Source organism: Azotobacter salinestris (assembly GCF_009363155.1).
GTDB lineage: Bacteria > Pseudomonadota > Gammaproteobacteria > Pseudomonadales > Pseudomonadaceae > Azotobacter > Azotobacter salinestris.
Window position 1 is genome coordinate 2,193,573 of the sequence record NZ_CP045302.1, and the last position, 57,151, is coordinate 2,250,723.

The following is a 57,151-nucleotide window of genomic DNA, read 5'->3' on the forward strand; positions in this document are numbered from 1 at the left end:
GCAGCTATGCGCTGGCCAGCGGCCTGACCGAGTCCGTTTTCGGTGTTTACGACGGGCTGGTGAAGACCTACTCCAGCTCGACTCTGCAAGTGAGGGAACAGCAGGTCAGAGAGGAGGAAAAGCGCGCGCTGACCCTGGCGGAGCGAGCTGCGATCGTCGCGGACGCCAGGATCCAGGCAGCACAGACGATAAGCGACGCGGCCGTGGCCGCCGGGCTGAGCGCGGAGCAGGGTGAACGGCTCGCCAGCACCCTGCTCAACTCCACCGCTCAGCGCGTGCTCGCCCCCTACCGGCCGGAATCCCAGGACGACACGGGCGTGGGCCTGAACCTGGCCTACAGTTCCGACTCGCTCAAGGCCGACATAGGCACGACGCCGCTGGGCTTCGAGAAGACCAGCCTGGTCGGCGGCGCGAAATGGACACCGAAGGTCGGCCAGAACGGCAACCTCGCTCTGGGCGTCGAGCGGCGCGCGGTGACCGACAGCCTGCTCTCCTACGCGGGCGCCAAGGACCCGGTCAGCGGCAAGACCTGGGGCGGCGTCACCAAGACCGGGGTCAACGCCCAGTACGCCTACGACAACGGCGCCGCCGGCTTCTACGTCGGCGGCGACTATTACCTATATCGCGGCGACAACGTCGAGAACAACCACTCCATCGGCCTGCACACGGGCGTCTATGCGCGCCCCGTCAACACCCCCACCCGGGAACTGCAGACCGGCGTGCACCTGAACTGGATGGGCTTCGACAAGAACCTCAGCGGCTATACGCTGGGCCACGGCGGCTACTTCAGCCCCGAGAACTTCGTCGGGCTATCCTTTCCCGTGCAGTACAGCCTCAAGAGCGACCGCTGGGACATGAAGCTGCGTGCGGCCGCCGGCTATCAGTCCTTCACCCAGGAGCGCGCGCCCTATTTCCCCAAGGACAAGGCGCTGCAGAACCAGCTCGAACAATTGGGCACGGCGGTGCAGAACCTCTCCGACGGACTGACCGCCGCCGGCCAGAGCACGACGTTGCCGGCCATCGAGACCCATTACCGCGCCGACAGCCAGAGCGGCATGGCCTTCAACGGCGGCGCCACGCTCGAATACCGCCTGAGCGAGCAGACCCGGGTGGGCGGCACCATCGGACACGACAGCTTCGGCGAATATTCGGAGACGACCGGCTCGATCTATTTCAAACACGCCCTGGAGAATCTTCCTTGACAGCGGAAAACGACATCCCGGCCAGGAACCTGGCCTATTACGGCGAGCGCCACGACGACCGCCCCTGGTGGCCGTTCGTGCGGACCCTGGTGGGCGAGATCTGCCAGTCGGCCGGCACCACCGATGCCTGCCATTTCCTGCACCACGTGGGCTCGCGTCTCGCCGCCGCCCATCCGCTGGCGGAACAGCCGACCCTCGCGGCCCTGGAAAAGGCCCTGAACGGCGTGCTGGGCGAGTTCGAGTGGGGCTGGGTGCAACTGAGCACCGATAACCGCTCGATCCGCATCCTGCATGGCGCCTATCCGAGCGCCTGGGAAACCACGGACCACTGGAGCCAGGCGATCGCCGCCGTGCTCGAAGGCATGTACCAGCATTGGTTCCAGGCGCAGAACCAGGAGGTACGGCTGCAGGTGCAATGCACCGACAGGAGTCAGACCGGCGCCCTGGTATTCCGCTGTGGCCGCTAGAGGAGCCGGCCCGCTGGGGGCCCTGATCGCCCTGCTGTTCCTCTGCCTGCAGGCCAGCGCCGGCGAAGACGAGTACTGGCGGCTCTACCGGACCCGCTACATCGACGGCGGCCGTGTGCTGGACAGCGGCAACAAGGGCGTCAGCCATTCGGAGGGGCAAGGCTGGGGCATGCTCCTGGCGGAGGCCAACGGCGACCGCCAGACCTTCGACCGGCTCTGGGGCTGGACCCGTCGGCACCTGAAGCGCCGCGACGTGGCCCTGTTTTCATGGCGCTACGACCCGGCCGCCTCGCCGCCGGTGCAGGACCCCAACAACGCCACCGACGGCGACCTGCTGATCGCCTGGGCCCTGCTGCGCGCCGCGCAGCGCTGGGACGCCGCCGACTACCGGAACGCATCGGCGAAGATCCGCCAGGCGATCGCCAGCCGGCTGATCAAAGAGTATACGGGCCTGACCGTTCTCCTGCCCGGCCTGCAAGGTTTCGATCAGAACGGCCAGCTCGTCCTGAACCCGTCCTATCTGGTGATGCCGGCCATCCAGGCCTTCGCCCGGATCGACCCCAGCGGCGGCTGGCAAAGATTGCTGGACGACAGCCAGACCCTGCTGGAGCGCGCGCGCTTCGGGAAGTACCGGTTGCCTCCCGACTGGCTGGCCTTCGGCGCGGACGGCACGCTCAAGCCCGCCGCCGCCTGGCCTGCCCGCTTCGGCTTCGACGCCGTGCGGGTGCCGCTCTACTTGGCATGGGGCGGTGAGCCCATCTCCTCGATCCGGCTCGCGCCCTTCGTGGACTTCTGGTCCTGCTGCGAGCCGTTGCACGCCTGGGTGGATTTGGACACCGGCAAACTCTCGCCCTATCCGGGCTCCGTCGGCGTCAAGGCGATCGCCGCCCTGCTCAGGGGAGAGGAACCCGTCGCCACGCCCGAACAACTCGCGAAGGAGGACTACTACTCGATGTCGCTGCTGATGCTCGCGCGTCTGGCGCGCAAGGAGGGAGCGCCATAGGGAAGCGGCCTACCGGGCAGCGCCGCCCCGCGTCGTCGTCCGGCCGTTATAATCGCGCTCCCTTGTGGCCAGCCCGGCCACCTTCCCCCGCCCAAGCAGGAAGTCGTATGGACAGCATCAATGCCCGCATCGCCGAAGAGCTCGGCGTCCGCCCGCAACAGGTCGCCGCCGCCGTGGCGCTGCTCGACGAAGGCGCCACCGTGCCCTTCATCGCCCGTTACCGCAAGGAGGTCACCGGCAGCCTCGACGACACCCAGTTGCGCACCCTGGAGGAACGCCTGCGCTACCTGCGCGAGCTGGAGGAACGGCGCGGTGCGATCCTTTCCAGCATCCAGGAACAGGGCAAGCTGACCCCGGAACTGGCGCGCGAGATCAACCTGGCCGATACCAAGACACGCCTGGAGGACCTCTATCTGCCGTACAAGCAGAAGCGCCGCACCAAGGGCCAGATCGCCCTGGAAGCCGGCCTCGGCGAGCTGGCCGACGCGCTGTTCGGCAATCCCGAGCTGGCCCCCGAGGCCGAGGCGGCGCGCTTCGTCGATGCCGAGAAGGGCTTCGCCGATGTGAAGGCGGTGCTGGAAGGCGCCAAGTACATCCTCATGGAACGCTTCGCCGAGGACGCCACCCTGCTCGAGCGGCTGCGCGGCTTCCTCAAGACCGAGGCCACCCTGACTGCCCGCCTGGTCGCCGGCAAGGAAACCGAAGGCGCCAAGTTCAGCGACTACTTCGAGCACGACGAGCCGCTCAAGGGCGTGCCCTCGCACCGCGCCCTGGCGATCTTCCGCGGCCGCAACGAGGGCGTGCTGAGCGTCAGCCTCAAGGTCGGCGAGGAATTGCCGGGCAGCATGCATCCCTGCGAGGGCATGATCGGCGAACGCTTCGGCATCGACAACCGCGGCCGCGCCGCCGACAAGTGGCTGGCCGAGGTGGTGCGCTGGACCTGGAAGGTCAAGCTCTACACTCATCTGGAAACCGACCTCTTCGGCGAGCTGCGCGAGGCGGCCGAAACCGAGGCGATCTCCGTGTTCGCCCGCAACCTGCACGACCTGCTGCTCGCCGCCCCGGCCGGTCCGCGGGTGACCCTGGCCCTGGACCCCGGTCTGCGCACCGGCTGCAAGGTCGCCGTGGTGGATGCCACCGGCAAGCTGCTGGACACCGCCACCGTCTACCCGCACGCGCCGAAGAACGACTGGGACGGCACCCTGGCGATCCTCGCCAGGCTGTGCGCCAAGCATGGGGTGGAGCTGATCGCCATCGGCAACGGCACGGCGAGCCGCGAGACCGACAAGCTGGCCGGCGAGCTGATCAAAAAGTACCCGGCGCTGAAGCTCACCAAGATCATGGTCAGCGAGGCCGGCGCCTCGGTGTACTCGGCCTCCGAACTGGCCGCCCGCGAATTCCCCGAGCTCGACGTGTCGCTGCGCGGCGCGGTGTCGATCGCCCGCCGCCTGCAGGACCCGCTGGCCGAGCTGGTGAAGATCGAACCCAAGGCCATCGGCGTCGGCCAGTACCAGCACGACGTCTCCCAGTTGCAGCTGGCGCGCTCGCTGGACGCGGTGGTCGAGGACTGCGTGAACGCCGTCGGTGTCGACGTCAACACCGCCTCGGCCGCGCTGCTGGCGCGCATCTCCGGCCTCAACGCAACCCTCGCGCAGAACATCGTCGCCTACCGCGACGCCAACGGCGCTTTCAAGACCCGCGCCGAGCTGAAGAAGGTGCCGCGTCTGGGCGAGAAGACCTTCGAGCTGGCCGCGGGCTTCCTGCGCGTGATGAGCGGCGACAACCCGCTGGACGCCTCGGGCGTGCACCCGGAGGCCTATCCGGTGGTCAAGCGCATCGCCGCCGATACCGGGCGCGATATCCGTTCGCTGATCGGCGATTCGGGCTTCCTCAAGCGCCTCGATCCTGCCAGATTCACCGACGAGACCTTCGGCCTGCCGACCGTCACCGACATCCTCAAGGAGCTGGACAAGCCCGGCCGCGATCCGCGCCCGGAATTCAAGACCGCCGAGTTCCAGGAGGGCGTCGAGAGCCTCAAGGACCTGAAGCCCGGGATGATCCTCGAAGGCGTGGTGACCAACGTGACCAACTTCGGCGCCTTCGTCGACATCGGCGTGCATCAGGACGGTCTGGTGCACATCAGCGCGCTGTCGGAGAAGTTCGTCAAGGACCCGTACGAGGTGGTCAAGGCCGGCGACATCGTCAAGGTCAAGGTGATGGAGGTGGACATCGCGCGGGGCCGCGTCGGCCTGTCGATGCGCATGGGCGACACCCCCGGCGAGAAGGTCGAGGGCCCGCGTGGCGGCGGCAAGCCGCGCGGCAATGCCCCGCGCAGCGAGCGCCATTCCGGCCAGGACAAGCCGGCGCCGGCGAACAACGCCATGGCCGCGCTGTTCGCCAACGCCAAGCAGTTGAGGAAGTGATTCCGTGAGCATGCAAGAGGAAGAGGTCGGCCGGAACAGCGCCTTCGGGCGCCTGCTCGGCCTGGAGATTCTCGCCGCCGGCGGCGGCGAGGCGACGGTGCGCCTGGCCATGCACGACGGCCTGCGCAACCTGCACGGCAAGCTGCATGGCGGCGCGCTGTTCTCGCTGATCGACAGCGCCATGGGTCAGGCCAGCCACAGCCTCAACGACGGCACGCCGGACAGCGTCACTCTGGAGTGCAAGGTCAACTACATCCGCCCGGTCAGCGAGGGCGAGCTGACCTGCCGCGCCTGGGTCGAGCACAACGGCACGCGCACCCAGGTGATCGAGGCGGAGGTGCGCCAGGACGGCAAGCTGGTGGCCAAGGCGCTGGCCACCTTCGCCCGCCTGTAGGCATTCCGTTGCCCAGCCCTGGGTAGGGTGGGAAACGGCCGCAGGCCTTTCCCACCGCCAGCGGGCCCGCGATCCTGCCTACCACCGCCATTTCCCCTCCGGCCCGGGGCCGACGATACTTGTATAGCCGTCCGTCCGTCCCCATATTGGGCCGACCGTGCCTGAAGGAATCCGAACTTGAGCGAGCTTCTCTCCCGTCGCCTGGCCTTGCTGGGCGAGCCCGCCAACCAGTCCCTGCTCAGGCACTGCCTGCACGGCATCGAGCGGGAATGCCTGCGCGTCGATACCAATGGCCAGCTGGCGCAGACCCCGCATCCGGCAACCCTGGGCTCGGCGCTGACCCATGCGCAGATCACCACCGACTATTCCGAGGCGCTGCTGGAGTTCATCACCCCCGCCGAAGCCGACCCGGCGGCGACCCTCGTCGATCTGGAGCGCATCCACCGCTTCGCCTATGCCAAGCTCGACGGCGAATACCTGTGGAGCCCGTCGATGCCCTGCCGGCTGCCGGCGGAAGAGGACATCCCCATCGCCCGCTACGGCAGCTCCCACATCGGTCGGCTCAAGCACGTCTACCGCAAGGGACTGGCGCTGCGCTACGGCAAGACCATGCAGTGCATCGCCGGCATCCACTACAACTTCTCCCTGCCGGAAGCGCTCTGGCCGCTGCTGCAGCAGGCCGAGGGCGACACCCGCAGCGCCCGCGACTTCCAGTCCGAGCGCTACATCGCGCTGATCCGCAACTTCCGCCGCTACAGCTGGCTGCTGATGTACCTGTTCGGTGCCTCGCCGGCGCTGGACAAGAGCTTCCTGCGCGACCGCCCGCACCACCTGCAGGAACTCGACGCCGAGACCCTCTACCTGCCCTGGGCGACCAGCCTGCGGATGAGCGACCTGGGCTACCAGAACAATGCCCAGGCCAGCCTGACCCCCTGCTACAACGACCTGGTCAGCTACACCGACAGCCTGCGCCAGGCGGTTTCCACCCCCTATGCGCCCTACGCCGAGATCGGCACCCAGCGCGACGGCGAATGGCTGCAGCTCAACACCAACGTGCTGCAGATCGAGAACGAGTACTACTCGACCATCCGCCCCAAGCGCGTCACCGGCAGCGGCGAGCGGCCGATCCAGGCGCTGGTCGCCCGCGGCGTGCAGTACGTGGAGGTGCGCTGCCTGGACATCGACCCCTTCCTGCCGCTGGGCATCGACCTCGACGAGGCGCGCTTCCTCGACGCCTTCCTGCTGTTCTGCGCCCTCGAGGAAAGCCCCTGCCTGGCTGCGGACGAGTGCGCCAGCTGCACCGGCAACTTCCTCAAGGTGGTCAAGGAAGGCCGCCGTCCCGGTCTGCATCTGCAGCGCCAGGGACACACCGTACCGCTCGCGGCTTGGGCCGGCGAGCTGCTCGAACGGCTGCAGCCGCTCGCCGAACTGCTCGACCGGGCCTACGGCGATGAGGGCTACGGGAGCGCCCTGCACGCCCAGCAGGCCAAGGTCGCCAACCCCGACCTCACCCCTTCGGCGCGCGTCCTCGCGACCCTGCGCGAGCGCGGCGAGAGCTTCCGCGCCTTCGCCCTGCGCCAGAGCCTGGCCCATGCCGAAAGCTTCCGCGCCCGCCCTCTGGGCGAGGAAGAACGCCAGGCCTTCGAAGCCGAAGCCCGCGCCTCCCTGGCCGAGCAGGCCGAGCTGGAGCGCCGGGACGTCGGCAACTTCGACGACTTCGTCGCGGCCTATCAGGCGAGCATCCAGACCGCTGGAGCCTGAGCGCTACCACCGAGGCCGGCAGACGCCCCCTGGCGAATCCACCGGCGAATCCACCTGCCGCTTAACGGGGCATTCATTGCGGCGCAAGCTTTTGCGCCCGCCCGCTGGACGAGGAGGCGTGCCAGGCCCTTGAGGCAGAGGCCCGCGCCTCCCTGGCGGACCAGGCATGCCGGGGCAGTGCTAAACCAGACGCTTGCTTCACCGCCTATCGGTCGGCCTGGACACTGCCACCAAGGCCCTTTCAGCCAGTCCGTGCAGTTAAGGGCGGGTTACAGCCGAACGAACTCGTCCCGTTACCCAAGGACTCCTCCAATCCGGCAGGATTGCTCCTTATTTTCTCCTTTTTACCGCAATTAGCTGACAAAGATTGCAATGTGTTGATCAGCCCAACCGTTCATCGAAGTCAACATATACGAATGTATATCAGCATGTTATCGTTAGCTTGCTTGCAAAGATAGCGCTATCTTTTAGCGCGCCACAGCTCCGCTCCCTTGGTCAACTCACTCCACGGTGAGCGGAAGCTGAGCTGAAAAAGGCAAAACCATCGAAAGATGGCGACGCAAAGTCTCCGGTCTAAAGGAAATTTTCCGATGATAGCGGGACCGCCAGTTTTGTATGTCGACACGGTTTCCGTGCTCGCTTCTGAACTATTGCTCTTTCACTCGCCCCTGCTGGTGCCCCGGGCCTGCAGTGCGGTCGCATCGCGTGCGGATCAGGCCGCCCGGGTGAATGCAGCAATGCCTGGCAAGACTGCGCATGTCTTCTTCCGATGGGTCATTCAACCGAGAAGAGTCAGGGGTATCGACATGAGCACACCCGACGCCACCCTGGCCAGCAGGAAGTTGCCCCTGGCAGCGCCCCTGTCGTGACTTCTCATCACACAAGGTAAAGCGACTCCCCATGAGAGCATCACCAAGCCAATTTTTTGCAATTTCCCTACTCAGCATCACGATTTCAGGCCTGTTGTCAGGCGCAGCGGTTGCGGCACCGGCCCCCACGGCGCTCGAGCAGGTGCCCGACGGCAAAGGCGGCGTGAAGTGGCAGGAAGTGACACCCGACACGTCCACCGAGGAAAGCCAGAAAGGCAAGAGCCAGCTTCTCGGTATCCAGGCGATCACCACCGAGCCGGATGGCAGCGTGAAGGTCGAGATGGGCAAGCCCGAAGTCCGGCAGCCCACGTCGGGCGACGTCTTCGTCTCCAACGAGAAGCTCGACGAGCACGTCATCTTCCAGGCGTTCGCGCTCTATCAGCCGAACGACAACGCGACCTACAAGGCCCTGGCCAACAATGCCCCGCAGCTGGCGCAGTGGGGCATCACCGATGTCTGGTCGCCGCCGCCCTATCGCGCCGCCTCCGATTCCAAATACGGCGAGGGTTATGCGATCGCCGACCGCTATGACCTTGGCGCCTACGACAAGGGCCCGACCAAGTACGGTACCGCCGACGAGCTGAAGGCGGCCATCGGCGCCCTGCACAACAACGACATCCGCATCCAGGTCGACGTGGTTCCGAACCAAATCATCGGTCTGAATGAACGCCATGTACTGCCCGTGACGGGCGTCGACATGTACGGCAACCCGAACAATCCCTCCATCGACAAGTACCTCTACTCGACCTACAGCAAGGGCTCGGCGCCGGGGCAGGCCGAGCACGGCGTGATCAAGGAGTGGGACTACTTCCACTTCCACGGGACCACGACCCAGTACCAGGGCATGTTCCGGGTACTCGCCGATGCGAACAATGTGCCCTGGCGCTACTTCGGTCCGCAGCATCCCGACAACTACCTGCCGCAGTGGCTGGCCGAGAGCGACGCGGCCAAGTACGGCACGATCAACACCATTGACAACTATCTGCTGGCCGACAGCTGGTTCGCGATTGAAAATGCGGACAACGAATCCAACGCGGTGTATGCGCCGCTCTTCCTGTACTACGAAGAGCCGCGCTCCGATGTCGTCAACCAGGGCTTCCTGGCCTTCGCACGCGAAAATGGCTATACGGGCACCGACGAAGAAATTCGTGCCACCATGCTGAGCGAGTTGCGGACCACCCCCAACCCCATCGGCCCGCTGATGGATGAGTACCTGGCTGCCCAGCCCGGCTACTCGAAGAAATCGGAAGAGAACGCCATGGCCGGCGTTCTGCGCTACGACGGTCCCGAGAACGACCCGTCGCACATCGGTACCAACGTGCTCGACTTCGAGTACCTGGTGGGCAACGACCTCGACACCATCCGCGAAGACGTGCAGCAGGAGCAGCTGAACTGGCAGAAATATCTGCTCGACTTCGGTTTCGACGGCTTCCGCATCGATGCCGCCTCCCACATCAACACCGATATGCTGCGCGACGAGGTGACTCAGCGGCTCAACTACTTCGCCGGCGAGGACGTCAACGAGCACCTGAGCTATATCGAGTCCTATGTGGCCCAGCAGGTCGATTTCGAGCAGTCCAACAACTACGGCCAGATGGCCATGGACGCCGGCCCCTTCTCGGGCCTGATGTTCTCCTTCGGCCGCGACTGGGCGCCGCTGCGCTACGCCTTCGAGGCGTCGCTGATCGACCGGGTCAACGGCGGTCCGGCGCTGCCCAACTGGTCGTTCGTGAACAACCATGACCAGGAGCACAACATCCTGGTGACCGTCCCGCTGACCGAGGAAGAAGCCGGAGGCTACGAGCCGAACAGCCAGCCCTACGAGCTGCGCCAGCTGGAGAAGTACGACGCCGACCGCAACAGCGTCGAGAAGCAGTGGGCGCCCCACAACGTCCCGGCCATGTACGCCATCCTGCTGACCACCAAGGACACCGTGCCGACGGTCTTCTACGGCGACATGTTCGTGTCCTCGAAGCCGTACATGTCGACCCCGACACCGTACCGCGACGACATCGTGAACATCCTCAAGCTGCGCAAGCAGTTCGCCAAGGGCGAGCAGGTGATCCGCTACGAGAACAGCAACACCGGCAGCAACGGCGAGGACCTGGTCAGCAACATCCGTCTCGGCAACGACCGCAAGACGGGTGTGGCCGTGGTCGCCGGCAACAACCCGGCGCTGGACACGACGATCACCGTCGACATGGGGGCGCAGCACCGCAACCAGTGGTTCGTCGACGCCATGGGCTACCAGCCGGAACGGCTCAAGACCGACAAGGACGGCCGCCTCACCGTTCAGGTCAAGGGCACTCAGAACGTGGACGTGAAGGGCTACCTGGCCGCCTGGGTTCCGGACCTCCAGGCCCAGGAGTGAACCTGCTCGTCACCGAGCGGTTCGCTTGAAGGGAGGGCGGCTCGCCAGCGGGCCGTCCTCTCCGACCGATATTTTGTCTTGCTCCGCTTTGAAACCTCTCGACGCATGTTGATAGGCGCATCGAATCCCTCGAGCTGATGCGTAAGGAGGTCGCCTGGACTTGCCCCTCTCAAACCGGACACCGCAACCCCGTTAAGTTGATGCCGCGGTCATTCGCCTGAACTCTCGAGGCGAGCGGTAATTCGGGGCACTGTGCGGATGCTCCTTGTTGTAATGCTGGAAGGCAATCTCCAGGTTGCGTAGCGCCGTCAGGCGGTCCGGCCTGGGCATGTGGGCGATGTAATCGCGCTTGATCGTTTTCACGAAGCTTTTCGCCATGCCGTTGCTCTGTGGGCTGCAGGCCGGCGTGGTCAGCGGCAGCAAGCCGATCTCCCGGGCGAAGGCCCGGGTCTGCTCGGCGGTGTAAGCCGAGCCGTTGTCGCTCAACCATTGGATCGGTGCAGGCGGCAACGTCTGGCCGAAGCGCCTCTCGACGGCCTCGAGCATGACATCGCGGACATCGTCACCGCTGTAGCCGTGGGGGGTTGGCCATGGCTTCCCGGTCGCAGCAGTCGAGGGCAAAGGTCACGCGCAGGCGATCGCCATCGTCGCGGCGAAATTCGAAGCCATCCGAGCACCAGCGGGTGTTGCTCGTCTCGACCGCCACACGACCGTCATGGCGACGTGCGACGCCAAACTGCACTAGCGACGCTACGGATGCAAAGAAGGATTCTTGCCAAACAAAATTCCAAAGGATAAGTTAGCGCTATCTTTATGGCGCTGAACTTGTCGGGGTGTGTTTTCACCCAGCCACCCGCCCGCTTCCGACCAGTATCAGTGGCAAGCAACAACAACAACAAGCTAACGGCGACAGATTTCGCTTTACCATCAGCATTGATTTGTGTAGGTAGCGCTGTCTCCATGCCAAGGAAGAAACCTATGCTTTCCTCCAGCTCCATGGTGCTGAACACGGGTTCGCCGATCGCCGCCAACCCTGCACTCCTAAAGCGCTTTGCCAGCGCAGTGATCTCATTCTCAAGCACCGGAATTTCCGCCTCCCGTCCTCCGCACACCTTCACGACGAAGCGCATGGTGCAGGCGGCCGGCGGTAGAGCTGCCTCTCGCAGCGCCCCGGCAGGTCCAATCCCCTCACTCATCGAGCAATACCCAACCATGCCGGGCCGGCAAATCTCCCCGTGGTTGCGTATCGGGGAGGCGTTGCCAGCGCGCGCCCCTCGATGCCTCGAAGCGATGGCTCGAAGCTTCGGCTGAGACTCGCTGAACGATCCTCCCCCATCCAAAGCAACCGGCTCCCGCTCGGAGCGGCTGCGACGGCGATTTTCCAACGTTGTTATCCCCCCTCAAAAAAAGGAAATGACATGCAGCCAACAAGGTTCCGCAAAACACTGCTGAGCGTCATGGTAAGCGCCGTGGGCCTCTGTCAAACCGCGCTGGGTGCCGCCCCCGGTACCGGCGTGGTGGAGAGCGTGGCCCCGGGCGCGCCGGGAAACGCACCGTTCTGGTCCTATTCGGGAAAAACCGGTATCGGCACCTCCTACGAGCAGTACAACGAAGATGGCCAATATGCCCCTTCGGCGGCCACCGGCCCCGTGTCGAAAGTCTGGTTCTCCCTGGCCCAGGGGATCATCACCGAGACCATGTTCGGCTTGATTCATGAAGCTCAGCTCAGGGAGTTGCAACTGGTTATCCAGGGGCCGGACTTCGTGGATCTGGAAGCGCAGGACACCGACAGCGAAATTCACTACCTGTCGGTCGACGGCGAGGGCCGCCCCAATTCGCTCGCCTACAAGATCATCAATCGCGACAAGGAAGGCCTGTACGAGATCGAGAAACACGTGTTCACCGATCCGAACACGAACTCCCTGATGATGCGGGTCATCTTCCGCAGCACCGATCCGGCCATCCAGGCCTATGTGCACGTCGATCCGGCGATCGGCAACACCGGCAGCGGCGACACCGCCTTCGTCGACCGGCAGGCGCTGTACGCCCAGCAAGACGAGACGACGCTGGTGGTCAAGGCCAGCCAGCCCCTGGAGAACGCCACCGTCGGCTTTGCCGGAACCTCCGACGGCCTGACCGACCTGAAGAAGGATGGCAAGCTCGACAACCAGCACACCAGCACTGGGTCACAGCAGGGCAACGTCGCCCTGCTGGCGCGCCTTCCCTTGAAGGGCACCGAAACCACAATCGACTTGGTCGTCGGGTTCGGGAAGAGCCGCACGGAGGCCGACAAGGCCGCGGACAAGACGCTTGCCCGCGGCTACGCCAAGGTGCTGGCCCACTACAATGGCGAGGGCAAGGCGATCGGCTGGCAGGATTATCTGCAATCCCTGTCCGCCCTGCCGGCCATGTATGCGCAGAGCACGGACAACGGCAAGCTGCTCAACGTCAGCGCCATGGTGCTCAAGGCCCAGGAGGACAAGAGCAACGCCGGGGCGCTGATCGCCTCCCTGTCCAACCCCTGGGGCGATACGACTTCCGCCGAGCAGAGCAGTACCGGCTACAAGGCCGTCTGGCCACGTGACTTCTATCAGTGCGCGATGGCGCTGCTGGCGCTCGGCGACCGCCAGACGCCGAAGGTTGCCTTCGAATACCTGAAGAAGGTTCAGGTCAGAGAAGACACCCCCGGCAACGAGGGCGCTACCGGCTGGTTCCTGCAAAAGACCCATGTCGATGGCGAGCTCGAATGGATGTCGGTCCAGCTCGACCAGACCGCCATGCCCATCATGCTGGGCTGGAAACTCTGGCAGGCCGGGATACTGGACGACAACCAGATCACCGACTGGTACCAGAACATGCTCAAGCCGGCGGCGGAATTCCTGGTCAAGGGCGGCCAGATCAAACTCGGCTGGAACGATTGGAACATCACCCCACCGCTGACCCAGCAGGAGCGCTGGGAAGAGCAATGGGGCTACTCGCCCTCGACCACGGCAGCACTCATCGCCGGCCTGACAGCGGCCTCCGACATCGCCGAGCATGCGGGTGATACCAATGCGGCGCAGACTTTCCTGAACACCGCAAAGGATTACTCCGACAAAGTGGAAGCGAGCATGTTCACCCGCAGCGGCGAGCTGGGCGACGGACGCTATTACCTGCGCATTACCCAGAACGACGACCCCAACGACGGCGGCACCCTGAGTTACAGCAACGGCTATGCCGGACTGCCGGAAAGCCAGATTCTCGACGCCGGTTTTCTGGAGCTGGTGCGTTACGGCGTTCGGCCCGCCACCGATCCCCACATCGTCGATTCGCTGGGAGAGCTCGACAGCCAGGTGCTGCCCGAGCACCTGAAGCTTAAATACACCTTCACCTACCCCGGAGTCGTAGGCGAATTCCCCGGCTGGCGTCGCTACGGCAACGATGGCTACGGCGAAAATCTAAACACCGGCGGCAATTGGATGACCTCCGAGCCGGGCTCGGACCGGGGCCGGGTCTGGCCGTTCTTTACCGGCGAGCGGGGCCATTACGAGCTGGCACTCGCCAAGGCCCGGTTGCCGGAAGGGGTCAGCGCGTTGAGCGACGAGCAACTGATGCAGCTCAAAAACACCTACGTCAAGAGCATGGAGCTGTTCGCCAATGAAGGCATGATGCTGCCGGAACAGGTCTGGGACGGCGTGGGTGACAACAGCACCCATGGCTTCGAGAAGGGAGAAGGCACGAACTCCGCCACCCCCCTGGCCTGGACCCATGCCGAATACGTCAAGCTGGTTCGCTCGATGACCGACCAGGCAGTGTGGGATCACTACCCCATCGTCCCGGAAAAACTCGCGCAATGACCTGAGGGTGTACATCGCACCGGGCAAGCGCCGCACCGCTTGCCCGGTGCTTTCAGGCGCTTGTGGCCGCGCTCGGTAACTCAACCTCATGGCATATCGGCGTGACCGGGGCAGAACGGTGCTCGAGCAGACCGCGTGAGGAACCAGCGATCTCCTTGCAGACTGCCTTCCGTCGGCGGCAATAATCCATGGCAGCCAGGGGGAAGCCCGATGGGCCTGAGCCTCTTTGTTCAAGCCTGCCCTTCCCATCCAGGTGGAGCTGCCCCTGATGGGCGCCAGCGGTCAATTCAGGCTCACGGCAGCGATCCAGTGCAAGGTCGCAGCGGCGAGCCGCTACTCTCGTGTTCTCGTAGCGAACGGGACCAAATCGAGCGGAGCAGGCCAGGATGACCTGACGTAAGGCGGTCGGGTCGCGAATGAACCGCTCCGGGAATCTCGGAGGCTCCAACCTTTGAGAGGATGGAGCCATGAAGTCAGCAACGAAGTATTCCCCTGAAGTCCGATAACGGGCGGTTCAAACCCCACCGACCAGCGCCGTACTGTCTCGTAGGTCAGCTCGATGCCACACGCAGCCAGCAACTCTTCGACCATGCGCAGGCTCAAGAGGGAAACGGTAGTACAGCCACACCGCATATCATCTCGGGTGGGAAGCGGTAACCGGCATAGGAAACTTTCAATTACCCATAGCGGGAAGCGACGAGTAGTGCTCCCAGCTTGATGTCCATGAGACGGCACCAGCCTCGCCAGAGAACGACATTGCCGGGTGGCGGATCCGAGGCACGGGCGAGATAGCCGCCAAGCCTCGCAATGTGAATCAGGTAGTCGGAAAGTGTCCTCGATGGAGGAGGTTGGCCGGTGGCGTCGATCATCCGGTCAAGCAGGCCAATTTCGTCCCGGGTCAAGGCAATGCGGGGAGAGGCCTCGGGCTCGGTGCGGTTGAGCATGGTCATCCAGAACAGACGCCAGGCAATGATGCAGAACAAGGCTATGAGATTGACCAGACGCTCGGCCGTCCTGAGCCTGGCTTCCTCCGCACGGCAGCCGGATTTCAGGATCTTGTGGAACGACTCGATCTTCCAGCGCAGGGCATACCAGTCAAGCTTCTCGATCGCCTCCTGCGGCGAGGTGACCGGCAAGTCGGTGATGAGTTGCCAGTCGATGGCCGGCCTGCCGCTCGGCTCCCCACGCTCCCGCGCCTGGATCACGGTCAGGTCGATGGCCGAATAACGTTTCTGCTTGCCGATCGGCGGTAGCACGTGGATACGACGATAACGAAGCTCGACGATGGCTCGGGTGGTTTTCCTGCCCTCTTCGACCAGGACGTCATGAAGTCCCTGGACGGCAACCTCGCTCATCTGGTCGGCAATCGTCTGTTTGCCGCTGCCGGCCAGGCGGTCGACACAGGTCCTGACAAGGAAATGGGTACCGGCAGAGCGTGCCGCACAGAAGAACTCATAGATATCGTTTTCCCGGTCCCCGACATGGACCAGCCGTGCCGGATCGCCGAGCAGCGCGGTAGCATCGCGCAGGTTTTCCAGCCAGCGGACGCTCTCCTTGTGCTCGATCGGCACGCGGGTCGGATTGATCCGGCGCTTGAGAGCCGTCACTCCCCTGAACTTCGAGCGTGTCCAGAAGCGGATTGCGGCCAGTCCCAGGGGGAGCCCCTCCGGCGTGACGACCAGGCTGGAATGCATCAGCAGGCCACAGAGCGTATGCATGGGCCTGCGGCCATCGGTTTTCCGGCCGGGGATGGTGGTAAGCGTGCCGATCTGCTCGGGGTGCGCCCGCTTGTACGAAAACTCGGTCGTATCCTGAAGGACCAGCAGGGGACCGTCGACGGCAGCAGCGCGAATACGCGTCGACTGGAAATGCCCGGCCAGAATCCGCGCCTCGTCTACTGCCGTGTTGGAAAGGAAGCGGTAGGCCGCCTTGGTATTCGCCCAGTCCTGGCAGGCCAGCGGGATGGGTTCTCCCACGGCATTCGCCATTTGCAGCAGCAGCTTGCGCAGCCGCCGGCCAAGGCGTTCGTCCCGGAACGTCGAGCCGGCGAGTTCCTGTTCAATCCAGGAGGCGTCAGCCAAAACAGAGCGGTCCATGGGACACCTCGGCTATGCGTTTCGGTGCCTCCAATGAATCATGGGGCGACCTCTTGTCACAAGCTCATATGGACCGGTCGCAGATATGGGTAATTGAAAGCATAGGAAATGGCATCGGTGACAAGGGCGTCGTGCTGCAGAGTGGCTCGTTTTATAGCTGGGATTGTCGCCGCATCTCCGTCAACCTGCCAACAACGTGACAGTGCCGGCAGCCAAAAGCCGTGCTTTTGGCTGCCTCTTAACCTGAACGTTCGGCGTCACCGATCAGGCATGCATGCTTAGCGGATGTCCGAAGGCCCGAGTTTCACAATCCGCACCTTGGCAATGCTGGCCCGATTGACAGGACCGCCTATTCCGCCGCTACCGGAATAGAGGGCATTCGACTTCAGATAACTCATATTGAAATAATCGCTGAACACGAGACGATAGGTCCCGGGTTCCAGATCGACCGCCATCTCCGTAGACGTCCTCAGCGGTTGCTCACCATTACGCGGATCGACATGCGGCATTTGCACGATACCGGTAGCTACCACCTTGTTGCGGCCTCTCAGCACGTCAATTTGTTTCACCGCGTTGGTGACCCCGGTATTAATGGCATATTGATGGTTGTTATAGACCAGCTCGATGGCGTAGCGACCAGACTCCCTGATAGAGATGTCCTGGATTTCCAGCGTATCGGTGGGAGCACCCCAGTCGCGCAACGTCGGCTCGGTAATACCGTCAGAGGGCGGCGTTACCGCAACATTACTAAGCACGCGAGCATCGGTCACAGGAATGACCTGGACCGCTGCCTCATCGGAGCAGAACGGCGCCGAATGATGCGAACGATGGCCACTGCTGCTGAAGACTGCCTGCACTGCATAGCAGACACGGGATCCGGCGGGAGCCTTGCTGCGGTCAGTCCAGCTCATCTGCGTCAATCGATCGTCAACGAGCTTGCCATCCCGGAAAATACGATAGTACACCGAGTCGCTCGAAATTCCGGTATTTCCATTATCCGTAAAGTGGACAGTGTACTTGCCATCTTTTTGCACAATGGAGGTGACCTGCGGTTCGACAGGAGCAAAGACACGCGGATCCCGATGATCGCCTGGATCGACCTCTGGCGCCATGGTGATACGCGTATCACCGGCATGCAAATCACCGAAGTCGACTTCGATGACGTTCGCAGCATCGTTCAGCTGACTTTCTTCGATGACGCCGGTAACCGGCGCTCCGTTCAAGCGTACCGTCTCAACCATGTAGTAGCCTGTCCCGGACATCGCCTCCGGCAAATTCAGCACCACGTCGAGAGAGCGGCCCTTGTAGTGGAGTCCGGAAAGCCGTGCCTGGGGTGAATTACCGAACAACTGCCGTGCTTTGGCCGTAAGGAATGGTTCGACCGTAATTCCAGACTTGTGGACTTGATATCCAAATATCGTCCCGATGACCATATTCAGATAACCCGCGACAGACCACAGCTGACGCTTGGAGTTGATCACCGGGCCATCATCATAAAAAGGCTTTCCGGTCAGCCACTCCAGGTTTTCCATGTTGGAGAGATTCAATGCCGCTCCCCGCACGAGGGATTGGATCGCGTTATCTGCGACCGCCGCATTACGGACCTTGGCAGCCGCCTGCAGCTCATATGCAGTGACAAAGGGCCATAGCGCACGGTTGTGATAGACCTCTATACCCGGCTGCTGCGGGTAATACACCGGAACGCCCAGCTCGCCATGCGGATAGTTGGCCAGAACCTCCGATGCACGGCTTGACGGAGCGATCCCGCTCAGGATGGCCAGAGCCGAGCCGAGCATGTCGAATTTTTCGACGGGTGCCTGATCCTCGGCCGCGCTCGTCAGACTCGCGTATAAACCAGCCTCTTCCAGCCAGAAATGTTTATTGATTTTGTCCTTCAGCGCATCGGCCCAATCACCATAGCGCTGCGCCAGCGGCGCATCACCATGTTCACGGGCCAGTCGCGCGGTCAGTCGCAGCGCCTGGTAATGAACGACGTTGGTCGACAGAGCCTTGGACTCGGACATGTGACTCAGGTTATCGACGATCCAGGTCGCGTAGGTCTGCGTGCGCCAGTCAAGATAGGATTGCTCACCGTTATACAGGCCGAGCGCCTGATCGAATGCCGCCTGGCGATCAGCTTCAATGGTGCCGCGCAAGGCGGCGTAGGCATAATCCGAGAACTTGTCGTAGGCCTCACCGGACAGGCTGTTGAGAACGCTTTCGGCCGCCAGAGCCCAGGTCACACGGTCCGTGCTCACCGGCCAACTGCCGCCGGAGCCGGTATCCTGGACAATCTGAAGGGTGCCCTCGGGAAGGCTCGCAGGCGACTGAGCCCCTTCACGGAAGTCGCTGGTCTTGAAGCGCAGCGAATTGATAACTTGCGCAGGATTAAGCTCGGCCAAGCCGAGCCGGGCCGCATAGGACAAGTCACGGGTCCAGACGTAGGTCCATTTTTCTCCTGTCTGGAAACAGTTGCAGGCAATGGGCTCGCCAGCGTTGTAGCTGCCGTCACGGATCTCGCTGACACTCAGCATCTTCAAGTCGTCCATGGCCATGGCGAACAGGCCATCGAACATCAAATTGCCGCTCCGCAGCAAGGGGTGCGCGGCATCTTCGGTGAAAATCCGCTGCTTCTCGGCATCGTCACGAAGGTCCATCGTCGTGCTGATCGTATAGGTGCGCTGCGCCGCTTCCTGATTGGTTACCGACACGGTGACCGTTTCATCGCGAGCGTTCGGCTCGAGTGGATAGGCTGGGAAGATCACCGAGTTATCTACCCCGTCCTCCCCGGTCTGGGCTGCCTGGGGATTGTCAGCATAAGCGCCCCCGTAGAGCGACGCCAAGGATAGCGCTACAGCGGTCATAGCAGTGGTGCCAAGATATTTGCGACGAAACATACGAGCTTCCTATTGTTGGGATTATTGGTAAGCAAGAGGCGCGTTTCCTTGCGTATCGCGCTTTTTCCTTGAGGTGTACGACCTCAGGAGCAAGGGCCCCAGGGTCGGAAGTCAGTGGCGGAGGGATTTGACTCGTAGCTGCAGATAACCGCAGCAGGCAATGTCCGCTGTCTTCCCGGTGCAGAGTGGCTGCCAGGAAAAGGCCAAGGGCATCTAGGGGAAGGAGGAACATCGCCCACGATCGTGCGCGCATGGACAGCTGGAAGCATTAGGGATACCTCTTAGCTCTGAGACAGCGCTTTCTTTGCGATCCGTAACACCGCAAAGCAGAGTCTGCTACTGCCATTTTGTTGTTTTTGTCGACTGCCGTCAGGGCTACCCAACGCGGGCAGGAAAGTAAGCCCGCGCCCAAGTCAAGGCCATTGAGATAGCGCAACCTTAGTGCCTGAAGTTTTGTTTGACAAGTGGCTTATTCCATAAATTCGCTCAAGTAAAACGATTCATCTAGATTTCCCGGGCAATCGCATGACCCCCTTTCTCCCCTCTCCCATCAATGGGAGAGGGGCCGGGGGAGAGGGCGTGAATGGCTGCACCCACCCCATCATGCGATTGCCTCGTCTAGATTTCCTTGCACAAAGCTCAATGAATAAGATAACGTTACCCAGATAAAGTCGGCAGTCGCCTACGGTCATCGGGCTTGATTCTTCTTAGCTATTTAGCTATCTGTTCGTTTCGGAGCGCCAACGACGCCCCCGGATGACAAGAGACAAAAACAACAAAATCACGGTGACAGATGTGTTGTGCGGCGAATTCAGCCCCCGCAAAGACAGCGCTGCCTCCGAATTAAGGTATCCTATGCTTCCCCGACAACGCTCCAGTGCCCATGGGTGTCGCTGCTTGCGGCACATTCACGGCTCGTCAGGTGCACTGCCCACGCCCTGCTGCCCTCTTCGTCTCCCACGAGAAACTCGACGAACATGTCATCTTCCAGGCGTTCGCGATCTATCAGCCGAATGACAGCGCGACCTACCTACCACGCGGAGCGGCTCAAGACCGACAAGGACGGCCGCCTCACCGTTCAGGTCAAGGGCACCCAGAGCGTGGACGTGAAGGGCTACCTGGCCGCCTGGGTTCCGGACACCCAGGCCCAGGAGTGAGAGTGAGCCTGCTCGTCACCGAGCGGTTCGCTTTAACGGGGGCGGCCCGCCAGCGGGTCGCCCCTCCGACCGACATTCCGATCCGCACCGTTTCGAGATGGCTTTACGCATGTTGAATGATCTGATTGGGCACCGGATAGCCGCCGCAACGCTACCCAGAGCGCTCAGCATGATTCTGCTGACAGTTGCCTCGATCCAGGCGGTGCAGATCGCCAAAACGCTCTTCTGGCCCGAGTCATCGGCCTCCGCGGCGCCACTCGAGCGACGCGAGGCAACACCGGGCGATACGCCGACGCTCGATCTCGAGGCCATCCAGCAGGCGGAACTGTTCGGCTCGCTTGCAGAGGAGCCGGCCCAGAAGGCGCTTGCGACGCAGGTGAAAAGCCGTCTGAGCGTCAAGCTGCTGGGCGTCGTCAAGGCCCCCCAGGGGAGCACTTCCGTGGCCATCCTCGCAGAAGCCGGCCGGCAGCGAGCCTATGCCGTCGGCGACAAACTGTCAGGCAACGGCGACGCCAGGCTGACCGAAATCCTGGCGGACCGGGTGGTGTTCGAGGTGTCCGGTCAGCAGCAATACGTCGAGCTGGAAAAGCCCGCCCTGAATGACACAAAGGTCTCCATCGCCGCCACGGCGCCGCTCCAGACGAGCCGATCGCCACGGCCTGGCGGAGCCGGCGCGGGCGGCGAAGCGGATTCGAGTCGCCGTGCGCCGGGGCGAACGGACCCGGGATATCGAAATTGATCCATGAGCTGTCTTTTGAAGAGGTACGGACCCGGATGACCCTCCGCCGATCAGCTAGCCGCCTCGTTGCGCTCGCCTTGCTGGCAGGGCTGGCGACTGGCTGCACCCCCTTCGGAAAAAACCTGCGTTCCGCCCCGCCCGAGGGGGCGCTCTACGAGGAGAGCATGGAACTCATCCAGTCCCGCCGGTACGAGGCAGCGGCGGCCCGGCTGGCCGAACTGCTACGCGCCGAGCCGCAGGGCGAGCGGCGTATCGAGGCGACGCTGGCCCTGGCCTACAGCCAGCTGCAACTCGACCGGCCGAAGGAGGCGGCACAACTGGCAACGCAACTGATCGAGGCGCATACCGGTACGGAGCGTATGGACTATGCGCTCTATCTGCGCGCCCATGCGCTGCTGGCCCTCAGGCCCGCCCCCTCGGCCGCGCAGGTTCGTCAGGCGGCGGAGGATCTCGGGCGCCTGAGACAAGGCTACCCCGACAGCCAGTACGCCGGGCGCGCCAAGGAAACGCTGGCCAAGGTCGAGGAACGTCTGGCGGACAACGAGCTACAGGCCGCCAGGCTCCATTGGCAGCGCAATCAGCCCGTGGCGGTGGTGAACCGCTGTCGCTACATCATCGAGCGCTATCCCGACAGCGCCGCCGTCGGCGGCGCGCTGGAGATGATGGTTGGCGCCTATCGACAACTCGGCCTGAACGAGCTGGCCGACAGTACCAGGGCGATACGCAAAGGCAGTGTGCCACCCTAGCCTTGGACTCCGCCTCGCTTTCCTGGGAAATATTACGGATGGATCCGTTTAACGTGAAATTTCATAGTTTGCCGAATAAACGGATACAGCCGTGCATTATAAATACCCCTTTACTTTTGACTTATCTGCCTCAGTGTCCTCTCGATACGCAGATGCAGTGGTTACCCAGTCGATGGGGTGTGAAAGCGGGGCAGAGTCCCTCTCCGGCCTACGCCAGCCGACGCATGCAGGCAGACCGGGAAAACGGTCTATCAAGACGCTTGCTGCGTCATTACTGTTCACTTCGTGGCTGCTGGCATGCCCGGCCGGGGCCGACGACTACAGCCTCGACATGCGCGACACCGATATTTCGGAGTTCATCGCCAGCATCGGAAAGCTCACGGGCAAAACCATCGTCATGGACCCGCGCGTCAAGGGAAAGGTCAGCATCAGCACTCCGAAATCGGTGACAAAAGAGGAACTCTACGAAATCTTTCTGGTGCAGCTCGGCGTCAACGGATACTCCGTCATCAATGTGGGAAAAGACATACTGAAGGTGATTCCCCAGCAAGGCGCGAAACTGGAAGGGATCGAAGTTCAGGGTGGCAACAATTCCCCGACGCATACCAGTGAAAGAATCGTCACCCGTGTAGTTCAAGTGCAAAACGTCGACGTAGCCGCCCTGGTGCCCATCCTGCGTCCGCTGGTGGATAACCAGAGCGGTATCATCACGCCCTACCCCGCCTCCAACGTCATTCTGATCACCGACCGCGAGGCCAATGTCCGGCGGCTATTGGAGGTCATCGAACGGGTGGACAAGGCCGATAGCGACGATACCGAGATCATCTGGCTACAGAATGCCTCCGCGCCGGAAGTGAGCGAAACCCTGACGGCATTGATCCGCGAGCAGACCAAGGGCAGCGAAGGCGCGCGCCTGATGCCCATCGTCAAGGCGGACGCCCGGACCAACAGCCTGTTGATCCGGGCCGACGAATCGAATCGCGAGTATCTCCGCCAGGTCATTAAGGAACTCGACAGCGAGGTCCAGACCGACAACAACACCCGGGTTCACTACCTCAAGTACGCCAAGGCCGAGGACCTGGCGGCGGTGCTGGAAAAGATCAGCGGCACCATCAGCGAAGAGGAGGGCAAGGCCCCCCGGAATCCGCCGGGACCAATCAGAACGCCATCCATATAAAGGCCCACGAGGCGACCAACAGCATCGTCATGTCGGGCAGCCCGAGGATCATTCGCGACCTCGGGCAATTGATCGAACAACTCGATATCCGCCGCGCGCAGGTCCTGGTGGAAGCGATCATCGTGGAAATGGCGGAAGATCGGGCCAAGGAACTGGGCGTCCAGTGGCTGCTCGCGGATCGCAACGGCAGCGGACGGGCACTGGCCGGCACCAATTTCACCAATCTCGGCAATGGCCTCAACGGGATATTGGACGCCACCACGACTGGCGACACGCCAATATCAGTGCCAGGCGCACTGAGAAACGTCGGCGGCCTGACTGCCGGCGTGGGGCGCTTCAGCGACTCGGGCCTGAACTTCGCCGTGCTCTTGAAGGCGCTGCAGGACGATGCGAAATCGAACATTCTCTCCACCCCCAGCCTGCTGACCCTGGACAACCAGGCGGCCTCCATACTGGTGGGCCAGGAAATACCCGTGTCCACGGGCTCGACGCTCAGCAACGACAACGACGCAAACAACCAATTTCGGACGATCGAGCGCAAGGACGTCGGCGTCAAGCTGCTCATCACCCCGCAGATCAACGAGGGCGGTGCCGTGCAACTGCAGATCGAACAGGAAGTCTCCTCGCTGGGCCAGCAGATTGGCGATGACGGCGTCAGCTTCAACAAGCGTCAAATCAAGACCGCCGTCCTGGTCGATCACGGCGCGACCATCGTCCTGGGCGGATTGATCGACGACGACATCAGCGAGGCGGGATCGAAGGTACCCGTGCTGGGCAGCTTGCCGGTGGTGGGTCGCCTGTTCCGCTCGGACGGCAGTCGGATCGTCCGTCGCAATCTGATGGTCTTCATACGCCCCACCATCATTCGCGATCAGCAAATGCTGACCTCGGTCAGCAAGGCCAAATACGGTTTCATTCGGGACCGGCAATTGAGAGACAAGGACAGCGCCGTGGAGCTGTTTCCGGAAGAGAAGCCGGCAGTCCTGCCCGAATGGACAGGTCTTGGCCCCGCCTCGATCAACGTGTTGCCGCCCGAGAAATAAACGGACATGGCCGATTCACCGATTCCCGCCGCAGAGCAGGCGGATGCCAAAACCCTGCCCCAGCGGCTGCCGTTCGGCTTCGCCGACCGCTATCGGTTGGTCGTCGAGCCCGAGGAGGGCCGCCTGAGGTGTTACCACATCGAGCAGACGCCTCTCGAGGCGATCCTCGAGGCCAGGCGTTTCCTCGATACGGAACTGACGCTGCTGCAGGTCACGGTCGAGCAACTGGAACAGCGCCTGGGAAGGCTCTACCAGCAGAGCGGTCAGGCCGACATGCAACTGATCGAGAAGATCGGCGACGACGACGATCTGTTCGAACTGATTGATGAACTGCCGGAGAACGAAGACCTGCTCGCCGCCGAAGGCGATGCGCCGATCATTCGCCTGATCAATGCGATGCTGACCGAGGCGATCAAGGAAGGCGCCTCCGATATCCATATCGAACCCTACGAAAAGCGTCTGTCGGTGCGCTTCCGCATCGACGGCGTGCTGCGCGAAATACTGTCCCCCAACTACAAGCTGGCCACCCTGCTGACCTCGCGCATCAAGGTCATGGCCAAGCTCGACATCGCCGAGAAGCGCGTGCCGCAGGACGGTCGCACGGCGTTGCGCATCGGCGGCCGCGCCCTCGACGTACGGGTTTCGACCCTGCCCTCCAGCTACGGCGAACGGGTGGTGATGCGCCTGCTGGACAAGCAGACGGCGCGCCTCAGCCTCAGCGACCTCGGCATGCCCGAGAACACCCACCAGGCCTTCGAGCGCCTGCTGCTGCAGCCCAACGGCGTCATCCTGGTCACCGGCCCCACCGGCTCGGGCAAGACCACCACGCTCTATGCCGGCCTCGGCATGCTCAACACCAGCTCGCGCAACATCCTCACGGTGGAAGATCCCGTCGAATACGCCATCGAGGGCGTGGGACAGACGCAGGTGAATACCCGCGCCGGCATGACCTTCGCCAAGGGGCTGCGGGCGATGCTGCGTCAGGACCCGGACGTGCTGATGATCGGCGAGATCCGCGACGCGGAAACCGCCGAGGTGGCGATCCAGGCGAGCCTAACCGGCCACCTGGTATTGTCGACCCTGCATACCAACAGTGCTGTCGGCGCGATCACCCGCCTGCGCGATATCGGCATCGACTCCTTCCTGGTCGCCTCCAGTCTGAAAGGCGTGCTGGCCCAGCGGCTGGTTCGGCGACTCTGCCAACACTGCCGTGAGCCTGTGCAGATAACGCAGGAAGAAGCGCAGCTGCTCAACAGACCCGAACTCGAGGGAGCAGCCAGCTATCGGAGCCGGGGCTGCAGTCACTGCAATCAGACCGGCTATCGCGGCCGGGTCGGCATCTATGAGCTGGCCGTGGTGGACGCCGGACTGGCGACACTGATCAACCAGCGGGCCGGAGAGATGGAGATGCAGCAATACTTGAGTAGCAAGATGAATTCCCTGATGGACGAGGCGCGCCTTCTCGTTACCTGCGGCATGACGAGCGTCGACGAAGTGCTGCGCATCATTCGCAGCGATTGAACGCCATGGCCGCCTTCAGCTACCGCGCACTGACCACCGACGGCAAGACCAGGAGCGGCCTGATCGAGGCCGATTCGCTGCGCCACGCCCGCGCGCTGCTACGCGAACGGGGCCTGCTGCCCACCGCCGTGGAGGCCGCCAGCCCGGCCCGCGCCGCCAGGGCCGGCAAGTTCCGCCTGGCGCGGCCGCTGCCGGCCCGCGACGTGGCGCTGCTGACCCGGCAACTGGCGACCCTGATCGACTCCGGCCTGCCGCTGGAAGAGGCGCTGCATGCCATAACCCGGCAGACCAACAACGCCTTGCTGAAAGCCACCGTGCTGTCCGTGCGGGCGCGGATTCTGGAGGGTCACAGCCTCGCCTCGGCGCTGTCGGAATACCCACGCAGCTTCAGCGAACTGTACCGGGCGATGATCACCGCCGGCGAGGAGTCCGGGCACCTGAGCGGCGTGCTCCTGCGTCTGGCGGAGTATGGCGAGCGGCTGCAGAAGATCCGCAGCAAGGTGCAGGTGGCGCTGATCTATCCGGTGTTTCTGACGCTGGTGGCGGTGGGGGTCATCGTCTTGCTGCTGACCTACGTGGTGCCCAAGGTGGTGGAACAGTTCACCCATGCCGAACAGACGCTGCCGCTGCTGACTCGCTACCTGATCCTGATCAGCGATGTCCTGCAGCAATATGGCCTGCACATGCTCGCGGCGCTGGCGGGCCTCGCGCTACTGGCGCGCTGGTGGCTGCACGATGTCGGGCGACGTACCCGCTGGCACAAGGCGCAGCTGCGCCTGCCGCTGGTCAGCACCTTCGTCCTGGGCCAGCAGTCGCTGCAGTTCGCCCGGACCCTGGCGATCCTGGTCGGCAGCGGCATCGACCTGCTGCACAGCCTGAAAGTCTCCGCCGGGCCGATGACCAACCTCTATCTGAAACAGGCGGTGGCCAACACTAGCGACCTGGTGCGGGAAGGCTGCTCGCTGTCCCGCGCCCTCGAACAGTCCGGCCCCTTCCCGCCGCTGCTGGTGTACATGATCGCCAACGGCGAGCGCAGCGGCGAGCTGGAGAAGATGCTGGACAAGGCGGCCGAGAACCAGGAGGCGGAGTTCGAAAGCCGTGTCGCCTGGCTGCTTGGGCTGTTCGAACCCGCGCTGATTCTGGTCATGGGCGGCATCGTCCTGTGCATCGTCCTGGCCATTCTCATGCCGATCCTGGAACTCAACAACCTGACCTCGTTTTGAAGGAGACACGCTCTTGAAAGCAACGATCCGAACGCGCCGGCAACGGGGCTTCACCCTGCTGGAAATCATGGTGGTGCTGGTGATCCTCGGCCTTCTGGTGGCGCTGGTGGCGCCGAATGTCCTGCAGAACCAGGACAAGGCGATGGTCGAAAAGGCCAGGGCCGACGTCGCCCTGCTGGAGCAGGCGCTGGACATGTACAAGTTGGACAACTTCCAGTACCCCACCACCGACCAGGGGCTGGAGGCGCTGGTGACGAAACCGGAAAACGGTCCGCAGCCCAAGCGCTACAACAGCAACGGCTACATCAAGCGCCTGCCCAGCGACCCATGGGGCAATCCCTACCAGTACCTGCAGCCGGGCACCAAGAAGGCGTTCGACGTCTACTCGCTGGGCGCGGATGGCGAGACGGGGGGAGAAGGGCTTGCGGCAGATATCGGCAACTAGCCCTGTCCGCGGCTTCACCCTGCTGGAGGTGATGCTGGTGATGGTGATTCTGGGCATGCTGACGGTCACCGTCTCCCTGGCGCTGCCGGAATCGTCCCAGCAGCGCCTGGAAAGCGATGCGCGCCGCCTGAAGGCGCAGATCGGGCTGGCGGCGGAACAGGCCATCTACCGCAATCGCGACCATGGCCTGTGGCTGGGCGACGCCGGCTATCGCTTCTATCGACGCGAGAAGGCGCGCTGGCTGCCCGTGGACACCGATTCGCGGCTGGCGGCCCTGGCGCTGAACGACGGGACTACGCTGCGGCTGCGCATGGCGGGACAAACGGTCGATACGAGCGGGAAGGCGCGCGAGCCGCAGATCTTCATCGCCAGCGACGGCCAGCTCAGCGAGTTCGAATTGACCCTCGGCCATCCCGACGCACAATGGCCGCAGGTGATCCGCGCCAGCTTCGCCGGCGATCTGCGACTGGTGCAGGCGGAGCGGCCGTGAATCCGTCGCGACAGCGTGGCCTCACGCTGCTGGAGGTGCTGGTGGCGCTCTCCATCTTCGCCCTGGCCGCCGGCGCCCTGCTCAAGATCGTCGGCGAGCACGGACGCCATGCCGGGCAGCTCGAGCTCCGCTATTTCGCCCAGTTGGCGGCCCAGAACCACCTGGCGAATCTGCATCTGCAGCCGGCCTGGCCGGCCACCGGCAAGCGCACCCGGAAGGTCGAGCTGGCGGGCTACAGGTTCACCCTCACCGAACAGGTGGAGGGAACCGACAATCCCGATATCCGTCGGGTGACGACCCGGACGACGGGCGATGACGGCCGGCTGCTGAGCGAACTGCAAGCCTTCATGGGAGCGACGCCGTGAAGGGCAGCGGCGGCTTCACCCTGCTCGAAGTGCTGGTGGCGATGGCCCTGCTGGCACTGCTCGGGCTCGCCGCGGCGCTGACGCTCAACAGCGGTCTGCGCAGCCAGCAGGTGGTGGGCGAAAGCATCGAGTCGCTGCAGCGCCTGCAACTGGCCCAGCAGCTGCTGCGCCGGGATCTGGAACAGTTGGTCGTCCGCCAGGGACGGAACGAGCGGGGCGACGTTCGGGCCCAGGTGCTGGTGGCTCCTGCCGACGGCGATCCGCAAGGGGTGCTCCTGGATTTCTACAAGACCGGCCGGCGCATCCTGTCCCGCTCGTCGCCGGGGTCCGGCCTCGAGCGCGTGCGCTATCGCCTGCGCGACGGGCGTCTGATTCGCGAAAGCTCGCCCCTGATCGACACCCCGGTGGGAACGAAATGGCACAGCGCCACGCTGCTGGAAGCGGTGGCGGACGTCGACCTGCGCTTCTTCTACAACCATACCTGGGTCGACCAATGGCCGCCGCTGCATGGCGCAGCCGGCCAGGGTTCGGCCGCAATGCTCCCCCAGGCGCTGGAGTTGACCATCGAAACCGACCGTTATGGAGCGGTGGCGCAGATCGTGCTGCTGCCGAGCGTCCCATGAAGGGCTCGGCACTGGCGGCCAGGCAGCATGGCCGTGGCATGGCGCTGATGGTCGTATTGCTGGTGGTGGCCCTGATCTCCCTCATCGCAACCCACCTGGGATCGCTGGTCCAGCTCAACATCCGGCAGGCGGCCAACCGCGAGCAATATCAGCAGGCCTACTGGTTCGCCCTGGGTGGCGAGAAAGTCGCGCGCAAACTGCTGGAATCGGCCCTCAAGACCGACAAGCGCACCCACCCGCAGCAGGCCTGGGCCGACCCGCGGCTCAGCTATCCCATCGACGGCGGCGTCATCAGGATCCGCATCCAGGACCAGAACGCCTGCTTCAATCTCAATGCCCTGAGCACCTTGAACACGCCTCAGGACGCCTCCCAGACCAAGGAGCCGCTGCTCTTGCGCCAGTTCGCCCGCCTGCTGGAAGAGCTGGGGGCCGACGAGTCCCAGACGGCGCAACTGGTCGAGCCGCTGCGCGACTGGCTTGACAACGACACCCTGCCGACCGGAGTCAAGGGTGCCGAAGACCTGTTCTACACCGGCCTGGAGCCGGCCTATCTGCCGGCGAACGGCCCCTTGGCGGATCCGACGGAGCTTTATCTCATCGGCGGCTTCCGGCAACTGGCCGCCAAGGCTCGGAACGACGAACAGAGTTTTCTGCACAGGCTTCGCCCTTATCTGTGCGCCCTGCCCGACACCAAGCTGCAGGTCAACGTGAATAGCCTCGGCCCGGAGCAGGCGCCGCTCCTCTCGGCCCTGTTCGAGGGACAGGTCCCCCACCGTCTGCTGACGCAATGGTTGAGCGAACGACCCGCGGAAGGCTTCGGCAATGTCGACGAGTTCTGGGCGCTGCTGACCCAGAGCGGCGACGACACGCTCTCCAGCGACGTCGACGCGGCCGTCAAGACGCAGCTCAAGGTCTCCTCCGAATTCTTTCTGGCCCGGATCGAGGTCGACTACCACGACGCGAATCTGGTGCTGCTATCGCGCATCCAGATGCGCAACGGCACCTCCGCCGTGTACCAACGCCATTATGGAGCGCTCGATGAATGAGTTTCTGCTGGTGAGTCTCGGGCCGCGGCCCGAGGCGCCCGTCGAGTGGCTGGTCTGGAACCCGGACGAGGCCCGCTGCGTCGACGCCGGACGGCTCGCCCATGCCGACGAGCTTCCCCAGCTGGCGCAACTGGCCCGTACCCACTCTTGTTATGCACTGCTGCCCCAGGAGCAGGTGCTGGTGAGCGAAGTCCGGCTGCCCAACGCCAGCCGCGCCGCCCGGCGGACGATACCCTACCAGCTCGAAGAACAACTCTGCGACGACCCGGCCCTGCTGCATTTCGCGGTGGGCAGCCCGCGCGCGGACCACCGCTACCCGGTGGCGATCGTCGCGCGCACGCTGATCGCGTCCTGGCGCGACCGCTTGCGCGCGGCGTCGATCCCGGCCAGGGCGCTGTTCGCCGATGCCCAGAGCCTGCGCGGCGACCCGGAGCGGCTGATGGCGACGCCCCTGGGCGAACGCCTGCTGATCAACGGCGCCGGCCTGGCCGGCCTGGCGTTCGCCAGCGAGGAACTGGCGAGCTGGCGACCGCTCCTGGAGCGGCACGGCGTCCTGGAAAGGCTGCCCGCCGCGCCGGACGCCCCGCCACTGGCGGCGCTGGCCGCGCGCCTGTCGCCCGAGCAGGCCATCGACCTGCTGCAGGGCGAGTACCGGCTGCAGGATGCACCCGAAACACGGCTGCGCAGCCTGAGGATTCCCGCGGCGCTGGGCCTGCTGACGCTGATCCTGGGCTTCGCCGCCCTGGGCCTCGAAAACCATCGCCTGGCCCGCCAGAAGGAAGCGCTCGACAAGCAGGTCGTCGAGCTGTTCCGCGAGGCCTTTCCGGAAGTGCGGAGAATCGTCGACCCGCGGGCCCAACTGGAACAGAAGCTCGACGAACTGCGTCAACGCCGGCAGGGCTCGCGCTTTCTGCGCCTGCTGGAGAGGAGCGCCCCGGCCTTCCGCCAGCATGGCGCCGTCAGGGTGACCGGCATGCGCTACGCGGAAGACGAGCGGCGCCTGGAGCTGGAACTGCAGGCGGCCGAGCAGTCCGCCTTCGAACGCTTCGCCGCCGCGCTGGAGCAGAACGGGCTGCGGGCCCGGCTCGGCCAGGTGCAGAAGCGCCAGCAGGACACCACCGCCCAGATGGCCGTAGAAGGAGTCGACTAGATGATCAAAGCCTGGATACAGGAGCTGAGCGACCGGGAAAGACTGCTTCTCGCGGGAGGCGTGCTGCTGGCTCTCGCCACCCTACTCTACCTGCTCGCCTGGCGCCCCATGGCGGCGGAGCAGGCACGCCTGCGGGAGCAGGTGGAGCGCAAGCAGGCCCTGGTCGCCTGGATGAGTGCCGCGAGCGAAGAGGCGAAACGTCTGCAGCCGTCCGGCACGCTGTCGGCGCCGAGCGACAAGCCCCTCGAACAACTACTGGCGGATCAGGCCTCGCGCCTGCAGCTCAAGGTGGCACAGGTCACCTCCGGCAGCGCGGGCGAAGTCACGCTCGCCCTCGACAGCGCCGACTTCAACCGGCTGCTGCAACTGCTGGAGCAGTCGAGCCGGGACGGCATCCGCCTGCTCAGGGCCGACCTGCGCAGCGCCGCCGCGCCCGGCCGGGTGGGCGCGCAGCTGACGTTTTCGAAGTAGCGCCCCGACCGCCTGCCCCTCAGCCCAACGCCTTCTCGAACACCTTCGACTGGCGCTGGTAGTTGTACAGCGAGGCGCGCGCCGCTGGCAGGCGCTCGACGCCGCTGGGCTGGAAGCCGCGCTCGCGGAACCAGTGGGCGGTGCGGGTGGTGAGCACGAACAGGGTCTTGAGGCCGAGCGCGCGGGCGCGCGCCTCGATGCGCTCAAGCAGCTCATCGCCGCGCCCGCCGTGGCGATACTCCGGGTTCACCGCCAGGCAGGCCAGCTCGCCGGCATCCGAGTCGGCAATCGGATAGAGCGCGGCGCAGGCGATGATCAGCCCGTCGCGCTCGACGATGCTGAACTGGCCGATCTCGCGCTCCAGCACCTCGCGCGAGCGGCGCACCAGGATGCCCTGCTCCTCCAGCGGGCGGATCAGCTCGAGCAGCCCGCCGACGTCCTCGATGGTCGCCTCGCGCAGCTTCTCGAACTGCTCCTGGGTGACCAGGGTGCCGCCGCCCTCGCGGGTGAACAGTTCGGTGAGCAGCGCGCCGTCCTCGGCATGGCTGACCATGTGGCTGCGCGGCACGCCGGCGCGGCAGGCCTGGGCGGCGGCGTCGAGCAGCTCGCCCTGGTAGTCGCCGCCCAGGCGCGCCAGGTGCGCCGGCACCTGCTGCGGACGCAGCTCGCGGATCAAGGCGCCGTGCTCGTCGAGCAGACCCGGCTCGGCGCCGAACAGCAGCAGCTTGTCGGCCTTCAGGTCGATGGCCGCACGGGTCGCCACGTCCTCGCAGGCGAGGTTGAAGATCTCCCCGGTGGGCGAATAGCCCAAAGGCGAAAGCAGCACGATGGCGCGCTCGTCGAGCTGGCGGCCGATGCCCTTGCGGTCGATGCGCCGCACTTCGCCGGTGTGCAGGTAGTCGACGCCGTCGACCACGCCGATCGGCCGGGCGGTGACGAAGTTGCCGCCGACCACCCGCAGCCGGGCGCCCTGCATCGGCGAGGCGGCCATGTCCATCGACAGGCGCGCCTCGATGGCCATGCGCAGGCTGCCGACCGCATCGATCACGCACTCCAGGGTCGGCCCGTCGGTGATCCGCAGACCGCGGTGGTAGCGCGGCGTCAGCCCGCGGGCGGCGAGGCGCGCCTCGATCTGCGGGCGCGAGCCGTGCACCAGCACCAGGCGCACGCCGAGGCTGTGCAGCAGCACCAGGTCGTGGACGATGTTGCCGAAGTTGGGATGCTCGACGCCCTCGCCCGGCAGCATGACCACGAAGGTGCGGTCGCGGTGGGCATTAATGTAGGGCGAGGCGTGGCGGAGCCAGTTGACGTAGTCGCGCATGAAAAACCTGTCGATGGAAAACTCGTATCTGCGGTCGTGTGTGGGAGCGGGGCAATAATGCCCAATCAGCAGGGTGGATGGCCGGAGCCATCCACCCTACGAACTGCGCCGCTCAGGCGGGATTCAGACAATAATGCCCGATCAGCCGGCGCAGCAGCTGCACGGTCGGCTCGATCCGCGCCAGCTCCAGATACTCGTCCGGCTGGTGGGCGCAGGCGATGTCGCCGGGGCCGAGAACGATGGTCTCGCAGCCGAGCTGCTGCAGGTAGGGCGCCTCGGTGCCGAAGGCCACCGCCTCGGCCCGGTGCCCGGTGAGGCGTTCGGCGAGCAGCACCAGTTCGCTGTCCGCCGCCTGCTCGAACGGCGGCAGACCGGGGAACAGCGGGCTGTAGTCGATGCGCACGCCGCGCCGCTCGGCCAGCGGCCGCAGCTTGCCGCGGATCGCCGCGCGCAGCTGCTCCGGCTCCATCCCCGGCAGCGGGCGCAGGTCGAACTCCAGGGCGCACTGACCGCAGATGCGGTTGGGGTTGTCGCCGCCGTGGATGCAGCCGAGGTTCAGGGTCGGCTGCGGCACGTTGAACAGCGGATTGCGGAATTCGCGCTGCCACTGGCCGCGCAGCTCGAGCAGCGCGCCGATGGCCTCGTGCATGGCCTCCAGGGCGCTGTTGCCGAGGCTGGGGTCGGAGGAATGGCCGCTGCTGCCCTGGATGTCGATGCGCTCCATCATCACCCCCTTGTGCAGGCGGATGGGCTTGAGGCCGGTCGGTTCGCCGATCACCGCGGCGCGGCCGAGCGGCCGCCCGGCGGCGGCCAGGGCGCGGGCGCCGGACATCGAGCTTTCCTCGTCGCAGGTGGCGAGGACCAGCAGTGGCTGGCGGAACGGCTGGTCGAGCAGCGGCCTGACCGCCTCGATGATCAGCGGGAAGAAGCCCTTCATGTCGCAGCTGCCGAGGCCGTACCAGCGGCCGTCGGCCTCGCGCAGACTCAGCGGATCGCTCTGCCACAGCGCGGCGTCGAAGGGCACGGTGTCGCTGTGCCCGGCCAGCACCAGGCCGCCGGGACCGCTGCCATGGGTGGCCAGCAGGTTGGCCTTGCCGGGGACGATGTCCTGGATCTCGCAGGCGAAGCCGAGATCGCCGAGCCAGGCGGCCAGGCGCTCGATCAGCGGGCGGTTGGGCAGGTCCAGGGAGGCCTGGGTGCAGCTCACCGACGGCAGGGCGATCAGCTCGGCGAACTGCTGCTTGAGACTGGGAAGGGGCATGGCCGGCACTCGGAAAAGGGTGCCTTGCATGATAGGTCGCAACCGGGGACGCGGGAAACCGCCGCGGCCGCCCACCGGGACGGCCGCGCGGGCAGGGTCAGCCGAAGACGGTCCGGAGAATGCCGAAGAACAGGATGGCGAGGATCGCACCGGCCGGCAGGGTGACGATCCAGGACACGAAGATCGAACCGATCACGCCGAGGTTCAGCGCACCGATGCCGCGGGCGATGCCGATGCCCAGCACGGCGCCGACCAGGGTGTGGGTGGTGGACACCGGCAGGCCGATGGCCGAGGCGCCGACCACGGTGGAGGCCGTGGCCAGTTCGGCGGCGAAGCCGCGGCTGGGGGTCAGCTCGGTGATTTCCTTGCCGATGGTGGCGATCACCTTGTAGCCGTAGGTGGCCAGACCGATGACGATGCCGACGGCGCCGAGCAGCAGCACCCAGCCCGGCACCGCCGCCTTGGCGCCGACCGCCGCGGCTCCCTGGGACTCGATCACGCCGACGATGGCCGCCAGCGGGCCGACCGCGTTGGCCACGTCGTTGGCGCCGTGGGCGAAGGCCATGGAGCAGGCGGTGAACACCATCAGCACGGCGAACACCTTCTCCACGCTGGCATAGTGGAAGGTCTTGTCCGCCTCGGCATCCACCTGGATGCGGCTGAGGATCGTCATGCCCAGCAGCATCACCAGCACGCCGATGCCGAGCGCCAGGAGGACGCCCTGATTGCCGGAGAGATGCAGACCGACGTGCTTGAGGCCCTTGGTCACGGTCATCAGCGCGACCATGAAGCCGGTGAGGAACATGTAGAAGGGCACGAAGCGCTTGGCGTTGCGAAACGGCGCATCGGTGTCGATGATCAGTTTCTGCACGCTCATGAACAGGCCGAAGGCGACCAGCCCCGAGAGGAACGGGGTGACGACCCAGCTGGCGACGATCGGGCCGATGGCGCTCCAGTGCACTGCATCCATCGACACACCGACCGCAGCGAAACCGATCACCGCACCGACGATCGAGTGGGTGGTGGACACCGGCCAACCTTTGGCGGTGGCGATCAGCAGCCAGGTACCGGCGGCCAGCAGCGCCGACATCATGCCCAGCACCATCAGGTCGGGGGTGATGATCGTAGCGTCGACGATGCCGTTCTTGATGGTTTCGGTCACCTCGCCGCCAGCGAGGTAGGCGCCACAGAATTCGAAGACCATGGCGATGAGAATCGCCTGCTTGATGGTCAGCGCGCGCGAGCCGACCGAGGTGCCCATGGCGTTGGCCACGTCGTTGGCGCCGACGCCCCAGGCCATGAAGAAACCGAACGTGCAGGCGAGTATCAGCAGGACGGAACCATAGTCCGCAATAAGAGACATGAGATTGATTACCTTTGAAACCCAGAAAGAACCTTGGCGCCTCAGCGTGCCAACAGCTGCTCCAGCCGGCCGCCGACGCGCTCGGCCCGGTCGGCGACCTCGCCGACCCACTCGATGACGGTGTAGAGGAACATCACGTCGACCGGCGGCAGCTGGCTCTCCAGCTTGAACAGCGCGCGGCGCACCTCGATCTGCAGGCGGTCGGTATCCTCCTCGATGCCCTCCAGCTCCTCGACCATGGTCACCACCTGGCTCGCCTCACGCCCGGCGAAGCCGGCCTCGAGCAGTTCGTCCAGCTCGTTCATCGCCTTCAGTGCCTGGGCGCTGGCATCCACGCAGCGCTGCACGTAGGTCAGCATCAAGGGCTGCAGGGTGGCCGGAATGACCATCTGACGGCCGAGCATGAGCCCGGCGATGTCCTTGGCACGGTTGGCGACTTTGTCCTGTACACTCAGCAGCTCGAGCAGGTCCGAACGCGGCACCGGCAGGAACAGGCTCTTGGGCAGGTGGATGCGCACGCTCTTCTTGAGCTGGTCGGCTTCCTTTTCCAGACGCACCATCTCCTGCTGTTCCCGCTCCACCCGGGCCCAGTCCTGGGCCATCACCGCCTCGAACAGCGGAACCAGGTGCGATGCGCACTCGTGCGCCTTGGCGATGTGCTGCTGCATCGGGCCGATGGGCGAGCGCCCGAACAGGCTGATGAAGGGATTGGTTGGCATAGGGTCGACCCCGTCCTCGAAAAAGGCGGCAAGTATACGGAGCGTCCCGGACAGCCGCCAGAAAATGTCATATTCCCGAAACACCCCAATGATAGGCGCCTGAAGCCACCAACCATGGTCAAAGAAACCGAAATCAAGCTGCGCGTCAGCCGTACCACCCTTGCCGCCCTGCGCGAGCATCCCCTGCTGAAGGCACGCAGCGAGAGCGGCTGGCAGCGCCACGAGCTGTTCAACCAGTACTACGACACCCCGGCGCGGGACCTGGCCCGCGCACGGGTAGCCCTGCGCCTGCGGCGCGACGGCGGGCAGTACATCCAGACCCTGAAGAGCCGCGGGCAGAGCGTCGCCGGCCTGTCCGAACGCAACGAGTGGGACTGGTACCTGGACCAACCCAGTCTGGACCCGGCGCGGCTCGACGACCAGTGCTGGCCGGCGGAGCTGGCCGGCCTGGACAAGACCGCCCTGCAGCCGATCTTCAGCACCGATTTCGTCCGCGAGAAGGCCGACCTCGTCTGGCAGCGCGACGGGCAGCGGGTGGCCGTCGAGGCGGCGCTGGATCTGGGCAAGGTGGTCGCAGGCCCGCGCGAGGAGGAAATCTGCGAGCTGGAGCTTGAGCTGCGCGAGGGCGAGCCCGCCGCGCTGCTGGAGCTGGCCCTCGCCCTGGCCGCCGACCTGCCGCTGATGCCCTGCGACATCAGCAAGGCCGAACGCGGCTACCGACTGTTCGACCCGGCCAGCTACACCCTCGCCCTGCCGGTGCCGACGCTCGGTGCGCAGGCGCCGCTGGACGAGGCCTTCGCGGCACTGGCCTGGCACCTGCTCGGCAGCAGCCAGCGGCTGGCCGAACAGTACCGCTTCAGCGGCCACTGGAAGCTGCTGGAGCAGTGGCTCGCCCAACTGATCGACCTGCGCGCCCTGCTCGGCAGCCTCGGCCAGGCGGCTCCGCGGGCCAGCTCCGGCGGCCTGCGCGGCGCCCTGGATGCCCTGCTCCAGGACTGGCGGCTGCAGCTTGCCGCCGGCCAGAACGACGAGGCCGTGCGCCAGGCGGCTCCGGCCCGCTTCGCCGCCGAACTGGAGCGGACCCGCTGGGGGCTGTTCTCGCTGCAGGCTTCGCACTGGCTGCTGACCCGCGCCTGGAGCGTCCGGCGCACCCCCACCGGCCAGCGCCAGGGTGCCGCGCCGCTGGGCCGCTGGCTGGCGCATCTGCTGGCGGACGAGGCGCGAGAGCTGCCGCTGACCCGCTGTCAGCAATACCCGGAAAGCCTAACGGAGCAACTTCCGCGTCTCGAGCGTGTGCTAGTCTGGCTGCGCCTTGCCCGTAACGTGCTGGAAATCCCCGAGCCAGACCGCCTGTACGGCGAACTGGTCAAGCTCGGCGAGCTGGCCACCCGTCCGCTGGACGACGTCCTGCGCGAGCGGCGTGCCGCCCAGGCACAGACCGTGGCGACCCTGAAACCCTGGAAAGCGCTGCTGAAATAGGCTCCCGCCGGCAGAGCGAGCGCCTCTGCCGCGCGTCTCCGTACGGACGCACGCCATGCTCAAGCTAAGTCTCAAAACGATCTTCGCCACCTGGCTGACCGGTCTCCTGGCACTCCTGCCGCTGACCCTGACCCTGGTGCTGCTGGCCTGGATCCTCAGCCTGCTGAACCGTCTGATCGGTCCCTCCACCCTCGCCGGGCAGATCTCCGCCGGGCTCGGCCAGTACTTCGTGAGCAATCCGTCGCTGGCCTACCTGTTCGGCGGTTTCGTGCTGCTGGCCTGCCTCTACCCGCTGGGCCTGGCCGTGCAGCTGGGCCTGCGCCGGCCGCTGACCCGGCTGATCGACGTCACCCTGCGGCGCACTCCGCTGATCGGCCAGCTCTACAACCTGGCGGACCGCTTCGTCGCCCTGCTGGACAAGAACAAGAACCCCGACATCGGCGCCATGAGCCCGGTCTGGTGCTTCTTCGGCGGCGACGGCACCGCCGTGCTGGCGCTGTTGCCGAGCCCCGTGCCGATCGAGATCGAAGGCCGCAGCTATCACGCCATCCTGGTCCCCACCGCGCCCATCCCGATTGGCGGCGGGCTGCTCTACGTGCCGGTGGAATGGGTGCGCCCGGCGCACATGGGGATCGAGGAGCTGACCAGCATCTATGTCTCCATGGGCCTCACGCCGCCCTCCAGGGCCAAGGCCAGGCGCGACCAAAGCCTCGACCTGGGTCACGGAAAAGGCCTCTGAAGACGGCCGTCGCTTCGCCCCGACGGCCCCATCGGGCATGCTGGCGAAAGACGCAGAACGACCGAGACCCCGCATGCCTTCCACCACATCTTCTTCCACCGAGGACCGCTGGCTCGAGCTGGGCGACCTGCTGCGCGAACTGGTCGCCCAGGGCCGGATCGGCCAGGACAGCGCCGAGCAGTGCCTGGCGATCCGCCGCAGCGCGCAGGACAACCAGCAGCATCCGCTGGAGTTCCTCGCCGCCCAGCAGCTCGACGACCGCCTCCAGCCCGGCCGCAGGCTCGACCTGGAAAGCCTCACCCAGTGGCTGGCCGACCACGCCGGGCAGCCCTACCTGCGCATCGACCCGCTGAAGATCGACGTCGCCGCGATCACCCCGCTGATGTCCTATGCCTTCGCCCAGCGCCACCGGATCCTCGCCGTGGCAGTCGCCCCCGACAGCGTCACGGTCGCCAGTGCGCAGCCCTTCGTCGGCAGTTGGGAAGCCAACCTGACCCATGTGCTCAGGCGGCCGATCCGCCGGGTGGTGGCCAACCCCGCCGACATCCAGCGCTTCACCGTGGAGTTCTACCGCCTGGCCAAGTCGGTCAGCGGCGCCTCGGCCACGGAGCAGAAGATCAGTGGCATCGGCAACTTCGAGCAGTTGCTCAAGCTCGGCGCGGCGGACCAGGAGCCGGACGCCAACGACGCGCACATCGTCACCATCGTCGATTGGCTGTTCCAGTACGCCTTCCAGCAGCGCGCCAGCGACATCCACATCGAGCCGCGCCGCGAGGCCGGCGGCGTGCGCTTTCGCATCGACGGCGTGCTGCACAACGTCTATCAGTTTCCGCCGCAGGTGACCATGGCGGTGGTCAGCCGGCTGAAGAGCCTCGGCCGGATGAACGTCGCCGAGAAGCGCAAGCCGCAGGATGGCCGGGTCAAGACCAGGAGCCCGGACGGCGGCGAGATCGAGCTGCGCCTCTCCACCCTGCCGACCGCCTTCGGCGAGAAGCTGGTGATGCGCATCTTCGACCCCGAGGTATTGCTCAAGAGCTTCGACGCCCTCGGCTTCTCCGCCGACGACCTGCGCCGCTGGCAGAGCATGACCGGCCAGCCCAACGGCATCATCCTGGTCACCGGCCCGACCGGCTCGGGCAAGACCACCACCCTCTACACCACGCTGAAACAACTGGCGACGCCGGAGGTCAACGTCTGCACCATCGAAGACCCCATCGAGATGATCGAACCGGCGTTCAACCAGATGCAGGTGCAGCACAACATCGACCTGACCTTCGCCAGCGGCGTGCGCGCGCTGATGCGCCAGGACCCGGACATCATCATGGTCGGCGAGATCCGCGATCTGGAGACCGCCGAGATAGCCATCCAGGCGGCGCTCACCGGCCACCTGGTGCTCTCCACCCTGCACACCAACGACGCCCCCAGCGCCATCACCCGCCTGCTCGAGCTGGGCGTACCCTACTACCTGATCAAGGCCACCCTGCTCGGGGTCATGGCCCAGCGCCTGGTACGCACCCTGTGTCCGCACTGCAAGGCGCCGGTGACGCTCGACGAGGTCGACTGGCAGGCGCTCACCCGGCCCTGGAACGCCCCGCTGCCGGGCGGCGCCCACGAGGCGGTGGGTTGTCCTGAATGTCGCGATACCGGTTACCGCGGGCGTGCCGGGGTCTACGAGATCATGCTGTTGAACGATGCCATCAAGCCACTGATCAAAGCCGATACCGATCTGCTCGCGTTGCGCCGCGCCGCCTTCAAAGACGGCATGCGCAGCCTGCGCCTGTCCGGCGCGCTGAAGATCGCCACCGGATCGACCACCCTGGAGGAGGTCATGCGAGTCACCCCACAGAGCGAACAGCGCTAACCCGGTAGGATCACAGACCTGCCGCCGTATCCCGCCCACCGTCAGGAACTCCCCATGCCAAGCCGTCGCACCGCCCGCCCCCATCCCGGTTCCGCCCGTACCGGCCTGTGGAGCCACCGATGCTGCTGACCTTCCTGCAAGGGCTGTCGTCCTGGCACTGGCTGGGGCTCGGCATCCTGCTGCTGATCCTGGAGGTCTTCGACGCCGGCGGCTATCTGCTGTGGATGGCCCTGGTCGCCACCGGCCTCGCCATATTGCTGCAGGTCCTGCCCGACTTTTCCTGGAAACTGCAGCTCTTGCTGTTCATCAGCCTGTCGACGCTGCTGCTGCTGCTCTGGCAACACTGGCGCCGGCGCCTGCTGGACCGCTGATCAGGTCGGCTGCGCCCACGCCCGCCACCAGGGAACTCGAACCGCCCGGAAATGATCTCATTTAGGCATCATTTCCTGGAGTTCCCCATGAACAGCAAGATCGCCGGCCTCGCCATCAGCCTCATCGTGCTCCCCTTCGGCGCAGCGCAGGCCCACGACGATGACTTCCTGCGCGACATCATCTCTTCCGGCCTTACCACCGCCTCCACTTATATGACCTTCAAGGACGACAAGCTGATCGTCGCCGCTCAGGAGGACGCCGGCACCTTCATCGCCAGCGACGGCCAGATCCGCGGCCCCTATCTGGAAGCGGCGCTGCAGCAACTGCGCGAGGCCAATCCGCAGCTGCAGGCCAGCGACACGGAGCTGGCCAGCGCGATTCTCGCCAGCCAGCCCGAATCCCCGGCGCGTTTCGGGAGCCGCTGAGAGCTGCGCGGAGCCGGTAACGGCCGGGCGTTACCCGTCGGGCCAAACCGCCGCCCGGTTGTTACCCTCGCCTCAGCCGTGGGTAGCAAACCTGGGTCGAACGGAAACAGAATTCTTCCCGCCAAAGCCCCCGGCAGAACACCATTTAATATAAGCTACTGATATACAAGGATTTTATTTTTCTGGCACGGGTAATGCTCTATCTCACATACAACAAAAATAAAAATGGCACTTCAAGAACAACAACAGAAACGACTCTGACATAACAAAAACAAGCACGGCAGAGACGGCGCAAACTGATTTTTTTGGAGAGGATACGCGTTCCGGGGTCGAGGCCCCGCAGCCGGACAGAGAACAATAAAACTACCTTGAGGTAGCGCCCGGACTGGTTGGATCACCTGGTGATCATCGCGATATCGGCGATCAAAGAAATACGTTTGCTCTTGGCCCCGACTGGGGCTGACTGAAGCACCTTCTTCAGGGTGGCGGTCGACAAGAACAACAACAGATCGAGCACAAGAAGAACAAAGCACAAAGTCGATTTGGAGGGGAGCTCAGGCTCCCCTCTGTGCTTTGAGCGATATCTCCCTCCTTGGGAAGCTCCACTCACTCCCGCGGTTCGCCACTCCCCAACTCCTCCTCCAGCTTCGCCAGCCGCTCCTCCAGTTCCGCGATGCGCGCCTCCAGCGCCTCGATCCGGCCGCTCGTCGCCCCGTCGCTACCGGCCGGCTGAGTCGCACGCGCGGCCAGCAGTTCCTCCAGGTACTCCGGAGTACCCAGCAGGTGCATATAGCGCTCCTCGCGCTGCCCCGACTGGCGCGGCAGCCGGCTCACCAGCTCGCGACCGATCAGCCGCTCCAGCTGATGCTGCAGTTCCTCACCGTCGTCGAAGTCGCACAGGCGGGCACTGCGGGTCAGCAGCTCGTTGATGGTCTGTGGGCCGCGCAGCAACAGCAGCCCGATCAGCGCCAGCTGCGGCGGGGTGAGTTGCAGGGCCTTGTCGAGACGGTGCTCCCAGCGGTCCGCCCGGCTGCCCATGACCAGCTGCACCAGGGAGCGCCCCTCCAGCAGGCGCAGGCTCTGGCCGACCTGGCCGGGATCGAGGTTCATCAGCGGCTCGCGACTGGTCTTCTGGTTGCAGGCCAGTACCAGGGCATTGAGGGTCAGCGGGTAGCTTTCCGGTGTGGTCGCCTGTTTCTCGATCAGGCAACCCAGAATGCGGACCTCGATGGCGTTGAGCGGCTCTTGGGCAGGCCGCGCTTCGGAGTGATCGGACATGGCTGGACATCCTCGACGTGGAAACTCCTAGCCTACCGGGAGTGCTACGTCCCTGAACATATCCCGGCCCCGGCCGGGCACATGCTGTGATCGAAAAAACAGGCTGCTATGATCCTCCGGGGATTCGTCGCGAGTCTCTACCGCAAGGCGACACGGACAGGGCAACGATGTACCCGACCCCCTCACCACCAGGTCAACTGCAACTGAGCAGCGCCGGTCAGCCTCCCGGGCTGAACGTCGTCGGCGACTGGACACTGCAGCACTACCCACGCCTGAAGCGCGAAGTCGAGCGCACCCGGCCGCGGCTCGACGACGCCTGCCCGGTCGTGCTGGACGGACTGGGCGCCCTCGACACTGCAGGCGCCGGCCTGCTGGTGGAGTTGCTCGGCACCCAGCGACTCGCGGACATCGCCCACTGGGCGCCGCAACTGCCGGCCGAGCGTCAGGCCCTGCTGCGCACGGTTGCCACGGCGGTCGCCGACGCCGCCGTCGGCCCCGAGGAAGAGCCGGAGCGCTCCACCCTCAAGGACGAGCTGGCGCACATCGGGCGGGTCGTCGAAACGCTCTGGGAGCAGCAGCGCACGCTGTACGGCTTCATCGGCCTGACCCTGAGCACCCTGCTCGCGACCCTGCTGCGCCCGCGGCGCTGGCGCATCACCCCACTGGTGGCGCACATCGAGCGGACCGGGCTGGACGCCGTGCCCATCGTCGCCCTGCTGACCTTCATGGTCGGTGCTGTGGTGGCCTTTCTCGGCGCCACCGTGCTCGGCCAGTTCGGCGCCACCATCTATACCGTCAATCTGGTCGCCTATTCCTTCCTGCGCGAATTCGGCGTGCTGCTCTGTGCCATCCTGATGGCAGGGCGCACCGCCAGCGCCTTCGCCGCGCAGATCGGCGCGATGAAGGCCAACGAAGAAATCGACGCGATCCGCGCCCTCGGCCTCGATCCGATCGAGCTGCTGGTGCTGCCGCGGGTGCTGGCGATGCTGGTGACCCTGCCGATCCTCACCCTCATCGCCATGCTCTGCGGCATCCTCGGCGGCCTGGCGGTCTGCGTCCTGGCACTGGGCATTTCACCGGTACAGTACTTTGCCATTCTCGAACAGGAGATTCCGGTCAACCACTATCTGGTCGGCCTCGGCAAGGCCCCGCTGTTCGCCTTCCTGATCGCCGTGATCGGCTGCCTGGAGGGCTTCAAGGCCGGCGGCAGCGCCCAGTCGGTCGGCGAACACACCACCTCCAGCGTGGTGCAGTCGATCTTCATGGTGATCCTGCTGGACGCCCTGGCCGCCCTGTTCCTCATGGAGATGGGCTGGTGACTGCCAACACGCCGCTACAGGAGCCGCTGATCCGGGTGCGCGGCCTGGTGAATCGCTTCGGCCGCCAGACGGTCCATGACAGCCTCGACCTGGACATCCGGCGCGGCGAGATTCTCGGCGTGGTCGGCGGCTCGGGCACCGGCAAGTCGGTGCTGCTGCGCAGCATCGTCGGCCTGCACCGGCCCAGCGCCGGGCGGATCGAAGTGTTCGGCGAGGACCTGCTGAACCTGCCGGCCGCACGGCGCTCCCGGCTGGAGCGGCGCTTCGGCGTGCTCTTCCAGCAGGGCGCCCTGTTCACCTCGCTGAACCTCGAGGAAAACGTCGCCCTGCCGCTGATCGAGCATGCCGGACTGCCGCGTCCCGAAGCCGGGCATCTGGCCCGGCTCAAGCTGGCCCTGGCCGGGCTGCCGGCCAACGCCGCCTGCAAGTACCCGGACGAGCTGTCCGGCGGAATGATCAAGCGCGCCGCCCTGGCCCGCGCCCTGGCCCTGGATCCGGAAGTGCTCTTTCTCGACGAGCCGACCGCCGGGCTCGATCCGATCGGCGCGGCGGCCTTCGACCGGCTTATCCTCACCCTGCGCGATGCTCTCGGGCTCAGCGTGCTCCTGGTCACCCACGACCTCGACACCTTGTATACCAGCTGCGACCGGGTGGCCGTGCTGGCGCAAAGGCGCGTGCTGGTCGAAGGCCGCCTGGAAGTGGTGGCGGCCACCGATGACCCCTGGATCCGCGAATATTTCCACGGCCCACGCGGCCGCGCGGCACACCAGGCCGCCGAACTGCAGGAGACCCCCTGATGGAAACCCGCGCTCATCATGTGCTGATCGGTCTGTTCACGGTCGTGGCGGTGATCGCCGCCCTGTTTCTCGCCCTCTGGCTGAGCAAGTCCAGCCTGGACCGCGAATTCGACCACTACGAAATTCTGTTCAACCACTCGGTGAGCGGCCTGGCGGTCGGCAGCCCGGTGGAATACAGCGGCATCCGGGTCGGCGACGTGGAGCAGCTCTGGCTCGACCCCGAGGACCCGCGCATGGCCCGCGCGCGCATCCGCCTCGACAGCGGCACGCCGATCAAGCGCGACACCCGCGCCCGCCTGCTGCTGGCCAACATTACCGGCGCCCGCAGCATCCAGCTGTTCGGCGGCACCCCGCAAAGCCCGCCGCTCGAAGGCGAAGGCGGCAAGCCGCCGCTGATCGTCGCCGACCCCTCCCCGCTCAACACCCTGCTCGACGAGGGCGAAGACGTGATGAGCAGCATCAACAGCATCTTGACCGGCGCCAGCCAGCTCTTCTCGACCGAGAACGCCAGCCGCCTCGGCCGCACCCTGGAGCATCTCGAACAAGCCACGGGCGCAATCGCCGAGCAGCGCGCCGACCTCGGCCAGGCTGTGCAACAGCTCAACCAGCTCGGCCAGCAGACCGGCGTCCTGCTCGAGGAAATCACCCGCCTGGCGCGCAACGCCAATGGCCTGCTGGACGACAACGGCCGCCAGTTGCTGGCCAGCGCGCAGCGCTCGATGAACGCCCTCGAACGCAGCACGACACGCCTGGATCGCCTGCTGGAGAGCAATCAGCAGGCCCTGAACAACGGCATGAACGGCATCGCCGAGCTGGGCCCGGCGATCAGCGAGCTGCGCACCACCCTCGGCGGGCTGCGCCGGGTCACCCGCCGTCTCGAGGACAATCCTTCCGGTTTCTTCCTCGGCCGGGAGCAGATGCAGGAGTTCGCGCCATGAACCACCGCCTCCCCGTCCTGCTCGTCCTGCTGGTCAATCTGAGCGCCTGCTCGGTGCTGCCCGAGGCCGAACGGATCCACATCTACCGCCTGCCCGGCACACCGCTCCAAGCCCAGCCGGCCACCGCCCGCCTCGACCAGGCGCTGCGCATCGCCACTCCCAAGGCCGACCGCATGCTCGGCAGCGCACGCATCGCGGTGGTGCCGGAAGGCAACCGGATCAGCAGCTACCAGGGTGCCCGCTGGAGCGACGATGCTCCGACCCTGCTGCGCGACCGGCTGATCGAGGCCTTCCGCGAGGACGGCCGGGCCGCTTCGGTGAGCAGCGACGACAACCACCTCCATGCCGATCTGGAGCTGCTCGGCGACCTGCGCGGCTTTCATAGCGAATACGTCGACGGCAAGCCGCAGGTGCGGGTCAGCCTGGATGTCAACCTGGTGCACAGCGCCAGTCAGCGCATCCTCGCCAGCCGCCGCTTCGAGGTGCGCCAGAGCGCCCGCGACGAACGGCTCGACAGCGTGGTTGCCGCCTTCGGCACGGCCGGCGACCAGCTGAGCCGACAGCTGGTGGACTGGACCCTGGCCCAGGGCGGGCGCCTGGCCGGCCGCTAATCCGCGTCGCTCAGCGCTTGGCGATGATGTACACCGCATGGATCACGCCCGGCAGGTAGCCGAGCAGGGTCAGCAGGATGTTCAGCCAGAAGGCGCCGGCGAAGCCGACCTGCAGGAACACGCCAAGCGGTGGCAGCAGGATGGCGATGATGATGCGCAGCAGGTCCATGGGAGTTCTCCGTCAATGGTCGGACAGGCCTTTCCTGAATCGACCCGGTCCCGCCCCCGGGGTTCCTTGGCGCCTTCCGCCGACGCTGGCCATACTTGCCCGACAGCCGGCACAGGAGCCCTTTCATGGCGATCACCCGCAGCGACCTCGATGAGAACGGCCTGCTGATCGGCGTATCGCCGGAACGCTTCCGCGAAGTCGCCATGCCGCTGCTGTTCGACCAGTTGAACGCCTGCTGCGAAGGCACCATCGCGGTCAACCGCCAGGCGCAGATCGTCTGGATCAACGACAAGTATGCCGCCCGCCTGGGAGTGGCCGATCCACGCGGCGTGCTCGGCCGGCCCGTCGAGGAGATCCTGCCGGCCAGCCGGCTGCGCCAGGTCGCCCAGGGAGGCCAGACGTCCCTGCTCGACCTGATGGCCTTCGGCGACGAGCACTTCGTGGTGACCCGGATGCCTCTGCGCGACGAATGCGGCACCCTGGTCGGCGCCATCGGCTTCGTCCTGCTCGACCGGGCCCTCAGGCTGGAGCCGCTGGTCGCCAAGTACAACCAGCTGCAGAACCGTCTGGCCGCCACCCAGCGCGAACTGGCCCAGGTGCGCCAGGCACGCTATAGCATCGCCGGTTTCATCGGCAGCAGCCCGGCCGTCAGCGAGCTCAAGCGTCAGGCCCGGCGGGCCGCACAGCTGGATGCCACCCTGCTGCTGCGCGGCGAAACCGGCACCGGCAAGGAACTGCTCGCCCAGGGCATCCACAATCTGTCGCCACGCGCCCGGGGGCCCTTCGTCGCCCTCAACGTGGCGGCGATTCCCGACACCCTGGTGGAAGCCGAGCTGTTCGGCACCGCCCCGGGCGCCTACACCGGCGCCGAACGCAAGGCGCGCATCGGCAAGTTCGAACTGGCCGACGGCGGCACCCTGTTCCTCGACGAGATCGGCGATCTGGCCCTGCCGCTGCAGGCCAAGCTGCTGCGGGTGCTGCAGGAGCAGGAGGTCGAGCCGCTCGGCTCGAACCGGGTGAGGCGAATCGACGTCCGGGTGATCGCCGCCACCCATGTCGACCTGGAGGCCCGGGTCGCTGCCGGCGCCTTCCGCGGCGACCTCTATTACCGTCTGAACGTGTTGAGCCTGCGCCTGCCGCCGCTGCGCGAGCGCCGCGAGGACATCCGCCTGCTCGCCGAGCATCTGCTCGACGAAATCGCCAGCCGCTCCGGCCAACCGCGCCTCGAGCTGGAGGAGGAAGTGCTGGAGGTGCTGGGCGTCCAGTCATGGCCGGGCAATGTCCGCGAGTTGCGCAACCTGCTGGAGCGCGCCCAACTGCAGGCAGAGGGCAACCTCCTCGGCCGCCAGGCGCTGCTCTCCCTGCTCGACGCCCTGCCACCGGCTCCGCCGGAAGAGGCACCATCCACTGGGCACGCCCCCCTCATCCCGCCGCTGGCGCACAGCCTGGCCGATGCCGAACGCACCGCCCTGCAGGCGGCTCTTGCCGCCTGCAACGGCAACCGGCGGCGCGCCGCCCAGTGCCTCGGCATCGCCCGCACCAGCCTGTACAACAAGCTGCAGCAGTACGGGCTCGGCAAGCGTTGAGAAGGGCTGTCCAGCTGGCTGGACAGCGCCTGTGCCCAGAATTCCGGACATGTCCTGCCTGCAGAATGCCCCTGGTTCATGGAGCCAGCCTGAATCCGCCATGATCGTCGCTTTTGAACGAAATTGACCGCCAATCTCTGCCACCCACCCGGCGGCACGAATCTCGCTGGGATCCCCGTGCACTCCTGCTCCCGCGGGTTGCGCCAGCGCAATGCCAGGGCAAGGGAGCGGCACGATTTGGCGTGAAGGTTGGGCAGCGGTCAGGCCCAGCCTCTTTTTTTCTCGGGGTATTCAAAATCGTGGGCAGCGGCCTTCATTTCGCGCGGACAAAAAAACGCCCCGGCATTCCTGGCGGGGCGGCTGCGATTTCGCAAGAGACGGTATTCAGTTCCGGCCGGAGATCCGGCCAAGCGCACGCGTCAGGCGCTTGAGCATTTCGTCGATGTTGCCGTGGCTCACCGTCAGCGCCGGTGAAAAGCGCAGACAGTGCGCCTGCGGCGCGTTTATCAGCAGGCGCTCCTTCAGCGCCGCTTCCACTACCGCCGGTGCCGAGAGACCGACCAGCGGCAACCCCATTAACAAACCCTGGCCGCGCAGCGGACCGTGACCATGCCGGCGGGCCAAGTAGGCCAGCCCCTCGCGCAGATGCTCGCCGACTGCGCGAACGTGCTCGAGAAAGCCCTGCTCCAGCACGGTATCGAGTACCGCCAGGCCGGCAGCGCTCGCCAGCGCATTGCCGTGACAGCTGGCGACCAGATCGCCCGGCTCGAAGCTGCAGGCGTTGCCGCGGGCCAGCAGGGCCGCCAGGGGCACTCCCCCGCCCAGCCCCGTGCCGAGCACGACGATGTCGGCACGTATGCCATACAGCTCCTCGGCCAGCAGTGCGCCACAACGGCCGATCCCGGTCTGAACCTCGTCGAGGATCAGCAACAGGCCGCGCTCGTTGCACAGCCGGGACACACCCTGCAGGTAGTCGAGAGTCGCCGGGATCGCGCCCATTTCTCCCTGCAACGGCTCCAGCATCACCGCCACGGTCCGCTCGTCGAGTGTGCTCGCCAGTGCCTCCAGATCGTTGAAGGGCACTCTGACGAGGGCTGCCGCACCATCCTCGCCCCCGGCGCTCGTCCACCCCCGCACAGCCAAGGGCCCTTGGGTACCATCACAAGGGCCATCGAACGCGGCGACTATGCGCCCGGCGTAGCCGCGATGCAGCTGTGCCCACTTGCGCGCCAGCCGGATCGCTGCCTCCCTGGCCTCGGCACCGCTGCTCAGGAAGTAGGCCTGATCGCAGTCGGTGACCTGGCACAAGCGCGTGGCCAGCTTGAGCATGCCGAGGTTGTAATAGCCCGCTCCCGGGTTGATCAGGCTGTCCACCTGACGCCGCAGGGCGCTCACCAGCACGCTCGGACAATGCCCCAGGCTGTTCGCCGTCAACCCCTGGGTGAAGTCGAGATAGGCATTGCCCTCGACATCCCACAGCCAGGATCCCTGGCCGCGCACGAAAAGCTGCGACGGACGCTCCAGGGTGCGCATCATCCGCGTGCAGGCCAGGACGTCACGCACCTTGCAACCTCTTCGGACAGAGAGCCCGACAGCCGGCAATACGGCTCGGCCCGGCATTAACTTCTTCAGCTTTACCTATGAACAGCTCTGATACCACTGCCTGGCTCATCACTCAGCCTGGCCTCCAGAGCGCTGTAAGCATGATCGATGGGCGTTAGACTAGGGGCTGTCGGCCCCCAAGGCTATTTCGATTTTCCAGATTTATCGATAAGAGAAACTTATGGATTTTCGGCAATTACGCTATTTCGTCGCCCTCTACGAGGAGGGCCACGTAGGGCGCGCCGCAGAGCGCCTGAGCCTGTCTCAGCCGGCGCTCTCGCAGCAGATCCGCCACCTGGAGACGGACCTCGACGTCAGCCTCTTTCAACGTACCGGCAAGCGCCTGCTGCCGACCCTGGCCGCACAGACCCTGTACAGCTATGCGGTACCGCTGCTGGAGGGCCTGGAGCGCGCTCGCGATGCACTGCGCGCCTTCCGCGGACAATCGGCGCACAGCCTGGCGGTCGGCGTGCTGCAGACGGTCAGCGCCAGCCTGGTGCCGCCCCTGCTGGAGCGCCTGCGCCAGGCTCAGCCGCATTTGGTGGTGCAGCTCTACGAGCTGTCCGGCATCGACATCGAGCGGCGCCTGCTGACCGGCACCCTGGATATCGGGATCGGCTTCCTGCCGCCGCGGCAGCCTGGATTGCACAGCCTGCCGCTATACGAGGACGAGTTGCAGCTGGTGATTCCGGAAAAGCATCCGCTCAAGGAGTTCAAGAAGGTTTCCGTGGCCCAGGCGGCGGAGTTGCCGATGTTGCTGCTCGGCGAAGAGTTCCGCGTACGGCAGATCTGGCAGGAACAACTCAGCCTGCTCGGCCGGCGCCCGCAGGTACAGGCCGAGCTGAACCACATGAACAGCATCCTCGACAGCCTGCCGCACACGACCCTGGCCACGGTGCTGCCGGGCTGCTCGCGGTCGCTGCACAGCCATCCGGACCTGCTGTGGAAGCCGCTCAGCGAACCGCGCATACCGCTGAAGGTGGGACTGGTCTATCGCGATGCACAGCGCCAGCAGGGCATGGTGGATCTGCTGCGCTCGCTGCTGGAAGGAATGCCCGGCCTTCACCAGGCCCACGGCTGAGTGCGGGTGCGCCCCGGGGGCACAAAAAAGAAAACCCCGCCAAAGCGGGGCCTTGCAGACTGATTCTGACGTCCGTGACTCTCTCCGCCATCCTGGCAGGACTTCCTCGATCATCCCTGAACCATCCCTAGCATGCGGCGCATCCTGCGCACATCGTCCCTGAACAAGGCCATCCTGGCGATCGTCCCTGAGTTCGCATCCTGCGCCAACCATCCCTGCGACATCACCCTCCCGGTGAATTCTCGACCACATCCCTGCCGGTCGATGCGCCTCCTGCGCGACTTCCCTATCACCCGCCATCCTGGCGGAAATTGCGACGCCTTCCATGTTTTTCGATGCGCTTCCTGCGCGACGTCCTTGAGCAATAGAGTAGGCATCCCCCCACTGGAGAAACAGTGGCGATCACCATCGCACCATGTAAGCCTTTACCTACATGTCCCCCCGGGCTGCCCCGCCTGCCCCCCCCCGAGACCATGCCTGCAACCCTTGGCACACATGATGCAGATCTTCTGGCAAAGGGTTTTGGGGACCCCGGTACAGGCAGGCCGGGAGCTCCCCTCTTTTATGCCTCCAGCCGGCCCAGCGGGCGCCTGGCTTGACCATCCGGGCCCATCCTCCGGCAGCGTCGCCACTGCCAAGCCCTGTCGCAGCATGCACAGCCCGTGGGCAAGGACGGTGCACCGGAGGCGGCAGGGGTGCAGCGACAGGGTAGAATGCCGCCTCCCCGCCTGGAGCTGTGCATGTTTCACGTCATCCTCTTTCAACCGGAAATCCCGCCGAATACCGGCAACATCATCAGGCTCTGTGCCAACACCGGCTGCAGCCTGCACCTGATCGACCCGCTGGGCTTCGAACTGGACGACAAGCGCCTGCGCCGCGCCGGTCTGGACTATCACGAATACGCCACCCTTAAACGCCACACCGACCTGTCCGCCTGCCTGGAGAGCCTCGGCCGGCCACGCCTGTTCGCCTTCACTACCAAGGGATCGCAGCCCTATCACCGCGTGAGCTACCGGCGCGGCGACGCCTTCCTGTTCGGCCCGGAAAGCCGCGGCCTGCCGCAGGAAATCCGTGAAAGCCTGCCGCCGGAGCAGCGCCTGCGCCTGCCGATGCGCCCCGACTGCCGCAGCCTGAACCTGTCGAACACGGTGGCGGTGGCGGTCTACGAGGCCTGGCGTCAGCTCGATTTCGCGATGGACTGAGCGGAAACGAAAAAGCGCCCCGCAGGGCGCTTCTCTCGGCAGGGCTGCAGCCTTACTGCACCGTGCCCGATGCCTGGCCCTCGGCCTGCATCCGCGCCAGCTCCTGGGCATAGAGCACGTCGAAGTTCACCGGTGCCAGCATCAGGGCCGGGAAGGAGCCGCGTACGACCAGGTTGTCCAGCGCCTCGCGGGCATAGGGGAAGAGCAGGCTCGGGCAGAAGGCGCCCAGGGTGTGGCCCATCGCCTCGGCATCCAGGCCCTTGATCAGGAAGATGCCGGCCTGCTGCACCTCGGCGATGAAGGCCACCTCCTCGCCGGTCTTCACGGTGACCGAGAGGGTCAGCACCACCTCGTAGAAGTCACCGCCGGTCAGCGCCTTCTGCTTGGTGTTCAGATCCAGCTGGACGCTGGGCTTCCAGTCCTGGCGGAAGATCTCCGGGGCCTTCGGGGCCTCGAAGGAAAGGTCGCGCACATAGATACGCTGCAGGGAGAATTGGGCGTTCTGGCCGTCTTGTTGTGCGGCGCCGTTGCTAGCTTGTTCAGTCATGGCAGAGCCTTGTTCGATTTGCGGATTCAATCCTCGAGCAGCGCGTCCAGGCGGCCCGCGCGCTCCAGGGCATGGAGATCGTCACATCCACCCACATGGGTATCGCCGATCCAGATTTGCGGAACCGAGGTGCGTCCGGCCTTGCGGGTCATCTCTGCGCGCAGCTCCGGTCTGCCGTCGACGCCGATCTCCTGGTAGGCGACGCCTTTCCTGTCCAGCAGTTGCTTGGCCCGAATGCAGTAGGGGCACCAGGTGCTGGTGTAGATGACGACTTTCGGCATGGCTCCCTCACTTGACCACGGGCAGGTTGTCCCCACGCCAGGTGCTCATGCCGCCGGCCAGCCGGGCCGCGTTGAAGCCGGCCTTCTGCAGGTCGCGACAGGCGACTCCGGCGTGCTGGCCCATGGCATCGACCACGATGAGGGTCTTGGCCCGGAACTTTTCCAATTCGGCCATGCGGCTGGCCAGCTTGTCGTAGGGGATATTGAGGGCATCGACAATGTGCCCGCCGGAGAACTCCTTGTGGGCACGCACATCCAGCACCAGGCCCTGGCCCCCGTTGACCATCGAGGTCAACTCGCCGCTGCTGAGGCTACGACCACCGCGACGCAGCTCGGTCACCAGCAGCAGGACCAGCAGGACGACCAGGAGGCCGACGAGGATGTAGTGGTTGGAAGCGAATTCGATCAGCTTGGGGACCATCGGGAAGTTCCAGAGCGGTAAAATCCCGGCAGTATACACAGCCCCCCAGGCCGGCTGAACCCGCCAGCGCGGCGGCAGTCAATGGCAATGACGCTGCGCCCCGCGAAGCAGTAGACTGTCGCCCCTTGCTCGCCACGAGCTGCCGGGCGCCCATATCACCGCATCATCAGAGTCGGAACCATGACTGCCACCCCCAAACCGCTGGTACTCATCATCCTCGACGGCTTCGGTCACAGTGACAGCCCCGCCCACAACGCCATCCACGCCGCCCGCACCCCGGTCTACGACCGCCTGCTCGCCACCCGCCCGCATGGCCTGATCTCCGCCTCCGGCATGGACGTCGGCCTGCCCGACGGCCAGATGGGCAACTCCGAGGTCGGCCACATGAACCTCGGCGCCGGACGCGTGCTCTACCAGGATCTCACCCGGGTGACCAAGGCCATCCAGGACGGCGAGTTCTTCGAAAACCCGGCGATCTGCGCCGCCGTCGATCAGGCAGTCGCCGCCGGCAAGGCGGTGCACATCCTCGGCCTGCTCTCCGAGGGCGGCGTGCACAGCCACCAGGACCACATCGCCGCCATGGCCGAGCTGGCTGTGCGGCGCGGTGCCGAGAAGATCTACCTGCACGCCTTCCTCGACGGCCGCGACACCCCGCCGAAGAGCGCCCAGGCGCCCATCGAGGCGCTCGACGCCACCTTCGCGCGCCTCGGCAAGGGCCGCATCGCCAGCCTGATCGGCCGCTACTTCGCGATGGACCGCGACAACCGCTGGGACCGCGTCGCGCAAGCCTACAAGCTGATCGTCGACGGCACGGCCGAGTACGCTGCCGAAACCGCCGCGGCCGGCCTGGAAGCCGCCTACGCGCGCGGCGAGAGCGACGAGTTCGTCAAGGCCACCGCCATCGGCGCGCCGGTGAAGGTGGAAGACGGCGACGCCGTGGTGTTCATGAACTTCCGCGCCGACCGCGCCCGCGAGCTGAGCCGCGCCTTCGTCGAAGCCGGCTTCAAGGAGTTCGAGCGCCCGCGCCTGCCGCAGCTGGCCGGCTTTGTCACCCTCACCCAGTATTCGGCGAGCATCCCCGCGCCCTGCGCCTTCCCGCCGGCGGAGCTGAGCAACGTGCTCGGCGAGTACCTGGCCAACAACGGCAAGACCCAGCTGCGCATCGCCGAGACCGAGAAGTACGCCCACGTCACCTTCTTCTTCTCCGGCGGCCGCGAGGAGCCCTTCGCGGGCGAGGAGCGCATCCTGATTCCCTCGCCGCAGGTCGCCACCTACGACCTCAAGCCGGAGATGAGCGCACCGGAGGTCACCGATCGCATCGTCGAGGCAATCGAAAGCCAGCGCTTCGACGTGATCGTCGCCAACTACGCCAACGGCGACATGGTCGGCCATACCGGGGTGTTCGAGGCGGCGGTCAAGGCGGTGGAATGCCTGGACGCCTGCCTCGGGCGCGTCGTCGCGGCGCTGGAGAAGGTCGGCGGCGAGGCGCTGATCACCGCCGACCACGGCAACGTCGAGCAGATGGAGGACGAGAGCACCGGCCAGGCGCACACCGCGCACACCTGCGAGCCGGTGCCGTTCATCTATGTCGGCCAGCGCCCGCTGCGCATCCGCGACGGCGGTGTGCTGGCCGACGTGGCGCCGACGATGCTGAAGCTGCTCGGCCTGCCGCAGCCGAAGGAAATGACCGGCCAACCGCTGGTCGAGCCGGCCTGAAGCGTCAGATGCGGGCAGGCCTTCGGCCTGTCCGCCGGCTGTCCGAAGCCGTCGCCATGGCCTGCAGCCGGACGACACATTTTTAGGCATACTTATGCCGATCCACTCCCTCCGATACCGCACGCCATGCACCGCATCCTCACCGTCCTGATCCTCGCCCTCGCGTTCGGCCCGGCGTTCGCCGACGAGCGCAGCGAAACCCTTGAGCAGCTGGAGCGGGCCCGCCAGGACATCGCCGAACTGAAGAAGCTGCAGGAGCAGCTGAATCAGGAAAGAAGCGGCGTGCAGAAGGAGCTGGGCAAGACCGAGCGGGAGATGGGCGACCTGGAGAAGCAGGTGCGCGAGCTGCAGAAGGAACTGGACGGCCGAGAGCAGGAGATCCGCCGCCTCGACCAGGAAAAACAGACGCTGCAGAAGGCTCGCGACGAACAGCAGCGGCTGATCGCCGCCCAGACCCGCGCCGCCTACCAGAGCGGCCGCCAGGAATACCTCAGGCTGTTGCTCAACCAGCAGCAGCCGGAACTTCTGTCACGCACCCTGACCTATTACGGCTACCTCGACCAGGCGCGCCGGGAGCAGCTCGAAGCTCACGATGCGACCCTGCGCCAACTGGCTGCGGTCGAGCAGGATCTCGCCACCCGGCAGGTCCGGCTCGGCGAACGCAAGGGCGAGCTGGAGCGACGCCGCGAACGGCTCGCCGCCCTGCACCAGGAGCGCCAGCAGGTGCTCACCCGGCTGAACCGGGAATACGCCAGCGGAGCCCAGAAACTCAAGGCTCGCGAGGAAGAACGGGCCGAGCTCGGCCAAGTGCTGCAGCGCATCGAGGAAGCCCTCGCCCGCCAAGCCCGCGAGGCCGAGGAGGCGCGCCAGCGCGCCCTCGCCGAACAACGTCGCCAGCAGGAGCTGGAGGAGCAGCGCCGACGCGTCGGAACCATCGCGCCCGCCAGCGAGGCCCCGCGCCTGTCCAGCCAGGGAACTGCCCCCGACGGTCCCTTCGCCCGCGCGCGCGGCAGTCTGCCCTGGCCGGTCGATGGCCGATTGCTGGCCCCCTACGGCTCGCCGCGCAGCGAAGATGCCCGCACCCGCTGGGACGGCGTGCTGATCGGCGCCAGTGCCGGCAGCACGGTACGCGCCATCCATGCCGGACGCGTGGTATTCGCCGACTGGCTGCGCGGCTCGGGCCTGCTGGTCATTCTCGACCACGGCAATGGCTACCTGAGCCTCTACGGGCATAATGAGAGCCTGTTGAAGGGCGCCGGCGATATGGTCAGGGCCGGTGAGCCGATTGCCACGGTCGGCACCAGTGGCGGGCAGGACATGCCTGCGCTTTACTTCGCCATCCGCCAACAGGGCCGCCCCAGCGATCCCGCCCTGTGGTGTCGCGCGCAGGGATAGCGCCGCTTTCACTCGAGGAGTTCGTTTCCATGCCGCACCTGCCCCGCCCCCTCTCGCTGGCCCTGGCTGCCGCCCTGGCGCTCGGCACCCCCTTCCTGCACGCCGAGGAGACCCCTGCTGCACCAGCTGCCGAGACGCGAGGCAAGCCCCTCCTGCCGCTCGACGAACTGCGCACCTTCGCCGAGGTCCTGGACCGGATCAAGGCCGCCTATGTCGAACCGGTGGACGACAAGACCCTGCTGGAAAATGCCATCAAGGGCATGATCAGCAATCTGGATCCGCACTCGGCCTACCTGGAGCCCAAGGAGTTCCTCGACCTGCAGGAAAGTACCAGCGGCGAATTCGGCGGCCTGGGCATCGAGGTCGGCATGGAGGACGACCAGCTCAAGGTGGTCTCGCCGATCGACGACACCCCGGCCGCCAAGGCCGGCATCGAGGCCGGCGACCTGATCGTCAGGATCGACGACCAGCCGACCAAGGGCATGTCCATGCTCGAGGCCGTGGACAAGATGCGCGGCAAGCCCGGCAGCAAGATCGAGCTGACCCTGGTGCGCGAAGGCGGCAGGCCGTTCGATGTCCGCCTGACCCGCGCGGTGATCAAGGTCAAGAGCGTGAAGAGCCAGCTGCTCGAGTCCGGCTACGGCTACCTGCGCATCACCCAGTTCCAGGTCAACAGCGGCGAGGAGGTCGGCAAGTCGCTGGCGCGCCTGCGGCAGGAGAACGGCGGACAGAAGCTCAAGGGGCTGGTGCTGGACCTGCGCAACAACCCCGGCGGCGTGCTGCAGTCGGCGGTCGAGGTCTCCGACCACTTCCTCACCAAGGGCCTGATCGTCTACACCAAGGGGCGCATCGCCAACTCCGAACTGCGCTTCTCGGCCGACCCGGCCGACGCCAGCGAAGGCGTGCCGCTGGTGACGCTGATCAACGGCGGCAGCGCCTCGGCGGCGGAAATCGTCGCCGGCGCCCTGCAGGATCACAAGCGGGCGGTGCTGATGGGCACCGATACCTTCGGCAAAGGCTCGGTGCAGACCGTGCTGCCGCTGAACAACGACCGCGCCCTGAAGCTGACCACCGCCCTCTACTTCACGCCCAATGGCCGCTCGATCCAGGCCCAGGGCATAGTGCCGGACATCGTGGTGGAGCGCGCCAGGCT

At 65.5% G+C, this 57,151-nt stretch carries 50 protein-coding genes, 2 pseudogenes and 1 riboswitch (2 of these 53 only partly in view); of the genes and pseudogenes, 37 read left to right on the top strand and 15 right to left on the bottom strand.

What is annotated here, in order from left to right; translation table 11 throughout:
- The 7 genes from GCU53_RS10245 to GCU53_RS10275 all read left to right on the top strand — a co-directional run.
- Positions 1–1,202, top strand: partial view of a cellulose biosynthesis protein BcsC gene (locus GCU53_RS10245; RefSeq protein ID WP_152387523.1) — the end only. Its footprint begins 2,854 nt before the window's first position; 1,202 of the gene's 4,056 nt are visible here — the last part of the coding sequence; the start codon falls outside the window, past its left edge; the stop codon is at positions 1,200–1,202.
- Positions 1,199–1,669 (top strand): cellulose biosynthesis protein BcsD, encoded by a 471-nt coding sequence (bcsD, locus tag GCU53_RS10250; RefSeq protein ID WP_152387524.1) that lies wholly within the window; start codon positions 1,199–1,201, stop codon positions 1,667–1,669. The genes GCU53_RS10245 and bcsD overlap by 4 nt, the downstream gene beginning before the upstream one ends.
- The gene (locus GCU53_RS10255; RefSeq protein WP_152387525.1) at positions 1,659–2,672 is read left to right on the top strand and encodes a family 8 glycosyl hydrolase; all 1,014 of its coding nucleotides are present in this window, start codon (positions 1,659–1,661) and stop codon (positions 2,670–2,672) included. Before bcsD ends, GCU53_RS10255 begins: the two co-directional genes overlap by 11 nt.
- A 107-nt stretch (positions 2,673–2,779) precedes the next feature.
- Complete coding sequence (locus GCU53_RS10260; RefSeq protein ID WP_152387526.1) at positions 2,780–5,095, top strand: Tex family protein; 2,316 nt, start codon at positions 2,780–2,782, stop codon at positions 5,093–5,095.
- A 4-nt stretch (positions 5,096–5,099) separates the two neighbouring features.
- Positions 5,100–5,489 carry a PaaI family thioesterase gene (locus tag GCU53_RS10265; protein ID WP_167520051.1) on the top strand — a complete coding sequence of 130 codons (390 nt, stop codon included), beginning with the start codon at positions 5,100–5,102 and terminating at the stop codon, positions 5,487–5,489.
- A gap of 177 nt (positions 5,490–5,666) precedes the next feature.
- A complete protein-coding gene (gene gshA / locus GCU53_RS10270) occupies positions 5,667–7,250 on the top strand; it encodes a glutamate--cysteine ligase (protein WP_152387527.1) in 1,584 nt (527 codons plus the stop codon).
- Positions 7,251–7,774: 524 nt separating this feature from the next.
- Positions 7,775–7,860: riboswitch (cyclic di-GMP riboswitch) on the top strand.
- A gap of 401 nt (positions 7,861–8,261) precedes the next feature.
- The gene (locus tag GCU53_RS10275; RefSeq protein WP_167520052.1) at positions 8,262–10,490 is read left to right on the top strand and encodes a glycoside hydrolase family 70 protein; all 2,229 of its coding nucleotides are present in this window, start codon (positions 8,262–8,264) and stop codon (positions 10,488–10,490) included.
- A 192-nt stretch (positions 10,491–10,682) separates the two neighbouring features.
- Here the strand turns inward: GCU53_RS10275 and GCU53_RS26045 are convergent.
- Positions 10,683–11,214: pseudogene (locus tag GCU53_RS26045) on the bottom strand (DDE-type integrase/transposase/recombinase); the annotation flags it as partial.
- Positions 11,204–11,620 (bottom strand): hypothetical protein, encoded by a 417-nt coding sequence (locus GCU53_RS10285; protein WP_152387529.1) that lies wholly within the window; start codon positions 11,618–11,620, stop codon positions 11,204–11,206. The gene GCU53_RS10285 and the pseudogene GCU53_RS26045, both read right to left, overlap by 11 nt.
- A gap of 339 nt (positions 11,621–11,959) precedes the next feature.
- Here GCU53_RS10285 and GCU53_RS10290 point away from each other — a divergent pair, with 339 nt between their 5' ends.
- Positions 11,960–14,326, top strand: coding sequence for a glucan 1,4-alpha-glucosidase (locus GCU53_RS10290; RefSeq protein WP_244307107.1), 2,367 nt, complete (start codon positions 11,960–11,962; stop codon positions 14,324–14,326).
- Between the two features lie 507 nt (positions 14,327–14,833).
- Here the strand turns inward: GCU53_RS10290 and GCU53_RS10295 are convergent.
- The 3 genes and pseudogenes from GCU53_RS10295 to GCU53_RS10305 form a co-directional block, all read right to left on the bottom strand.
- Positions 14,834–14,964 (bottom strand): annotated as a pseudogene (locus GCU53_RS10295) (IS6 family transposase); the annotation flags it as partial.
- 39 nt (positions 14,965–15,003) lie between these two features.
- Positions 15,004–16,422 (bottom strand): IS4 family transposase, encoded by a 1,419-nt coding sequence (locus GCU53_RS10300; protein ID WP_152387531.1) that lies wholly within the window; start codon positions 16,420–16,422, stop codon positions 15,004–15,006.
- A 278-nt stretch (positions 16,423–16,700) separates the two neighbouring features.
- On the bottom strand, positions 16,701–19,319 hold the full coding sequence (locus GCU53_RS10305) for an alpha-L-rhamnosidase-related protein (RefSeq protein WP_152387532.1): 2,619 nt from the start codon (positions 19,317–19,319) through the stop codon (positions 16,701–16,703).
- A gap of 1,013 nt (positions 19,320–20,332) precedes the next feature.
- Here GCU53_RS10305 and GCU53_RS25455 point away from each other — a divergent pair.
- From GCU53_RS25455 to gspM, 14 genes are all read left to right on the top strand, one after another.
- Complete coding sequence (locus GCU53_RS25455) at positions 20,333–20,476, top strand: hypothetical protein (protein WP_167520053.1); 144 nt, start codon at positions 20,333–20,335, stop codon at positions 20,474–20,476.
- Between the two features lie 169 nt (positions 20,477–20,645).
- On the top strand, positions 20,646–21,215 hold the full coding sequence (locus GCU53_RS10310) for a type II secretion system protein N (protein WP_167520054.1): 570 nt from the start codon (positions 20,646–20,648) through the stop codon (positions 21,213–21,215).
- Positions 21,216–21,250: 35 nt separating this feature from the next.
- A complete protein-coding gene (locus GCU53_RS10315) occupies positions 21,251–21,961 on the top strand; it encodes an outer membrane protein assembly factor BamD (protein WP_152387534.1) in 711 nt (236 codons plus the stop codon).
- Positions 21,962–22,292: 331 nt separating this feature from the next.
- A complete protein-coding gene (locus GCU53_RS10320; RefSeq protein ID WP_167520055.1) occupies positions 22,293–23,138 on the top strand; it encodes a secretin N-terminal domain-containing protein in 846 nt (281 codons plus the stop codon).
- A gap of 29 nt (positions 23,139–23,167) precedes the next feature.
- Entirely contained in the window at positions 23,168–24,181 is a 1,014-nt protein-coding gene (locus tag GCU53_RS10325; RefSeq protein WP_152389853.1) for a type II secretion system protein D, read from the top strand.
- 6 nt (positions 24,182–24,187) lie between these two features.
- Positions 24,188–25,702: a type II secretion system ATPase GspE gene (gene gspE, locus GCU53_RS10330; protein ID WP_152387536.1), complete on the top strand. Its 1,515-nt coding sequence runs from the start codon at positions 24,188–24,190 to the stop codon at positions 25,700–25,702.
- A 5-nt stretch (positions 25,703–25,707) separates the two neighbouring features.
- A complete protein-coding gene (gene gspF, locus GCU53_RS10335; protein WP_152387537.1) occupies positions 25,708–26,925 on the top strand; it encodes a type II secretion system inner membrane protein GspF in 1,218 nt (405 codons plus the stop codon).
- Between the two features lie 25 nt (positions 26,926–26,950).
- Positions 26,951–27,370 carry a type II secretion system major pseudopilin GspG gene (gene gspG, locus GCU53_RS10340; RefSeq protein ID WP_167520109.1) on the top strand — a complete coding sequence of 140 codons (420 nt, stop codon included), beginning with the start codon at positions 26,951–26,953 and terminating at the stop codon, positions 27,368–27,370.
- Positions 27,348–27,860: a type II secretion system minor pseudopilin GspH gene (gene gspH, locus GCU53_RS10345; RefSeq protein WP_167520056.1), complete on the top strand. Its 513-nt coding sequence runs from the start codon at positions 27,348–27,350 to the stop codon at positions 27,858–27,860. The genes gspG and gspH overlap by 23 nt, the downstream gene beginning before the upstream one ends.
- On the top strand, positions 27,857–28,225 hold the full coding sequence (gspI, locus tag GCU53_RS10350; RefSeq protein WP_167520057.1) for a type II secretion system minor pseudopilin GspI: 369 nt from the start codon (positions 27,857–27,859) through the stop codon (positions 28,223–28,225). Before gspH ends, gspI begins: the two co-directional genes overlap by 4 nt.
- Positions 28,222–28,848 carry a type II secretion system minor pseudopilin GspJ gene (gene gspJ, locus GCU53_RS10355; RefSeq protein ID WP_152387540.1) on the top strand — a complete coding sequence of 209 codons (627 nt, stop codon included), beginning with the start codon at positions 28,222–28,224 and terminating at the stop codon, positions 28,846–28,848. The genes gspI and gspJ overlap by 4 nt, the downstream gene beginning before the upstream one ends.
- Positions 28,845–29,894: a type II secretion system minor pseudopilin GspK gene (gspK, locus tag GCU53_RS10360; RefSeq protein WP_167520058.1), complete on the top strand. Its 1,050-nt coding sequence runs from the start codon at positions 28,845–28,847 to the stop codon at positions 29,892–29,894. Before gspJ ends, gspK begins: the two co-directional genes overlap by 4 nt.
- Positions 29,887–31,044, top strand: a complete 1,158-nt coding sequence (gene gspL / locus GCU53_RS10365) for a type II secretion system protein GspL (RefSeq protein WP_167520059.1) — start codon at positions 29,887–29,889, stop codon at positions 31,042–31,044. Before gspK ends, gspL begins: the two co-directional genes overlap by 8 nt.
- Positions 31,045–31,515, top strand: a complete 471-nt coding sequence (gene gspM / locus GCU53_RS10370; RefSeq protein WP_152387543.1) for a type II secretion system protein GspM — start codon at positions 31,045–31,047, stop codon at positions 31,513–31,515.
- Positions 31,516–31,534: 19 nt separating this feature from the next.
- Here the strand turns inward: gspM and argA are convergent, their stop codons facing one another.
- From argA to GCU53_RS10390, 4 genes are all read right to left on the bottom strand, one after another.
- Positions 31,535–32,836, bottom strand: coding sequence for an amino-acid N-acetyltransferase (gene argA, locus GCU53_RS10375; RefSeq protein ID WP_152387544.1), 1,302 nt, complete (start codon positions 32,834–32,836; stop codon positions 31,535–31,537).
- 112 nt (positions 32,837–32,948) lie between these two features.
- Complete coding sequence (gene argE / locus GCU53_RS10380; protein WP_152387545.1) at positions 32,949–34,097, bottom strand: acetylornithine deacetylase; 1,149 nt, start codon at positions 34,095–34,097, stop codon at positions 32,949–32,951.
- A 97-nt stretch (positions 34,098–34,194) separates the two neighbouring features.
- Positions 34,195–35,460, bottom strand: a complete 1,266-nt coding sequence (locus GCU53_RS10385) for an inorganic phosphate transporter (protein WP_152387546.1) — start codon at positions 35,458–35,460, stop codon at positions 34,195–34,197.
- Positions 35,461–35,501: 41 nt separating this feature from the next.
- Positions 35,502–36,179: a TIGR00153 family protein gene (locus tag GCU53_RS10390; RefSeq protein ID WP_152387547.1), complete on the bottom strand. Its 678-nt coding sequence runs from the start codon at positions 36,177–36,179 to the stop codon at positions 35,502–35,504.
- 114 nt (positions 36,180–36,293) lie between these two features.
- Between GCU53_RS10390 and GCU53_RS10395 the strand changes: the two genes are divergently transcribed.
- The 5 genes from GCU53_RS10395 to GCU53_RS10415 all read left to right on the top strand — a co-directional run bounded on the left by GCU53_RS10395 (position 36,294) and on the right by GCU53_RS10415 (position 41,055).
- Complete coding sequence (locus GCU53_RS10395) at positions 36,294–37,658, top strand: CYTH domain-containing protein (protein ID WP_152387548.1); 1,365 nt, start codon at positions 36,294–36,296, stop codon at positions 37,656–37,658.
- A 55-nt stretch (positions 37,659–37,713) separates the two neighbouring features.
- Entirely contained in the window at positions 37,714–38,397 is a 684-nt protein-coding gene (locus GCU53_RS10400; RefSeq protein ID WP_152387549.1) for a DUF502 domain-containing protein, read from the top strand.
- 73 nt (positions 38,398–38,470) lie between these two features.
- The gene (gene tfpB, locus GCU53_RS10405; protein ID WP_152387550.1) at positions 38,471–40,258 is read left to right on the top strand and encodes a type IV pilus assembly ATPase TfpB; all 1,788 of its coding nucleotides are present in this window, start codon (positions 38,471–38,473) and stop codon (positions 40,256–40,258) included.
- Positions 40,259–40,377: 119 nt separating this feature from the next.
- On the top strand, positions 40,378–40,629 hold the full coding sequence (locus GCU53_RS10410; protein ID WP_152387551.1) for an NfeD family protein: 252 nt from the start codon (positions 40,378–40,380) through the stop codon (positions 40,627–40,629).
- An 87-nt stretch (positions 40,630–40,716) separates the two neighbouring features.
- Positions 40,717–41,055 carry a DUF2388 domain-containing protein gene (locus GCU53_RS10415; protein ID WP_152387552.1) on the top strand — a complete coding sequence of 113 codons (339 nt, stop codon included), beginning with the start codon at positions 40,717–40,719 and terminating at the stop codon, positions 41,053–41,055.
- 606 nt (positions 41,056–41,661) lie between these two features.
- Here GCU53_RS10415 and GCU53_RS10420 read toward each other — a convergent pair.
- Positions 41,662–42,333: a YceH family protein gene (locus tag GCU53_RS10420; RefSeq protein ID WP_152387553.1), complete on the bottom strand. Its 672-nt coding sequence runs from the start codon at positions 42,331–42,333 to the stop codon at positions 41,662–41,664.
- 167 nt (positions 42,334–42,500) lie between these two features.
- Here GCU53_RS10420 and GCU53_RS10425 point away from each other — a divergent pair, with 167 nt between their 5' ends.
- From GCU53_RS10425 to GCU53_RS10440, 4 genes are read left to right on the top strand one after another with little or no spacing between them, the layout of a single operon-like run.
- The gene (locus GCU53_RS10425; RefSeq protein ID WP_152387554.1) at positions 42,501–43,652 is read left to right on the top strand and encodes an MlaE family ABC transporter permease; all 1,152 of its coding nucleotides are present in this window, start codon (positions 42,501–42,503) and stop codon (positions 43,650–43,652) included.
- Complete coding sequence (locus GCU53_RS10430; protein ID WP_152387555.1) at positions 43,649–44,449, top strand: ABC transporter ATP-binding protein; 801 nt, start codon at positions 43,649–43,651, stop codon at positions 44,447–44,449. Before GCU53_RS10425 ends, GCU53_RS10430 begins: the two co-directional genes overlap by 4 nt.
- The gene (locus GCU53_RS10435) at positions 44,449–45,387 is read left to right on the top strand and encodes an MlaD family protein (RefSeq protein ID WP_152387556.1); all 939 of its coding nucleotides are present in this window, start codon (positions 44,449–44,451) and stop codon (positions 45,385–45,387) included. Before GCU53_RS10430 ends, GCU53_RS10435 begins: the two co-directional genes overlap by 1 nt.
- Positions 45,384–45,998: an ABC-type transport auxiliary lipoprotein family protein gene (locus GCU53_RS10440; protein WP_152387557.1), complete on the top strand. Its 615-nt coding sequence runs from the start codon at positions 45,384–45,386 to the stop codon at positions 45,996–45,998. The genes GCU53_RS10435 and GCU53_RS10440 overlap by 4 nt, the downstream gene beginning before the upstream one ends.
- 10 nt (positions 45,999–46,008) lie before the next feature.
- On the opposite strand, the gene GCU53_RS10445 is transcribed toward GCU53_RS10440, so the two are convergent.
- Positions 46,009–46,167: a YqaE/Pmp3 family membrane protein gene (locus tag GCU53_RS10445; protein ID WP_152387558.1), complete on the bottom strand. Its 159-nt coding sequence runs from the start codon at positions 46,165–46,167 to the stop codon at positions 46,009–46,011.
- Positions 46,168–46,292: 125 nt separating this feature from the next.
- Here GCU53_RS10445 and GCU53_RS10450 point away from each other — a divergent pair, with 125 nt between their 5' ends.
- The gene (locus GCU53_RS10450) at positions 46,293–47,753 is read left to right on the top strand and encodes a sigma-54 interaction domain-containing protein (protein ID WP_152387559.1); all 1,461 of its coding nucleotides are present in this window, start codon (positions 46,293–46,295) and stop codon (positions 47,751–47,753) included.
- Positions 47,754–48,137: 384 nt separating this feature from the next.
- Here the strand turns inward: GCU53_RS10450 and GCU53_RS10455 are convergent, their stop codons facing one another.
- A complete protein-coding gene (locus GCU53_RS10455; protein WP_152389855.1) occupies positions 48,138–49,289 on the bottom strand; it encodes an aspartate aminotransferase family protein in 1,152 nt (383 codons plus the stop codon).
- 247 nt (positions 49,290–49,536) lie between these two features.
- Between GCU53_RS10455 and GCU53_RS10460 the strand changes: the two genes are divergently transcribed.
- Together GCU53_RS10460 and trmL are read left to right on the top strand one after the other, a co-directional pair.
- Positions 49,537–50,436 (top strand): LysR family transcriptional regulator, encoded by a 900-nt coding sequence (locus GCU53_RS10460; protein ID WP_152387560.1) that lies wholly within the window; start codon positions 49,537–49,539, stop codon positions 50,434–50,436.
- 740 nt (positions 50,437–51,176) lie between these two features.
- Positions 51,177–51,638 (top strand): tRNA (uridine(34)/cytosine(34)/5-carboxymethylaminomethyluridine(34)-2'-O)-methyltransferase TrmL, encoded by a 462-nt coding sequence (gene trmL, locus GCU53_RS10465; protein ID WP_152387561.1) that lies wholly within the window; start codon positions 51,177–51,179, stop codon positions 51,636–51,638.
- Between the two features lie 52 nt (positions 51,639–51,690).
- Here trmL and secB read toward each other — a convergent pair whose 3' ends face one another.
- The 3 genes from secB to GCU53_RS10480 are packed head-to-tail and all read right to left on the bottom strand — an operon-like array spanning position 51,691 to position 52,887.
- Positions 51,691–52,185: a protein-export chaperone SecB gene (gene secB / locus GCU53_RS10470; RefSeq protein WP_152387562.1), complete on the bottom strand. Its 495-nt coding sequence runs from the start codon at positions 52,183–52,185 to the stop codon at positions 51,691–51,693.
- Positions 52,186–52,211: 26 nt separating this feature from the next.
- Complete coding sequence (grxC, locus tag GCU53_RS10475) at positions 52,212–52,466, bottom strand: glutaredoxin 3 (RefSeq protein WP_152387563.1); 255 nt, start codon at positions 52,464–52,466, stop codon at positions 52,212–52,214.
- 7 nt (positions 52,467–52,473) lie between these two features.
- The gene (locus tag GCU53_RS10480; protein WP_152387564.1) at positions 52,474–52,887 is read right to left on the bottom strand and encodes a rhodanese-like domain-containing protein; all 414 of its coding nucleotides are present in this window, start codon (positions 52,885–52,887) and stop codon (positions 52,474–52,476) included.
- 180 nt (positions 52,888–53,067) lie between these two features.
- On the opposite strand from GCU53_RS10480, the gene gpmI reads away from it, so the two are divergent.
- From gpmI to GCU53_RS10495, 3 genes are all read left to right on the top strand, one after another.
- Complete coding sequence (gpmI, locus tag GCU53_RS10485) at positions 53,068–54,603, top strand: 2,3-bisphosphoglycerate-independent phosphoglycerate mutase (RefSeq protein ID WP_152387565.1); 1,536 nt, start codon at positions 53,068–53,070, stop codon at positions 54,601–54,603.
- A gap of 126 nt (positions 54,604–54,729) precedes the next feature.
- Positions 54,730–55,998 carry a murein hydrolase activator EnvC family protein gene (locus GCU53_RS10490; protein WP_152387566.1) on the top strand — a complete coding sequence of 423 codons (1,269 nt, stop codon included), beginning with the start codon at positions 54,730–54,732 and terminating at the stop codon, positions 55,996–55,998.
- Between the two features lie 29 nt (positions 55,999–56,027).
- Positions 56,028–57,151: the 5' portion of a S41 family peptidase gene (locus GCU53_RS10495; RefSeq protein ID WP_152387567.1), read on the top strand. 199 nt of this gene lie beyond the right edge of the window; 1,124 of the gene's 1,323 nt are visible here — the first part of the coding sequence; its start codon is at positions 56,028–56,030; its stop codon lies beyond the right edge, outside the window.

What these genes read in the sequence shown, in the direction of transcription:
- GCU53_RS10410 (WP_152387551.1), top strand. Translation starts at nt 40,378, where the DNA reads ATGCTGCTGACCTTCCTGCAAGGGCTGTCGTCCTGGCACTGGCTGGGG.
- gspK (WP_167520058.1), top strand. Translation starts at nt 28,845, where the DNA reads ATGAAGGGCTCGGCACTGGCGGCCAGGCAGCATGGCCGTGGCATGGCG.
- GCU53_RS10320 (WP_167520055.1), top strand. Translation starts at nt 22,293, where the DNA reads ATGCGCGACACCGATATTTCGGAGTTCATCGCCAGCATCGGAAAGCTC.
- GCU53_RS10315 (WP_152387534.1), top strand. Translation starts at nt 21,251, where the DNA reads ATGACCCTCCGCCGATCAGCTAGCCGCCTCGTTGCGCTCGCCTTGCTG.
- gpmI (WP_152387565.1), top strand. Translation starts at nt 53,068, where the DNA reads ATGACTGCCACCCCCAAACCGCTGGTACTCATCATCCTCGACGGCTTC.
- GCU53_RS10310 (WP_167520054.1), top strand. Translation starts at nt 20,646, where the DNA reads ATGATTCTGCTGACAGTTGCCTCGATCCAGGCGGTGCAGATCGCCAAA.
- argE (WP_152387545.1), bottom strand. Translation starts at nt 34,097, where the DNA reads ATGCCCCTTCCCAGTCTCAAGCAGCAGTTCGCCGAGCTGATCGCCCTG.
- gspF (WP_152387537.1), top strand. Translation starts at nt 25,708, where the DNA reads ATGGCCGCCTTCAGCTACCGCGCACTGACCACCGACGGCAAGACCAGG.
- GCU53_RS10440 (WP_152387557.1), top strand. Translation starts at nt 45,384, where the DNA reads ATGAACCACCGCCTCCCCGTCCTGCTCGTCCTGCTGGTCAATCTGAGC.
- GCU53_RS10395 (WP_152387548.1), top strand. Translation starts at nt 36,294, where the DNA reads ATGGTCAAAGAAACCGAAATCAAGCTGCGCGTCAGCCGTACCACCCTT.
- GCU53_RS10385 (WP_152387546.1), bottom strand. Translation starts at nt 35,460, where the DNA reads ATGTCTCTTATTGCGGACTATGGTTCCGTCCTGCTGATACTCGCCTGC.
- GCU53_RS10450 (WP_152387559.1), top strand. Translation starts at nt 46,293, where the DNA reads ATGGCGATCACCCGCAGCGACCTCGATGAGAACGGCCTGCTGATCGGC.
- GCU53_RS10425 (WP_152387554.1), top strand. Translation starts at nt 42,501, where the DNA reads ATGTACCCGACCCCCTCACCACCAGGTCAACTGCAACTGAGCAGCGCC.
- grxC (WP_152387563.1), bottom strand. Translation starts at nt 52,466, where the DNA reads ATGCCGAAAGTCGTCATCTACACCAGCACCTGGTGCCCCTACTGCATT.
- GCU53_RS10490 (WP_152387566.1), top strand. Translation starts at nt 54,730, where the DNA reads ATGCACCGCATCCTCACCGTCCTGATCCTCGCCCTCGCGTTCGGCCCG.
- GCU53_RS10300 (WP_152387531.1), bottom strand. Translation starts at nt 16,422, where the DNA reads ATGGACCGCTCTGTTTTGGCTGACGCCTCCTGGATTGAACAGGAACTC.
- GCU53_RS10415 (WP_152387552.1), top strand. Translation starts at nt 40,717, where the DNA reads ATGAACAGCAAGATCGCCGGCCTCGCCATCAGCCTCATCGTGCTCCCC.
- gspE (WP_152387536.1), top strand. Translation starts at nt 24,188, where the DNA reads ATGGCCGATTCACCGATTCCCGCCGCAGAGCAGGCGGATGCCAAAACC.
- GCU53_RS10325 (WP_152389853.1), top strand. Translation starts at nt 23,168, where the DNA reads ATGTCGGGCAGCCCGAGGATCATTCGCGACCTCGGGCAATTGATCGAA.
- GCU53_RS10305 (WP_152387532.1), bottom strand. Translation starts at nt 19,319, where the DNA reads ATGTTTCGTCGCAAATATCTTGGCACCACTGCTATGACCGCTGTAGCG.
- GCU53_RS10460 (WP_152387560.1), top strand. Translation starts at nt 49,537, where the DNA reads ATGGATTTTCGGCAATTACGCTATTTCGTCGCCCTCTACGAGGAGGGC.
- GCU53_RS10445 (WP_152387558.1), bottom strand. Translation starts at nt 46,167, where the DNA reads ATGGACCTGCTGCGCATCATCATCGCCATCCTGCTGCCACCGCTTGGC.
- GCU53_RS10455 (WP_152389855.1), bottom strand. Translation starts at nt 49,289, where the DNA reads ATGATGCGCACCCTGGAGCGTCCGTCGCAGCTTTTCGTGCGCGGCCAG.
- gspM (WP_152387543.1), top strand. Translation starts at nt 31,045, where the DNA reads ATGATCAAAGCCTGGATACAGGAGCTGAGCGACCGGGAAAGACTGCTT.
- argA (WP_152387544.1), bottom strand. Translation starts at nt 32,836, where the DNA reads ATGCGCGACTACGTCAACTGGCTCCGCCACGCCTCGCCCTACATTAAT.
- GCU53_RS10480 (WP_152387564.1), bottom strand. Translation starts at nt 52,887, where the DNA reads ATGGTCCCCAAGCTGATCGAATTCGCTTCCAACCACTACATCCTCGTC.
- GCU53_RS10390 (WP_152387547.1), bottom strand. Translation starts at nt 36,179, where the DNA reads ATGCCAACCAATCCCTTCATCAGCCTGTTCGGGCGCTCGCCCATCGGC.
- tfpB (WP_152387550.1), top strand. Translation starts at nt 38,471, where the DNA reads ATGCCTTCCACCACATCTTCTTCCACCGAGGACCGCTGGCTCGAGCTG.
- trmL (WP_152387561.1), top strand. Translation starts at nt 51,177, where the DNA reads ATGTTTCACGTCATCCTCTTTCAACCGGAAATCCCGCCGAATACCGGC.
- GCU53_RS10285 (WP_152387529.1), bottom strand. Translation starts at nt 11,620, where the DNA reads ATGCGCTTCGTCGTGAAGGTGTGCGGAGGACGGGAGGCGGAAATTCCG.
- gspL (WP_167520059.1), top strand. Translation starts at nt 29,887, where the DNA reads ATGAATGAGTTTCTGCTGGTGAGTCTCGGGCCGCGGCCCGAGGCGCCC.
- GCU53_RS25455 (WP_167520053.1), top strand. Translation starts at nt 20,333, where the DNA reads ATGACAGCGCGACCTACCTACCACGCGGAGCGGCTCAAGACCGACAAG.
- GCU53_RS10260 (WP_152387526.1), top strand. Translation starts at nt 2,780, where the DNA reads ATGGACAGCATCAATGCCCGCATCGCCGAAGAGCTCGGCGTCCGCCCG.
- secB (WP_152387562.1), bottom strand. Translation starts at nt 52,185, where the DNA reads ATGACTGAACAAGCTAGCAACGGCGCCGCACAACAAGACGGCCAGAAC.
- GCU53_RS10420 (WP_152387553.1), bottom strand. Translation starts at nt 42,333, where the DNA reads ATGTCCGATCACTCCGAAGCGCGGCCTGCCCAAGAGCCGCTCAACGCC.
- GCU53_RS10435 (WP_152387556.1), top strand. Translation starts at nt 44,449, where the DNA reads ATGGAAACCCGCGCTCATCATGTGCTGATCGGTCTGTTCACGGTCGTG.
- GCU53_RS10400 (WP_152387549.1), top strand. Translation starts at nt 37,714, where the DNA reads ATGCTCAAGCTAAGTCTCAAAACGATCTTCGCCACCTGGCTGACCGGT.